Source organism: Candidatus Paceibacterota bacterium (assembly GCA_041661265.1).
GTDB lineage: Bacteria > Patescibacteriota > Minisyncoccia > JAHIHE01 > JAGLIN01 > JBAZUT01.
In genome coordinates this window covers 1-57,671 of sequence record JBAZUT010000010.1, presented here as the reverse complement: position 1 = coordinate 57,671, position 57,671 = coordinate 1, and the positions used below count along the sequence as shown (strand labels likewise).

Below are 57,671 nucleotides of genomic sequence, written 5' to 3'. Positions count from 1 at the left end.
CTGCAATAATTAAAACTAAGGCATTAATGCCTTAGTTTTAATTATTGGTAGTTGATGTAAGCACAAAGTCCGCTTTGATGGATGCCTTTATTAATAAAGAACCTTTAGAACTTTACTGCGAGGGAGAATGTGTCAGCTTTATCATAGACAATATTATCCCTAAAGGTTCTGGGAAATTAATAATAAAAGGTTCAAACGAAATTGGTTTTCTTTCAGATATCAGTGCTGAAGTCGAAGTAAGCGGAGATAGTATAGAAACTTTAAGCATATTTATACACGAAAGTTATTAACAATGATTTTCTTCATCGGTTTAAGTCTCAGTACTCAAACTTTTTTTATGAAGACATCTTGATTATCGGTTTTGTTTTTGTATTATAATTTGGTATAATTCAACATACAATTATCTAACGATTTTAAAGAGAACATTATGAAAATATGGCTTGCATATAAATTTAGAGGTTCGGATTTGGAAAAACTAAAAAAGCAATTAGATGAGATTAGGACGACGTTTCAAGAATTAGGGTATGAGATTGTGACTATGATCGATGATATCCAAAAATGGGATTGGAATAATCCTGCCATACCTAAAACGGAAGTAATAAGACAGGAATATATATTAGCTAAAACTTGCGATATTGCGTTATGCATTTACACTTCGCTTGACCCAAGCGAAGGTCGCGGGTGGGATGCCGGTTTTTTTGCTGGAATGGGAAAGCCCACAATTATGGCCATACACAACAGTATTTCCGATCCTTACATAGAAGGATTGTTTTCTGAAAATCCGGCGAATAAGATTTTAAATGTTCCGGCAATTATTCGTTATGAAAATTTTGAAGATATAGCAAGAACATTGAATTCGATTGCCTAAAAAATCATCCTTCTTCAATAGTACCTTTGAAAAAATCTCCAAGTTGTTTTTTTCTTTTGCGAAATACTATTTTGATTGCAAGAATAGGGAGAGTGCACAAGGCAAATATCAATAGGATCGTCCAAACATAATCCATTAGCGAGCTATTTTGTGAATGGCCTAAATATGCCGCTGAAACGACAACTATCAGAACAATCTTGAAGTAGGCTCCAAAAAAATCAAATTTCTGATATTTATTTAATTCCAGTTCAATATAAACATAATTGCCGGATATATTTCCTCTGATGATAGGATTCAATAAAATTGTTTTCTTGCCAAAACCGTAAGTTCCAACTATTTCAAATGCAGAACCGTTAATTTTTCCGTTGTAATCCTTTATCTTTGAAAAGGATATTATGGGATATGCTGAAGAAGTTATCTCGACATTTTCTTCAAGTTTTCTCTTTATCTCATCCTCGCTCATCGTCGAATGTATGATAAACTTTTCGCTCAACATATTTATGAATTATTTCTGTTACATTATGATTTTATAATAAAGCAAAACGATCAAAAAATCAACGAATATCGTCGGTTAAAAGGGGGCTGTCTGAATATCGGCAGGCTTTTGCAAATAAAAAAAGGACCTATTCAGTCCGAAGACCGAATAGGCATTTTGCTGGATTTACAGCTAATCTGGATTTAGATCAAGATCACTTTCAGTGATCAATTCTTTGTTGACTATTTTCTTCATGAGAGACTCCATTGAAGTGTGCGTTATTCCTCTGAAATTTTGATCGCCCCAGCCGATTACGATCTGGCCATTCATTATCGGAATGATTTTTCTGATGTTGTCTCGTGCTGACACGATATCGCGCTCTGCTCTTTTGATTCTTTCAAGCACGGAGGCTTTTCTGTCCCTGATATATTCCGAAATCGGCGCTTCCTCTTTGTCTGCTCTTTCACCGAAAAACAGCTCAAAAACTTCAAGAATTGCTTCTCTGCGCATGTTTTCCCCGGCTAACAGTCCAAGAACTTCGAGCATTTCTTCTGCATGTCTTTTTCTTTCTATCGCTTTTTTCAAGTCGGCCAGTTCTCTTATATAAAGCGACAGTCCATAAAGTCTTGTCTCTTGGTCAAGCGTCATTGCATGTTTTTTCTTTTTATCTGCCATGTTGGATCCTCCTTTTCTTTCAAATTGCAATTGAATCATATGGTTGTTAGTTTTAAACTAACTCGCTATTTTAGCAGATTAATAGCAAAAAGTCAATAGCATCGTAGCGGACAAAGCGTGCAAATACATGTCTTCAGTCTGTCAAAAGTGCAATATGTCTATATGATGCGAAACCATGCGAGACAAGATGCAGATTGACATTTTTCCGGATATCGTTTAAACTTCGTTGTTGTAAAAACCTCAGGCCGGTTAAGTCATATAATACTTCATTTGGCTTGATGACTTTACGACGCAAAAAAATAAAGACAGGATGTGATTAGAGATGACAAATACGGAAAAGATGGACAAGATAAGAACAATGCTCGAGGTGTCAGGGTTTAAAGGGGGATTTTTGCAGACATTAAAACATGGGATCGAGCTTCAGCTCAAGCAGCTGAAGGAGCTCGTTAATTACGACGAGACCGATGCCGATGAGAAATTGGTAATGGATTTCATGATCAATGACGCCAAAGAGCTCTATATCAGAAGGATGGGAGAAAGACAGGGAAAGATCATGAGTGAGCTGGCTCTGGTGTATGACGAACTGTTCTGCGAGAGCGAGATCGATGAGCTTATTGAACTGTATTCCAGCAAAGTATGGCAGAAGGTTGCGTTAATGCAGCCTGTCATGATGACAAAAACGTCGGAGATCATGGTATCGCATGTAAACATCGTTGTGGCGGAAGTTATGCGCGCGATAAACGAAAAGGAGCTTAAAAGGCTGGCCGTACGAAAAGCCAAACATGCATATAGAGATGCGAAACAATTTTACTTTGCGAACAATGCGGCGGCGCTCCTGATATATGAAGCGAAATATAAAGAAGTAATGGAAAGAGGATATTAGAAGCGAAAACGCTTCTTTTTTTATGAAAAAAGAGCATATTGGGATCAATAGCTCTGTGCGGCTTGGTGTTGTTCAGAAAACGGGAATTTCTCTTCCTTCAAATTTTGTTTTCGTTGTTGTTTCGGATTTACCGCATAATTTGCAGTCACGTTTCCATTTTTTTATAGTTTGATCGGGGACGGTGAGGCTGCTTTCAAAGTGCGATCCTTGTCCTCGCGCCGGAGAAAAATATCCTTTTATTGTTTCCGGAGCATATATGGTTTCGCCCCAGACGTGATGGCAATTTCTTTCTCCTTCGTCGAGCATTGCATTCATCTTTTTCAGATCTTCTTCGGTTTTCTGTATGTTTTTTCTAAGCTGTTTCAGTTCTTCACCTTTCATAATTCCTCCAAATAGGTTCATGGCGAACAAAAAAGAATAACATATATGTTTAATTAGTCAATACCCTATGCCGTTGTTACCGACGAAGGAGATCGTGATTTATTGACGTTTATTAGAGTATTTCTGATTATTTTGATATAATGGATTTATGATACATTCAAAAATAATAAAAATAATATTGATTTTGGCAGCGTTTGTGTTTGCGGCCCTGGTTTTTTTTAAATTTTATCCGGTAGCCAGGATCGGAGAAACAGAACAAACATCTGTCACAAATGACACAGGGCGGGTTGATGTGATCAATCGCGAGATCATCTTTTCAATCGATAAAACTAAATATTATCCGCTGGAAACGGCTATAGTCAAAATTGAACCGGACAAAGAAATGCTTCCGATAACCCTGAGGATAGCAAAAAGCGATGATCCGGACGATAATTTTATGTCAAGACAAATTAACAGTGATATTTCAGAAATACCGGTCACGGTGGGCGGAGAGCTTGGAGATTATAAGGTCTACTTTGAAAAAAACGGAAGAGCAGTGTCTTCCGAATTGCATTACCAATTGAATACAGGCAATTATATAAGCACCGGAGATTCTCAACTCGACGGTTTGTTCCCGCAAGTTAAGAAATGGATGCTCAGCGATATCTCTTCGTGCGGTTTCGTCAGCGGATACAGGAGTCCCGACACGGACCGGATTTGGCTCCGCGACCACACCTATCAAATGAAAGCTTTTAAATATTGGGAGTCAAACGTGACCGATATGGTGGATTATTTTCTCGATCAGCAAAGCGATAACGGGTCCTTGCCTGATTTTATCTGTCCGAATTTCAGAATGGGCGTGGAGGCGGATGTGGAATATCTGTCGGTTCTTGCGGCCTATGGAGCATGGCAGTCAACCGGAGATGACGAATGGATGTTTTCAATTCTTCCGAAGCTGGAAAAAGCCCTGCTGTACAGCACCACCGACCCTTACCGGTGGGATGATGGCCATAAGCTGGTTAAGCGTCCGTTTACCATCGATTTTTGGGATTTTCAATGGGGCGACGGCTCTGATCAGATAAACAATAATACAAAATTCGGCATTCTTGCATCGGATAATTCAGGCGTATATCAGGCTGCAAAAATATTATCCAAACTTTTCAGAATGCAGGGAAATGACACGAAGGCGGCCTATTGGGAAAAAACCGCTCAAGGCATAAAAGAAAATTCGGACAAATATTTATGGGATCCCGAGCGTGGCTATTACAGAAGCTTTCTTCATCTTGAAGATCCGGTTCCTCCCGTCGAAATGGATGAAAGCGAGATCTTGAGCCTGGGAAACGTGTATAATATAAATCGTGATGATTTCTCATCGAGCGAACAGGCCAAAAGCATAATCAAAGAATATCAAAGCCGTGCCGGCGCGACCTGGAACGGAAAACAAGTTTTCGAGGAGTGGTTCAGTATTAATCCTGATTATGGAGCAGATAGATTTAATACCAATACGGATGCGGAAAAGAGCGGGGGATATGTCAATGGAAGCATTATGCCGTTGGTGGGCGGAGAGCTTTCTGCCGGAGCATTGAGAAACGGCTTTGAAGAATATGGGATCAAAAATATACGCGATTATATTAAAATGACCGCAGATGCAGGCAATAAAACATATCTTTGGTATTGGCCGGACGGCAAGCCGGGAGCAGGATCGCAGACATTATCCACTGACGGCTGGGGCAGCAGCGCTTTCTTGTCGGCATTCGTCGAAGAACTGATAGGCGTCAAGGATCTTAATAGGAAATTCGATCAATTATATTTCTCTCCAAAATGGCCGGCTGCCGGTATCAACTCGGCAAAAGCTGCAATCAGATATGGAGCAAGCGATGGTTATGTTGCTTATGAAGAAAATATAAACAAAGCTGACGGTAAAATAAATATTATATTGTCGGGCGCTTTGAGCGAAGTCACAGCTCATATTCTTCTGCCGAAAAATGCGTCGGCTGTGTCTGTTACGGTTAATGAGATAGAGGCCGGATTTAACAATTCAAAAATAGAAAAGAGCAATTACGTTGATTTTACGTTTGAAAATCATAATGTTACCGCCATTGAGATCGGCTATAAGATTGAAAAGTCCGAATAGCTTTTCATTACGATGCGGCTATCGGTGTGATGACTTTGCGCGAAAGATCATAGAATTTAACTATGGCAATGCGGATATTTTAATTTCGATATAATTACATATGGCTAATCAATATAAGATCGGACTGACGATCGGCAAATTCGCACCGCTTCACAAGGGGCATCAGTTTTTGATAGAGACGGCGCTGAGGGATATGGATGAACTCGTGGTGATGGTTTATGATCAGCCGGATGTGACCGATGTTCCGCTTCACGTTCGGTCGGGGTGGATAAAACGGCTCTATCCGAAAGCGAAGGTGATCGAGGCATATGACAGTCCCAAAAGGATCGGCAAAGACGATGAGGCGATCAGGGCGCAGGTGGATTATATTCTGGAAAAGGTCAGGGGTATGGACATTACTCATTTTTATTCGAGTGAATGGTATGGAAAATTTGTCGCTGAAGCTTTGCATGCACAAAATGTCCTTGTGGATCCCGAAAGGAAAATGTTTCCGATATCGGGCAGCCTGACGAGAGAAAATCTGGAAAAACACAAAGACATGCTTGATAAAACGGTCTATGCCGACGTAAAAAAATACTTCAAAAAGTGATGCAATTCGCGGTATGGACATAATTTTAAATAGTTTTATAATTAGGGTACATTCAGCGGGAAACGCAATGTTTTATTCGATTAATACAAAAACATGAAAAACTATATGAAAGCAGGTTTTGTGCTGACAGTCGCTCTGGCGTTCTGGGCATCTGGAATAAATTTTACGGTTGCTAACCGGGAAAACTTGGAAAATAATAAAGTTCCGGGGCAGTATATAATCGTTCTGAATGACGACGTGGAGGATGTTGATGGGGTTGTTGATGGGATGGAAAAGGCGCACGGCCTTGGACATCTGGTGACGTATAAGCATGCGATCAAGGGTTTCGCAGCGTCAATTTCCGATTCGGAGCTGGCCAAGGTGAAGAATGATCCTCGGGTGAAATTCGTCACCGAAGACAGGGTTGTTCATGCATATGATGTTTCAGATTCCAGGAATGGCGGAAGCGGTTCGGGGAAGCCGGGATCTATACAGCCCGCACAAATTATTCCAACCGGAGTGAACCGGATCAATGTGGAAAACTTGGGCAATCAGGGCGCCGGCATTGTTGTGGCTGTCATTGATACCGGGATCGATACAGGCCATCCCGACCTTGCGGGACAAGTTGTCGGCGGGATAAATTGTTCAACGGGCAAACCTGGCAACTATAAAGACGGGAATGGACATGGAACTCATGTCGCAGGAACGATCGCAGCGCTGAACAATAGCATCGGAGTCGTCGGTGTTGCGCCGAAAGCAAAGCTTCTTGCAGTCAGGGTTCTTGATAATGCCGGAAGCGGCACATGGTCGTCTGTTATTTGCGGCATCGACTGGGTTACTGCAAATGCTTTGGATAAGAATATAAAAGTTGCAAATATGAGCCTGGGAGGTCCGGGATCAAGCGATAATAGTTGTGGAAATACCGATAATGATGCATTGCATCAAGCAATATGCAGATCAAGAGATGCCGGAGTGACTTATGTTGTTGCTGCCGGAAACGAAGGGGATAATGCAAGTAATCACGTTCCATCCGCCTATGACGATGCGGTGATCACAGTTTCGGCTTTAGCTGATTCTGACGGCATGTTCGGAGGGAGCGGACCGAATACTAATTATGGCGATTATATAGACGATACTTTTGCAACTTTCAGTAATTTCGGAACAGTTGTCGATCTTGGCGCTCCGGGTGTCGATATCCGTTCAACGTGGAAAGGCGGCGCATATAATACGATCAGCGGAACAAGCATGGCATCTCCTCATGTGGCGGGAGCGGCAGCGCTGTATATCTTCTCTAATCCCGATTCAACCTGGACGCAGATAAAGGATGCATTGATTTTGAACGCAGAGCCGGAGAATAGCGGGCATACCGATCCGTCGGGCAATCATCCGGAACCTGTTGCGAAGGCAAATAATCTATAATTCGAAAAAGAATATCCGTTAAAGGCGCCGTTTGGCGTCTTTAACTTTGACCTATACAATATTAGATCGGATGATATAGAAAGCACGAAATGTATGCGCGTCGGAGAAAATACATCAAAGAACTTGACAAGAGTATTTAAATTTGTTATAAATAATAGCGTTAGAAAGCTATTCTGCTTTTCTTAAAGGCAGATTTTTTGATGAATAATTTTATATAAACATGGAAATAAGAAATATTGCAATAATTGCACACGTTGATCACGGCAAGACAACTTTGACCGATTCTATAATGCGCCAGACAGGGATGTCAAAAGAAGGCGTTACGATGGACGTGAACGATCTGGAAAAGGAAAGAGGGATCACTATTTATTCGAAAAATACTTCGATCTTCTACAAGGATACGAAGATCAATATCGTTGACACTCCCGGGCATGCCGACTTTGGTTCTGAGGTTGAGCGAGTTTTGAGGTCGATCGATTCGGTTCTTTTGGTTGTGGATGCGCAGGAAGGTCCCATGCCGCAGACGAAATTCGTACTGAAAAAATCACTCGAGCTTGGATTGAAGCCCATTGTCGTGATAAACAAGATAGATAAGCCGGCTGCAAGACCGGAAGAGGTTCATGAGATGATCTTCGAATTATTCATGGATCTCGGTGCGAACGATGAACAACTTGATTTTCCGGTGATCTATTCCATTTCAAGAGACGGGATCGCAAAGAGGAAACTTGAAGATGATTCGAAAGATCTGACTCCGCTTCTGGATATGATCCTGGAGAAAGTTCCGGTCGCTTCAATGGATAAGTCGCAGAACGCGCCCCTGAAGATGCAGGTTTTCAATCTCGGATATGATGACTTTCTGGGACGTCTTGCCATATGCAGGATATATCAGGGCATGATCAAAGACGGACAAAGCATTTTTGCGAAAAAAATATCTGGCGAGACGAAAAGGGAGAGGATAACCAAGCTCTATACATTTCACGGGATCGCAAAAAAGGAAGTGAAGGAAGCAGGCGCCGGGGATATTGTCATGATCGCGGGGATTCCCGATGTGTATATCGGCGAAACTCTTTGCGAGAAAGAGGATGAGATCGCAATGCCTGCCATAAAAGTTGACGAACCGACCATATCTCTGGAATTTTTCGTGAACGATTCGCCATTTGCGGGAAGGGAAGGGAAGTTTGTAACAAACAGGCAGCTTCGCGAAAGATTGGAAAAAGAACTTGAAATAAATGTAGGCCTTAAGATAGATTTTTCTTCTACGGATCATTATAAGGTCTATGGGAGAGGCGAGCTGCACATTTCGGTGCTTCTTGAGAACATGAGGCGTGCAGGATATGAAGTTCAGGTTTCGCAGCCTCAGGTCATCATCAAGGAAGAGAACGGCAAGAAACTGGAGCCGTTCGAAGAAGTGATAATAAATGTTCCGAATGAATCTTCCGGAGTTGTAATTGAGAAAATGGCGAAGAGGCGCGGGCTTATGACGAACATGAAACAGGAGGGCGGACACACGGTCATAATCTTTGAGATACCGACGAGAGGGCTTTTGGGATATCGTGGGGAATTCGTGATCGACACGTGCGGAGAAGGGATCATATACAGCAGAGTGACAGGATTCAAGGAGTGCGTCGGAGAGATCGAAAAGCATTCCGTCGGGTCCATGGTTTCGCTTGAGACAGGAAAAGCGATCGCATTCTCACTTTTCAATCTTCAGAACAGGGGAGAGCTTTATGTTGACGCAAATGCCGATGTTTACGAAGGAATGGTGATCGGAAATATCTCGAAAGGAACCGATATGAACGTGAATCCGATCAAGGGAAAACATCTTACGAATGTCAGAAATTCCGGGTCGGAAGAAGCGATCAAGCTTACTCCTCCGCTTCGGATGACCATTGAGCGAGGACTCGAGATCATGAAAGAGGATGAATATCTCGAGGTGACTCCGAAGACTGTCAGGCTCAGGAAGCAGTTTCGAAACATGAATGAAAGAGTCAAGATGAAAAGAAGCAAGTGATTGGAAGGTCCATAAAGTCCATAAAGTCCTTAAAGTCAAAAGTCTATAAAGATAAAAGTCCTTAAAGTCAAAAGTCTCAAGGTCTATAAAGTCTAAAGTCCAAGGTCTATATAGTCCAAAGCCAACAGTCAGCAGTCTATAAAAGTCAAAAGTCATATTTCAGATAAAAAATACTCGCGTGTCTTGCGGGTATTTTTGTTTGAATTTACCGTGTCGTATGATAAAATGATATTAATAATATAAATATATGTCCAAAGAAAAAAAAGAGAACAGTTTTGTGAGTCTGGTCTATCCGCTCAGCCTTGTAACGCAGATAGGTTTGGTTGTGTCTATCACCGTCGGAGCGCTGATCCTCGGAGGAAAGTATCTCGATGATTCGCTGAAAACATCGCCTTTGTTTATTTTGCTCGGAGGTGTTTTGGCTTTCATTATTTCCATGTATGAGGTTTACCTGCTGGTCCTCCCCATGGTAAAGAAAAGCGAAGATAGTGATAAAAAAGAGAAATAAAGACGGAATCGGCCTTATTTAAGCGAAAAAGCATAAGATATCCGAAAAAACCGGCCCTTGACGCCGATAAAACTAGGAGTATAATGCCTGAATCGAATCAAGGAGAGGATTAAAATTCGGACAAAAGGTGAAAGTTTAAAAAAACCAAAAATAAAGAAGAGGAAAGCGCAAAGTCATTTTTCCGAGGTTCTGGTTGTAACTTGCGGCGATTACAGAGTTGCGGCATTTATAAGGAAATACCTCAAAAGAATGTACGAGTGCTGGGAAATGGATATTTTGACAACAGCCGGAGGATCAAGGGTCATATCGTTTTACGATATAAAAAAAACAGATGAGCTATATGAGCGGATGGAGACCAAAGAGAAGGCTTTGTGGATCGACTTCACGACATATCTTACGCATAATGCGAGAGTATGCGTTCTTGCGGACCATAATGCCTGTGGTATGTGGCCGGCGTTCGCGAGCGAAGAAGAGGAAGATCGGGCACACATTGCCAGTCTTATGAGTTCAAGGGAAATAATTCTTAATAAATATCCGTCATTGGAAAGAGTTATGCTCTTTTATCTCATTATCCACCCATTGACCCATAGGCCCATCAAAGTGAAGCTGATTGATGAAGACGGAAACATCAAGACCATAATCATCAAAAAGGTCAAAAAGCTTTCCCTCAATAAGCCGCGCACAAAACAAACAAAAAGAAAGAAGAAAATTGACAGCGGGAATTAATCCTGCTATTTTTATTTTGGATCGGATTACCGGGAGAGCGCTCCTCCTTTTTTTAAAAGGAATGCACGCTCGCGAAAAAATTTGATCTTAAAAAAAACAAAACAAAGAGGTGGACAAATGAACATAGAACCGAAAGACAGAATAATATTTCCGCTTGACGTGAACGATGCGGATGAAGCGATAGCACTTGTGAAGAAATTGAATCCGTATGTCGGAACGTTCAAGATCGGATTGGAATTCATCAATTCGATGCTTGCGTCGGTCATTGCATCGTCCGAAAAGGAAGCAGCCGAAAATCTCGCGAAAATACGTACCTTGTTCCGTTTGCTGGACGGAAAGATCTTCTGGGACGGGAAGTTTGATGACATTCCGAATACGGTTGCAGGAGCATCGGCATCGGTCGTGAAGATCGGAGTCAAAATGTTCAATGTGCATGCATCGGCCGGGAAAGAATCGGTGAAGAAGGCGGTTCAGAACAAGGGGAGTGCATTGGTCCTCGGCGTGACTGTGCTGACATCGATCGACGAAAAAGAATGCGAATCGATATTCGGAGATAAGCCCGGATCGAAAGTCGTGATATTCGCCCGCATGCTGAAGGAGGCAGGCGCAGACGGCATCATATGCTCGCCTCAGGAACTGCAGTATCTTGCGGAGCACAAGGAATTCGATGATCTTCTGAAGATCACTCCCGGAGTGCGTCCCGAGTGGGCCGCCAGCGGAGACCAGAAGCGCGTTATGACGCCATACGATGCGATCCTGTTCGGCGCAACCGGGCTTGTCATCGGCCGTCCTATCCGACAGCCGCCCGAAAATGTCGGCGATTCAGTCCGGGCAGCCTTGAAAATACAAGAAGAGATCCGAAACGCGGAACAAAAAATAAACAGCATGAGAAAAAACGTTAAACGATGCAGAGAGTGATACTCTCAAGCGATTCATACAGGCGCAATAATATAAGCGCTTTTTTTAATAATTCACATCATGGCATGCGGTTCGGATTAGAAAGTCCCGGTCGATGCAAGAATGGTGCTATAAATTAAATTGACATTGAAATCGTATTTTGATAGCTTTAATGGAGATGGATTGCTCTTATAAAGGAGGATAAAATGAATAAAAAGCTGGCCATAGATATTTATCGTGCAGAGATCCCCGTTTTCGAGGAATCAAAATTCAAGTTCAACGAGGAGGATCCTGAGGCGCCTAGATCTCTGATGAAATTGAATTTAAGGCGTTATCCCGAAGGGAAATTGACCAATAAGCTTATCGAGGAAATTACGCGAGAATTTGTAAAAACGATCAGGGGAAAGAAGATCAAATTCGATCTCGTTGTCGGACTTCCGCGTGCCGGAGAACCTTTCGCTGAAAAGTTCGTAGAAGTGTGGAACAAGGAATATTCGGACAAGAAGAAGATCATTTATCTGGAAAAAGGCGTAATAGCAGGAAAAAGAAGGATCCTGGAAAAGATAAAAGGAGAATTCAGTGCGGGAGACATCGTTCTCATGATCGACGATGTTATATCGCTAGCGCATTCCAAGGTCGAAGCGGCGAAAGCTCTCCGGAAGAATGGGCTGATCGTGACTCATTGCAGTGTGCTTATGGACTGGGAACTGGGAGGAGTTTCGATCTTGAAAAACAACGGCATCGAGATCATACGCGAGTGTACGGCGACAGAATTTCTGAAGATTTGGAAAGGCGCTTGCCTTATAGCGAAAAAAAAGATCGATGATATCATCAAGCGCAGAGATGAGATAAAAGATTATAACGAAAAACGCAGAGCATCTGCATAAGCATATTAAATAAATATATGCTTTTTTATTATGTTGTTCGAATTTGCAGCGATGAAATGCGGGGTATGACTTCTTTGCGGCCAGAAAGCAGGCATTGAACATTGACTCGACTCGGATACATGCTATGCTGTCATGTAGAACAAAAGGAGCAGTGATTTCAAATGGAAAATGAATTTATGGGAATATTTAGAGCGGCCAAAAAAAACTTTGAGGTTTTCGGACCTTTGGGAGTAACTGCGGAAGATCATAAAGGCATCGGAAGCACGCCTCCGGAAATACTGGAGAAAAATCCGGGAAAAACGGAATCGGAACTGATGACGGATGAAGATATCGAGCGGTGGCTGAAAGAGAAGAAAGATGAACTGAAAAAGTTTTCGGCCAAAGAATATCTGGATAATACGTTTGCGCAAAGCTATCTGCCTACGCTTAAGGAGGAAATAAAAACTACGATCGATTTCCTCCGGTCCATAAAAAGACTGCCTGAAAAATTCCGGGATTGGAGAATCGAATAAACGGATGGGCCTCAAGCCGTCCTTTTTCTTTTAATTCGCAAGGTTCCGTGGAAACATTAAGTGCGTTTGCGTATTGACGGATTCGGAATTGTGCATTATTATATAAAGCTGTGGAAAAGATCCACGGGAGGCATATATGGAAAAGAAAAGAATATTGATAATTTTATGTCTGCTGGCGGTCATAGCACTATTGGCAGGATGTGTCCAAAATGGGACTAATGATGTGGCTGACGGCAAAAGCGATGAACCGTCATATAGAATAATCGAGGATAGCGGCAGTTCTTTCATTTTAATACAGGTCACAGATTCGAGGCCGGATAACAGTCTGGCGTTACATCAGGGATTGCAGGAACTTGAACGGAGAGGTTATGATATTGTGGACTGGAAGCCGAATGCCGGTACGGCAAATGGCGATCAGCGATCCAATCCGACGGCGTCTTATGAGGTCAGAGTGAAAAGATGAATTTATATGTAGCTTAAAAGCTGCATTTTTTTGTCTCCGTGTTAATTAGTATCTGATGAAATAGTTATATAAACTGTCATTGACAGGCAGAAGTGGTAATATTCTATCAGGAACTAATTATCGGCATTGAGGCTTGGAATAGTATGTGATATGATTTAAATATGGATAAATTCAAATTAAGATCGAAATTCAGGCCTGCAGGAGACCAGCCTCAGGCCATTGAAAAATTGACGGCCGGCGTCAGGAAGGGGTTCAAAAACCAGACGCTTTTGGGCGTGACCGGATCCGGAAAAACCTTCACGGTCGCGAATGTGATTGAAAACGTCCAGAAGCCTACGCTGGTTATCGCGCACAATAAAACTTTGGCGGCACAGCTTGTAAGCGAGTTTAGGGAATTTTTTCCGCACAACGCCGTGGAATATTTCGTTTCATATTACGATTACTATCAGCCCGAGGCCTATCTTGCCACAACGGATACATATATAGAAAAGGAAGCCCAGATCAATGAAGAGATCGACAAATTGAGGCATAAGGCGACGAGCGAGCTTATGTCTCGTAGGGATGTCATTGTCGTCGCTTCGGTTTCCTGTATATACGGATTGGGATCTCCTGAGGCATATAAAAACGAGGTGATGTTCCTGAATGCCGGCGGGCATTTTGACAGGGAAAAGCTGATCGCGAATCTTGTCGGGATGTACTACTCCAGAAGTGAGGTTCTTTCGCGCGGAAAATTCAGGATTCACGGGGAAGTTCTTGAGATCGTTCCGCCCGGAGATGAAGTTGCGTTCAGGATCGAAATGGAATCGGGTGTCATAAAGAAGATCATTGAATATGAGCTCCTTACAAGAAAGAAAGTTGCGGATCATCGCGACATTCTCGTGTATCCCGCAAAGCATTTTGTCGTGGAAGGCGGACTTCTCAAGTCGGCTCTGGGGGAGATCGAAGAAGAATTGCGCGAAAGGCTGTCTGTTTTTGAAAAAGAAGGAAAGCTTCTTGAGGCGGAAAGGCTGGAGCGCAGGACGAAATATGACCTTGAAATGATACGCGAGATCGGATATTGCAGCGGGATCGAGAACTATTCGAGATATCTCACGGGAAGGAAAAGAGGCGAGGCCCCATATACCTTGATGGACTATTTCCCAAAGGACTATCTTGTCGTGATCGATGAGTCGCACGTGACCGTTCCGCAGATCGGAGCGATGTATGAAGGGGACAAGGCGAGAAAAACATCGCTCATAGAAAACGGTTTCCGGCTTCCTTCAGCATATGATAACAGGCCTTTGAAGTTTGAAGAGTTCCGCGAAAAGGTCAGTCAGGCTGTATTTGTTTCGGCCACTCCGGCGCAATATGAAAAAAGGATGTCAGACGAGATCGTTGAGCAGATCGTCAGGCCGACGGGGCTTGTCGATCCGGCGATCGAGGTGCGGCCGCTGGAGGATCAGGTGGACGATCTTGCGCGGGAAATAAAAATAAGGGCCGAGAAGAAGGAGCGTATTCTTGTTACGACTCTCACAAAAAGAATGGCGGAAGACCTGGATCAATATTTGCAAGAGCTTGGGATCAATTCCAAATATCTCCATAGCGAGGTGGAAACACTGGACAGGATCAGGATCCTGGAAGAGCTCAGGCGCGGAAAATTCGATTGTCTGGTCGGAGTCAATCTTCTTCGCGAAGGACTTGATCTTCCCGAAGTTACCCTGGTCGGGATCCTTGATGCCGACAAAGAGGGGTTCCTTCGAAGCGAGACATCGCTTATTCAGACTATCGGAAGAGCTGCAAGGAATGTTTCGGGAAAAGTTATCATGTATGCGGATGTCGTGACAGGATCGATGAAAAAAGCCATCAGTGAAACTGACAGGAGAAGAACGGCACAGGTGGCCTATAACAAAAAGCATGGCATCACTCCTGCAACGATCAAGAAAAAAATAAAAAGCATAGTGGACCATGAGATCAAGCCCGAAGTTCCGGCGGAGTATCTGAAGATCGAGAGTTTTGAAGACATTCCCGAGCTGATCAGGATCAAGGAGGCGGAGATGAGGGAGTTTGCGAAGAACCTGAAATTTGAAGAAGCGGCGATCGCAAGGGATGAAATGATCCAATTGAAAAAATTGATGCGTTCCAAATAACGGAAATTACAAAAAAATCTTGTTTTTTCGCTCAGATTGTGGTAAACTTACGATCAGTTAACATTAATATAAAATTCATTCACATATGGCAAATAAGGATTATTATGATGCTCTCGGCGTTTCAAAGAACGCGACGGACGATGAGATAAAAAAGGCATATAGAAGGCTCGCGCTGAAGCATCATCCCGACAAAGAAGGTGGAAATGAGGCGAAATTCAAAGAGATAAATGAAGCATATCAGGTGCTTTCGGATAAGCAAAAAAGATCTCAATATGATCAGTTCGGTTCGACATTCGATCAGGCCGGAGCGGGCCAGGGCGCAGGCTTTGGAGGGTTTGATTTTTCGGGTTTTTCGAATGCGTTTCGCGGCGGCCAGGGCGGGATCAAATTCGAATTCGGCGATGAGGGAGGGGGTTTCGGCGATATTTTTGGCGACCTGTTCGGGCAGAAAGGTCAGGGAACGAGAGAACAGAAGAGAGGAAATGATGTTTCTGTGGATCTGGATATCGACCTTGAAGATGCGGCCACCGGAATCGAGAGGGAGATCAGTATATTCATATCTTCACTATGCAAAAAATGCAAAGGAACGGGCGCTGAAGAAGGAAGCGAGGTCAAGACATGCAAGAGGTGTTCCGGCCAGGGATATGTGAAAAAAGAAAAACGGACAGTGTTCGGATATTTTTCGCAGATGGAGGCATGCGAGGACTGCGGCGGAGAGGGGACCAGGACGGAAAAGCCATGCAAAAAATGCGGCGGAGACGGAAGAGTGAAAGACACCAAAACGATCAAGGTGAAGATACCGGCAGGGATCGCAAGCGGCCAGACGATCAGGCTTTCGGGACAGGGGGAGGCGGGTCCGCGGCCGGGAAACGGAAAGTCAATTTATGGAGATCTTTATATAACGGTCCATGTGAAGCCCAGTGAAAAATTTGAAAGAAAAGGAGATAATATTTTTTATAGGCTGGTCATCAATTATTCACAGGCAGTTCTGGGATCTCAGGTGGAAATACCGACTTTATACGGGAAACTGAAGCTGAAGATTCCGGCGGGCATCCAGTCCGGAAAGATAGTCAAGCTCTCCGAGAAGGGAATAGTCCATCTTGAGGGCAGGGGAAAGGGCGACATGTTCGTTACGGTGCAGGTCAATACGCCGGATCGGCTTTCAAAGAAACAAAAGCAGCTTATTGAAGAACTTGGAAGAGAGGGTTTGTGATTTGCGGCAATTTTTGTTATAATATAAAAAATGAAATATGCTTCCGTTTGGATGGGGTGTATATGTGAATACAGAGATCGATAAGAAAAAAATGGTCCGTGTGTTTTTTGTGAAATGACGTGTTTTGATAGTTGCGGCCAGCGGAAATATGCGAGATTCTTGGGGCGTAGGTTTATGCCGGCCGCGCATGTGTATAACTGTTCAGTAATACAAATATATAATTTATAACAAATTAACATGGAAAACAAAAATAAGAACAGTGCAAATGCAAATCCGGTTCCGGGCGCGTTTGTTGTCCCGAAACTTGATCCAAAGAACGAGATCGTGAGCGGTCCCGAGGAGAAACTGATATCAGAATCGAATAAAGATGGAATAAGCATGAACGCGGTTGCCGGCGGAAGCATCGGATCGAGAATAAATCAAAGAAATAACGTTCCAAGGCAAGAAGGAGTTTCGGGCAAGGCGATACCCGTTACGGAAAAGTCCAAAACCGAATTCAAAGAAAATGAAACACCCTATGGTTCTTTTGACCGGACTGCCGCATATGGCAAAAGTGATCTGAAAAAGAAGAATAAATTGCCGATAATATTGATCATTGCGGTTTTGTTTATGGTTTCTGCGATCGCTGCGGCTGTATTCTTTTTCAAACCGGAAAATGTCCTGGTCAAAAGGGAGGGTCCTCAGGATATAATCCAATCTTCCATAAATGCAATGAGAGGGCTGAAGACATATACTTCAAACGGAAATGTTAATCTTGTATATGACACGGTCACGGAACAGACAGGAAGCTATAAATACGATCTGAATGTCGGTCTAAGCGGCAAAACCGATGCAAGTGATATTGAAAATGCCAAGAGCGAGGCGAACATGAAGATCAAATTGGAAATGACGGGAGAGGCCGGTGGTGAGGATTATTCATTGGAGCTAGAAGGCAGATCTTTTGGAGCGAAAGAAGCATACTACAGGATCAATGCTCTGGATCTCGGAATAATGGGAATGATCCTTGGACCGCAAGTCAATACATATAAAGGGAAGTGGTATCTTTTGGATATGGAGGAGCTGAAAAAGATGCCCGGATATAACGAAGAGGAGGGTTTGGCATATGAAAACTACAATATAGGCAAGCTGATGGATATAGTGAATAAGTACGAAATTTTCAAATTCAAAGAGGATCTGGGCGATCAGAAGATCAATGATGCCGATGTATATCATTACAAGACAGGTTTGGATGGAATGGCTGTAATGTATATGTATATGGATATGCTGAAAGAAATGGCGTCGAACTATAAAGGTGCGAACTTGGAAGAGATGCAATCAAGCCTGGAAAAAATGAAAAAAGATGTCGAAGGAAATTATAAAGACCTGATAAATGAAGGATTCCAGAATATCGAATCCGAGATCTGGATCGGCAAAACAGACAGGCTGATCTATAGGATAACCATGAAAGGCAATTTCAATGAACAATATATCAAAAAATTCACGGATGCTACGTTCGGTTCCGCAAGAGCTAAGGCCGAGGATGCGAAAACGAAATCGGAAGTTGCACAAGTGAGAACTGGTCTTGAAATATATTTCGACGATAACAATAGCAGTTATGAGAATTATAAGCTTCCCGTATATTCAGATCTCAAACCGGAGAATGTGAGGTCAAGCCAGGATGCTTATGTGATATGGTCGGATCTTTCCGGCGTGGAAGATAAATGGTGTTCTGACTCAACCGGGAGATCCGGATATTCCCTGGAAGAAATTGCCGGATATGAGTGTCCTGAATTCTTGACCAATTCTCCTATTGGCGCAGACAAGAAGCCTGAACCGGGCACTGAAGAACCGGGTGATTCGGATGTCAAAATGAATGTAGGCTTCAATGCCGATATCTCGTATAGCGAATTCAATCAGCCGGTCAATATTGAAAAACCGGAAGGAGCGGCTAATTTTTTCAAAGAACTGAATGGCGGGTCGTTCTTCGGCGAGGGCGGCAGCGCAGGCCTCGATTCGGACAAGGATGGCCTTGATAACTATATGGAGAGTTACTATAAAACAGATCCCAATGATCCGGATACGGATAGGGATGGATACAGCGATGGGGATGAGGTTCAGAATGGATATGATCCGGCAAAACCGGGAAGCGCAAAACTTTAGTCCGGGGCTTTGGAATATGCACGGCGAAAGTCTTTTAATAATTAATACTTAAATATAAAAATATGATAGCGGAATTATTGGGAGTGCTGTTTTTCTGGCTCGCGATCGGCCTTATTATGATCGTTGTAATAAGCATAAGACAGATCAATGAATATGAGCGTGGAATAAGATTCAGATTCGGGAAATTCATGGATACGATGGCGCCGGGCTGGAGGATCGTGTGGCCGATCATTGATTCATATCAGAAGGTCGATATCAGGGTTAAGGTCGTTGATGTGCCGGATCAGGATGCGATCACAAAAGACAACGTTTCAGTGAATGTCAATGCCGTTCTATATTATCAGGTTACGGATGCGACATCGGCTGTCATCAAGGTTGAGTATTTCGAATATGCGGTCTCTCAGCTCGCTCAAACGACCATGAGGGATATCGTCGGCGAGGTGTCTCTTGATGAGCTTCTGTCCAACAGAGACGCCATTTCGCACAGGATCCAGGAAATGGTGGATAAGGCGACGGATATTTGGGGGATTAAGATCGTTTCGGTCGACCTGAAACATATTGAACTTCCGGAAGACATGAAAAGGGTCATTGCAAAACAGGCGGAGGCTGAAAGGGAAAAGAGGGCGGTTATCATCAAGGCTGAAGGAGAGGTTGTGGCTGCAGACAATATGGCCAAAGCAGCAAGCATTCTTGCCAGTTCACCCGGAGCATTGCATCTCAGGACTTTGCAATCGATCAACGATGTAAGTTCGGACCAGTCGAATACTATTATATTTGCGATACCTCTTGAAGTATTGAGAGCTTTTGAAAGCGCAGGCAAGTATTTGGACAATAAGAAGTAGAAACATATGGCACATTTGTAATGCAAGGCTAAGGGTAGCCCTAGTCTTGCATTGTTTGTGATATTGTGATATAAAGGATAGGTGTAATTAACTTAAAACTTATAACCCAAAACTTATAACAAAACAGATGACCTTGTTTACGTATTTTTGCTGACAGTCATAAGTTACATGGTTAATGGTTAGAAGTTTTTATGGGTCGGTAGCTCAGGTGGTAGAGCAACAGCCTTTTAAGCTGATGGTCGTGGGTTCGAGTCCCACCCGACCCACTGATTTGAAACCGGATCTTGAAGTTTCAAATACAAACATGGAGGTGAGAGAATGGGTTTTATAAAATACTTAGTGCAAATGAGGATAAGTGCGATTGTGATATTGATCTTGTTTGGAATATTGACGTTGTTCTCGCATGATGCAATATCGGTCTATGTCGCGAGTCGCGCGGTATTACTTATTGCTATAGTAATAGTTATAATCTCCTTATTTTCCGATTCGAAGAATGAACCTGTATAAAAGGTTCTTTTTTTATGAAGAAATATGTACTTGACACAAAGCGCATATTGTGATACTAATATGACAGTATTGGAATGTATATTTAAAAGGAGGAACGAAACTTGAACAAGCAAAAATTGCCTGAATTGGTTGTAATCATGCTTTTAGCCGCTCTTGCGGTTGCGGCATGGATGTATTGGCCCGAAGATAAGGGTTCTGTAGAAGTGAGTTTTGACGAGAACTGGAAGATGGGATCATCTGAAATGGAAGTGATCAGGGCATATCATGATCCATGTTTGTTTTGCGCTCCGAGAGATGGCGCTGCGCCCTCAATTAATTTTATATACGATGGCGTAAACTATTCGACTTCGCGCAAAGAAACGAGCAGGATATTCGTAAAGCCGGAACAGGTGCCGAAGGATGCATTGTATGCAAATATAAAGAACAGTTCGCAGCTATATCAGGGCTTATTCGTTGCGGCAAGGCCCATGGACATGTATCCCAATAGCGTTATTGCAGCGATATACGTGATGGTGGATGGAAAGAACGTGTATTATTTTATTGAAGAGGTCTATGATCCGGGATGGGCTTATGAACTGTCTCTTAAACCCGATAATTCGGGAAAAACCATAGTCGAGCACAGCCTTAAGCTTCTGTCCATGATGATGTATTCCCTGACTTTTCTTTTGGTTGGATTCGTGTTAAGTATCATTGGCTATCATACTGCAGAGAAAATGACCAAGAATCGATAAAATCGGTTCTTTTTTCAAATCATACACTTAAAAGTCATGCGCGAAAACTACAGAGTTTATCGGCAAAAAAAGCAACATTGAAAATCCCCGGATATTATGCTATTGTGTATATATGCTAAAGAACGACATTAAGAAGATAGTAAATGAAGCTATATCAAGTGTATATACAGGCTTGGACGGCCTTGTTTTTGTCGTGGAATATCCGAAGAAAAAAGAATTCGGCGATTATGCGACGAATGCGGCAATTGTTGTTTCAAAGCGCATGGGGAAAAATCCCATGGAGATCGCAAACGAATTGGCGCTGAAGATAAGCGAGATCGACAAGGAGAAGAAGGTTATCGAAAGAACCGAAGTCGCTGCTCCGGGTTTCGTGAATTTCCATGTATCGGAAAAATACCTGATCGATAATCTTGAAAGAATCCTGAAAGAAAAAGAACGATATGGGTCTTCGAATATCGGGAAGAATAAAGTCGTTGTCATAGATTATTCTGCGGTGAATATCGCCAAGCCGATGCATGTGGGACATCTCAGGTCAACTATAATCGGCCAGGCCATATATAATATATATAAGAATCTCGGATATAGCGTCGTGGGAGACAATCATACGGGGGACTGGGGGACTCAATTCGGCAAGCTCATCTATGCCTATAAATATTGGGGCGATAAAAAGAAGATAAAGGAAGAGCCGGTCGAGGAAATGACCAGGCTTTATGTGAGGTTTCATAAGGAAACGGAAATTAACAAGGACCTTGAAGAGTTTGCGCGGAAGGAGACAAAAAAACTTCAGAATCTGGACCACGAGAACATCAAGATATGGAATTTTCTGACGAGGGAAAGCCTGAAGGATTACAATAAGATCTATAAGATCCTGGGTGTAAAATTCGATTATGTCCTGGGTGAGAGTTTCTATAACAACATGCTTGCCGGGATCGTCAAAGAGTGCCGGGAAAAGAAAATAGCCGTGGAAAGCCAGGGAGCTATCATCATAAATCTCGAAAAATTCGGGCTTCCGCCGTTCATCATCAGAAAGAGCGATGGAGCATATCTTTATACAACGACAGATCTTGCAACCGTGAAATACAGAAAAGAAAAATTCAAAGCTGAGAAGGTCGTTTATGTCGTGGCAAATGAGCAGGCTTTGCATTTCAGGCAGCTGTTCTCATCGCTCGAGCTTTTGGGATGGAACAAGAATGTCGTGACTGAGCATGTGAAATTCGGGATGGTGCTCGGCGAGAACGGAAAGAAATTCTCAACCAGGAAAGGGGAGACTGTGAGGCTTGAAGACCTGATAAAGAAGGCCATTGATGCGGCACGCAAGGCTGTGGAAGAGAAGAATCCGAAGCTCAGCATGAAGCAGAAGAAAAAGATCGCAAGAGTCGTAGGGGTCGGAGCATTGAAATATAATGACCTGTCGCAGAACAGGCTTACGGATATAACTTTCAACTGGGAGAAAATGCTGTCGCTTGAGGGAAACAGCGGGCCGTATCTTCAATATGCCTATGCGAGGATCTGTTCGCTGGAAGATAAATTCAACAATATCTACAAGATCGACAGGTTCAATCCGTTTGACAAACCCGATTTCGGCTTGCTGAAGGAGATCTCGGAAAAAGATCTTATACGAAAACTCGTGAAATATCCCGAGATCATTGAAGATGCCGCAAATGAATATGGGCCGCATCTTATCGCGCTTTATCTCTATGAACTTGTTTCTTTCTACAATAATTTTTATAATTCTGTGCCGATACTTAAGGCCGACAGGAAGGCTGCAAAGGCCAGAATAGCTCTTTCCAGGTCAGTTGCGATCGTGATCAGGAGCGGATTGGGCCTTCTTGGAATTGACGTATTGGAAAGGATCTGAGCCTCGGTGCCATGTGTTGACATTGTTTTTGATATTGGATATTATATTCCTAGGGTAGGGATATAACTTTTTTTATACCACCACTCCCACTCCCCCTACCCAATTTTAATCACAACAAACAAACAAACAACAGCAATCGCAAGATGGCATAAAACCAGAAGCCATCTTTTTTCATTGCTATTGACATAGACATTATGTAGGTCTAATATATTTTTGCGGGCAGGGCGCTATCTTCTTTTTGAAACCACCATAATCCCAAAGTGCTCTGCCAGCATATTTTCAGCTGATTCAAATGAAGAGAGAGAAAAAGACAGATGGTCTGATCAAACAGCCATCTTTTTTCTTGGATTGACTTATTTCGGGCATGGGCTATAATTATTTCAGTTAAGGACATAAAGAAGGAATCCGATGATTATGACAACAAACAATAATAATTAAACTTCGCTCTTATTTAATGAGTTGTTTAGACTTGTTAAATGAGAACGGAGTTTTTGTTATATTAAACCAAATTAACCATAAATTTTATGACAATCTACAGAACGCACACATGCGGAGAGCTTGGAAAGGAAAGCGTCGGGAAGCAGGTAACTTTGTGCGGGTGGGTCAACACGAGGCGCGACCACGGCGGGCTCATCTTTGTCGATCTTCGCGACAGATACGGCCTTACGCAGATAACTTTTGATCCTAAGATCTCAAAAGATTCCTGGGGTCTTGCCGAAAAAATAAGAAACGAATTTGTTCTTCGCGTTGAAGGAAAGGTGATCGCGAGACCTTCGGATATGATCAATACAAAGCTGAAAACCGGAGAGATAGAAATTGAAGTGCTCAAGCTTGAAATTTTGTCGGAATCAATGACGCCTCCTTTCGAGATCAACGAGGAGAAGGGCCATGAGGCGAATGAATTGCTGAGGCTTGAATACAGATTTCTGGACCTTCGAAGGCCTACGCTGCAGAAAATGCTTGAGACCAAGGACAGATTTTTCACTCATATCAGGAAATATCTTCATGACAGAGGATTTTTGGAAGTTCAGACGCCGATACTTGCAAATTCATCTCCGGAAGGCGCAAGGGATTTTCTGATCCCTTCAAGGCTTTATCCGGGAAAGTTCTATGCGCTACCTCAGGCGCCGCAGCAATTCAAACAGCTTCTGATGGTCGGGGGACTGGATAAATATTTTCAGATCGCGCCGTGCTTCCGGGACGAAGACCCGAGAATGGACAGGGCATACGGAGAATTCTATCAGCTCGATCTTGAAATGAGCTTTGTCGAACAGGAAGATGTATTCGATCTGATGGAGCCGTTATTCATTGAGATGACGAACAATTTCAGCGGCAAGAAAATGACAGGCCTGGACCCCAGCGGACGGTTCAGAAGGATAACATGGAAAGAGTCTATGGATAAATACGGCACGGATAAGCCGGACCTTCGGTTCGATCTTGAGATCATGCCGATCACCGATATGGTGAAGGGGTGTGGTTTTTCCGTTTTTTCGAAAGTTGCCGAGAATAAGGGCGTGGTGCATGCGCTGAAGATCGACGGAGGAGCGAAGTTCTCAAGATCGGAGATAGATGAGCTTACGGAGCTTGCAAAGACAAAAGGTGCAAAAGGCCTTGCATACATAATAATAAAACCAAATACCAAAAACCAAGAATCAAAACCCTATGAACTTCAGTCTCCGATAGTAAAGTTCTTGGGTCCGGAACTTTCGAATAAAATTGTTGAGAAGGTCGGAGCCAAGACCGGCGACATCATATTTTTCGGCGCGGACGAATGGAGGACGGTTTGCGCGTCGCTGGGGATCGTCAGGAATGAATGTGCGTCCAAACTCGGCTTGAAAGACAAGTCGAAAGCCGCATGGTGCTGGGTTGTTGACTTTCCGATGTATTCATTTTCGGACATTGTCGAAGGCAAAATAGATTTCGATCATAATCCTTTTTCCATGCCCCAGGGAGGCTTGAAGGCGCTGAAAGAAAAGGATCCTCTGGAAATATTCGCATATCAATATGATGCGATCCTGAATGGTTTTGAAGTGACGAGCGGGGCTATCAGGAATCATGATCCGGAAATAATGTATAAAGCGTTCGAGATCGCGGGATATTCCAAAAAAGACGTGGATGAAAGATTCGGGGCGATGATAAAGGCTTTCCAATACGGGACGCCTCCGCATGGAGGCTGCGCTCCGGGAGTCGACAGAATACTGATGGTGCTTAATGACTGGAACTCGATCAGGGATATCTATGCATTCCCGAAAGACGGAAGGGGCAAGGACCTGATGATGGGAAGCCCGAATGATGCAACGGAACAGCAGCTTCGCGAACTCCATATAAAGCTCAGAAAAACATAGAAAGTTGAAGAAAGAGGCCTCGTATGGGGCTTTTTTTCTTGACTATATGCAAGCCCGTCTATATAATCCCGATAGGTGATCATATGGAGGAAAAAAACAACAAAACCGCATATGTGGTCCAGAAGATCAAGCGAAATGACGGGATTCAGAAAGCCGAGAATATGGTATTTCAACCGTGCGTATTATGCGAAGAAATGGTGCCGGTCATGACCGATAAATGCGAGTGCGGCGGAAATCTGGTGCACGCATGCAGGAGCTCGGCCAAGAAGGAGATCATAGTCAAAAAAAAGACGGAATTCGTTGAAATTAAGAATTTCGCCATAACTCAGCACAGCGATGACACTATTGTTTATTATTTCGAGTGCGAGAAGTGCAAGGAGTTATATTTCAGAAAACTCCGGATATTAAAATAGAAGCGCAGGCCGATCATGGCGCGCTCTTTTTTTATTGATATAATATGATATAATTGGCTCAGGATGATTTAAAACGCTAAATAATAAGCTTTTTTTATGCAATACGAGCCAGTGATCGGGATGGAGGTCCATATAGAGCTGAAAACCAAATCGAAGATGTTTTGTGCGTGCGCGAATAAGCCTGATGAAATAAAGCCGAATAAGAACATTTGTCCCGTGTGCATGGGCCATCCGGGAACGCTCCCGGTCGCGAATAAAGAAGCGATCGAGGATGTCATAAAAACGGGGCTGGCGCTCAATTCTACGATCGCAAAACATTCCAAATTCGACAGGAAGAATTATTTCTATCCGGATCTTCCGAAGGGGTATCAGATCAGCCAGTATGATCTGCCGATCGCCAAGGGCGGATATTTGGAGCTCGACAGGAAAAGGATAGATATAACCAGGATACATCTTGAGGAAGACACGGGGAAACTTCTGCATTCCGAGAAGGGGAACTATTCGCTGGTCGATCTCAACAGGGCAGGAGCGCCGCTTATGGAACTTGTCACGGAGCCGGTCATATATTCATCCGAGGAAGCAAAAGAATTTTGCAAACAATTGCAGCTCATTGTTCAATATCTCGGCGTATCGGACGCTGATATGGAAAAAGGGCACATGAGATGCGAAGTGAACATAAGCTTGCGTCCGGAAGGCCAAAAAGAATTCGGAACAAAGGCGGAGATCAAGAACCTGAATTCATTCAAGGCGGTGGAGAGGTCTATTGAATATGAAATAAAGAGGCAGACGGAAGTTTTGTCGGACGGAGGGAAAGTCGTCCAGGAAACGAGAGGCTGGGATGCGGACAAGCAGGAGACATATTCTCAGAGAAAAAAGGAATCAGCGCATGATTACAGATATTTTCCGGAGCCGGATATTCCTCCGCTGGACCTCTCGAAAGAGGGAGGCGTATTTGATGTTGAAAAGATAAAGGAAAGCATTCCCGAACTTCCGATATATAAAAAGCACAGGTTCATGGACCAATATAGTTTGTCGGATGAAAACGCAAGAATATTCTCGGAAGATGCCGATCTTGCAAATTATTTTGAAGAGATCGCATCTGAACTGAGGGCATGGATACAGGCAAAGGACATAGACGGAACGGTGACCAACAAACTGACGAAGCTTGCGGCGAATTATCTTCTCACGGAGCTTCAGAAGCTCTTATACCTGAATAAAAAACAGGTGGCGGACTGCAAGATAACCGCCGAGAACTTTGCGGAGTTCATAACGATGATCTATGAAGGGAAGATATCTTCAAGCGGAGCGCAGACGATGCTGGCGGAAATGTTTGAAGGGGGGGGTGATCCGTCAAATATTCTGGAGAAAAAGGGGCTTCGGCAGGTCAGTGATGAGGGCGAGATCGAGAAGATCGCCGATCTGGCCATAAAGAATAATCCGAAATCCGTTGCGGATTACGCGAAGGGAAAGGAGAATGCCATAAAGTTCCTGATCGGTCAGGTTATGAAAGAAAGCAAGGGAAAGGCTAATCCGAAAATGGCGGAAGAGATATTGAGAAAGAAGCTTAAATAGACATGAGTTGGCAGTTTATTTCGATGGATAAAAGGCAGGAAGTGTTCCGGGTAATATCCGGTAAAATTTAAAATGCAAAGATCAAAGATCAAAATGGCAGATAAAAATCTAAAATGAATATATCTCTCATATTTTGCATTTTACATTGTCATTTTGATTTTTTAATTTTGCAGTTTGCGTTCAATAGAAATTCATCAATATACTTTTTTGTCTCGGAGAAATTACCTATCCATCTTATTCTATCATCGCGTTTGAACCAGGTCATTTGCCGGCGTGCGTATTGATGCGTGCGGAATTTTATCCTTTGGGACGCTTCGGGGAGTGCAAGTTCTCCGGAAAGATATTGGCCGATCTCTTTATATCCGATTCCGGTCATGGCGGGAAGTTTCACGCTGTATTTTTTTATGAGATGTTTTGTCTCGTCGATAAGCCCATTCTCGATCATATTATCGACTCTGAGGTCGATTTTTTTATAAAGTTTATCACGGTTGATACTGACACCGATCTCCAGGACATTAAAAAGCTGATCGCCTTTGATTTGTTGTGAAGAAAAGGGTTTTCCGGTAATTTTATAGACTTCAAGCGCACGGATGAGTTTTCTTTTGTTGTGTCGACCGATGACCGATGCGGATCTTGGATCGATCTTGTTCAGCATAGAGAAAAGCTTTTCAGTTGACCGCTTCTCGAGAGCGATCCTGATCTTATCATTTGGCGGAGCTTTTGGAATATTGAGATTATCGACGATAGCCCTGATATAGAGTCCTGTTCCTCCGACGAGAATGGGCAATTTGTTTTTTTTGTGGATGTTGCGGATCATTTTTATGGCAGATCGCTTATATTCCGCAACGCTAAAGCTTTTCTTTGGACTGACAAAGTGAAAGAGGTGATGAGGTATATTATTAAGGGTAATTGGTTGGAATGATCTATTTTTGACTTTTGCATTGTCACTTTTATTTTTGATATTTTCATTTTCAATTTGTGCTGGCGATCCCGTTCCGATCACCATTTCCTTATATACTTGCCTTGAATCAGCATTAATTATCTCGCCATCATACTTCTTTGCCAATTTCAATGCCATCTCCGATTTTCCGGAGGCGGTGGGGCCGAGAATGACGATGAGCGGTTTCAGTGTTGACATGGATCGTAGTTGTGATAACTTTATAAAAAGGAGGCTTTCAAAATCATGAAGCAATGTGAAATAAAATTCGTCATAGACGAAACATTATTGGAGATAATAGCAATAAAATTCAAGATTGATCTCTGGAACAAGGAGGAGGCGAACAGGAAACTGGAGGAGTTTGTAAAGGATTATATGAAAATACAAATGAGAGTTACAAGCGACGCTGAGGTGAAGATTACCGATAAATAATAAATTATTACGCTTTGCAGGAAGCGTTTTTTTTGTGCCGCCGGATATTAATATACTAATGGTATATCGGACAATATGCAAATAATTATCGATGCATGGCTAAGATGGACGGACGGATTGACTTAAAAGCGATTATATGGTAGTCTCGTAAAAGGTGATCGGATATGTATTTTTCGACAATAATCATGGTAGTTGCGATCCTGGTTCTGCTTATGATGCCGGTTGTCTTTGCCTTGATGAGCGCAATGATCCGGATAAATATGAAGAACGACGAGAGATCGAAAGAGGAGGAGAAAAAGGCAAAATCTATTTTTGTGAACGTAGAACTTGCGGCACTTGTGATGCTTATAGCGGGAATATATTTGAAATCAATGCTGGCGGGATCATGGGCGCTTACGTGGATCGTAGCCTTAATAGCCGTAATGTTCATGTTCAATAGAAAGATGAACGAGCCGGAAGCGGAAGTAATAATCAACAATGGAGGCGACACTGCTTAAAATAAAGCAGTTTTTTTATTATCCTACTTTCGAAACTCAGCTTATTTCTTCCAGATTGACAGAAACAGGGAAATGAACTATACATGAGTACGGAGGAAGCAAAATGGATATGAATTTATTGACAATATTTGTCATCAGTCTGTTTTTGATCGTTGTTTATATTTCAAAAACCAATAGAAACAATCACATAAAGGTTTTGTATGTTGCATCTGGCATGGCATTCGTGATATTGATGATGATCCCTCTTTATAAAGAACAGGTCCTTGAGAAAGGCAATTTCACAAACTTTGCCGTAATGAGCCTTATTTTATCAGGACTTGTTGCATTGGAGGGATTGGAAATATTCGAATTGCTGCCGGATTTTACGGAAAAGCCAAAGGAGGCATGAATAATGAAAGAAGCTGTAATAAAAGTCGCTCTTCAGCCCGGAATAGATGTGCTAACCGAGGAAGAGATCAAAAAATTGATAATGAACGGTACGATCGCCAAGGACCTTTCAATACTTGGCAAAGTTACCGAAGTGTCGATAGGTCAAAAACAATAAGCATCAATAAGATGCTTTTTTAATTTTTATAAAAGGCATGCCTGTTTTCTGCGGATTTGATATAATATAAATATTAAATATAAAGAGAGTAAACGCTGTTCAAATAAATAAAATAACAAATGTGAATCAAAAACATAGAAAGCCAAACAGACTGAAAGAATATGATTATTCGCAGGGCGGATATTATTTTGTGACCATTTGTACTAAGGATAAAACTGATTATTTTGGAAAGATCGAGGATGGGAATGTGTTTTTGAATGAGTATGGGAATATTGTACATGTTCAATGGTTATGGCTTGAGAAACAATATGAATATGTGAAACTAGATGAATTCATTATTATGCCAAATCATTTTCATGGAATTTTAATAATTGAGGATGGGGGTTTTGAATCGGTAGTGACAGGTCGCGACCTGTCACTACAGCCAAAGCGAAAAACCAAGCCATTATCAGGATTGATCGGAGCATTTAAAACCGTATCGTCAAAAATGATCCATAGAAATGGATCATTAGATTTTGCATGGCAACGTTCGTTTTATGACCATATTATACGTAATGAAAGGTCATTAGATGAGATTCGTGAATATATTCAAAATAATCCCATGAGATGGGAATTGGATAGAGGTAATTTGGAAAATTTGCATTTATGAAAGCAATAAGTATAGGGGTTCAAGATTTTGAACCCCTGCGGGCGCTTGACAAGGCGTGGGGGAGGTGATACATGTTAATCAGAGACAAATACATGGAGGAATACAAAAAATGCCGGTAAACATAATGACACAGGATCAAGAACTAAAAAAAGAGCAAGAGAAATTACGAAAAGATATCGAATTCTATAAACCAAGGGTTTACGAATTTTTGAGAAACAACTTGGGAGTGGCTTATAGTCAACAAGAGTTGGAAGACGAGTTATCAATAGACGGTAGGATTATTGCATACTGCTTAAAAACCGACGAAAGAATAAATACAACTTATTACGCAAAATTAGCCTTTGTCGGAATTATATTGCAGAATAAAGATGGCAAGAGATCCATCATATCTCCCAAAGAGGATGAAGGAAGAAAATCTTGATATTTTAAGAAATATCCCCGAGAATAAGCAGTGTATTCGGTTTACTGGAAAGAATACATACAAGCATAAGCTTGTTTTTTTATAGTAGTAAATACTAAAAAAATGGTTGCGACCCGTCCTTACAAAAATGCAATAAAGTTTAGATTTATATGATATCGATTAAATGTGACGTTGTCATCCCTGAAACAAGTTCAGGGCAGGCTCAGAATTTATTTCAGGATCTTCCCGCAAGAACTATTGTTTGTATATTTAGTTCTTGTTGAAAAAGTCCCAATATCGCATGTCATTGCGAGGTTCAGCAGAACCGCGGCAATCCCGATACTATGCAAATTATGCGTTATTATACAGATTTATTCGGCATAGTCTTGGGATTGCTTCGTCTCCGCCGGCTGGCGGATTCTCGCAAGCTTCAGATTATTTTTTATATATAAAAATTGAAAATTGGTCATTGAAAATTGATTACACATTCTAAATTCACACACCGCTGGCCCCTGCCTACCGGCCCGCTTCGCCATAGGCTGACAGCGAGGCGAGTAAGCTCAGGATGACATGGTTTGGGATGACATTTCGGGATGTATGCAAAAATTAAAAATTTAGACATTTAAAATTGATTGCACATTCTAAATTCACACACCCCCACCCCTCTCAAGAGGGGATTTATACTTTTTTACGATGTCAGTTTTCCTTCTAATCCCCATGAGTCGGCGATGGCGATCTTGATGGAGATGAAATTGCCGCATAGCATTTTGAAACTGTTGTGATATTCTTCGGCGCTTTGCTCCATCTCGGGAGGGCAAGCCAAAGAGATCCTCACGTTTTTGAAAGTGCGCGATCTGCCATAGATATATTTGTCATCGACTTTTTCAACCAAAACATCGATGGTTTTGCCTATATATCTTTTATTGTTCGCGAGCGCAGTCTTTTCCAGTATTTTTGTCAGTACTTTTTCCCTGCGTTTTTTCTCTTCCAGGGGAACATCATTTGGCAGTTTCGCGCTAGCGGTGCCTTCGCGGGGGGAGTATTTGTTGATATAGACCATGTCAAATCTGGCCTTTTTCATAACATCAGCCGTTCGCATGAATTGTTTCTTTGTTTCACCGGGAAAGCCGATGATCACGTCTGTTGTAATGGCGGCGCCCGGCATATATATCCTGATGAGATCGGTGAGTGCGAGGAAATGTTTTGCGGTATATTTCCTGTTCATTTTTGAAAGGATATCATCGTCTCCGGACTGGAGCGCAAGGTGCATATATTCCGTGCACTTATCGCATTTCGAAACGGTCCTTATAAGTTCTTCCGTTATATCTTTTGGGTGGCTGGTCAGGAATCTGATCCAGAAGTCACCCGGGATGTTGTTGATCATTCGCAGTAAGGCGGGAAAATCAATTGTTTCGTCGTCACATTGTTCTATTTCTTCGATTATGAAATTCCCACTTTCGACTTTCGACTTTCCCTGCCTGCCGGCAGGCAGGGGACTTTCGACTTTGCCGCAGTAGCTGTTCACATTCTGTCCCAGAAGGATTATCTCTTTGAATCCCTTTTCAACCAGTGCGGATATTTCACTGATTATTTCCTCGACCGGTCTTGAATATTCGCGGCCTCTGGTGTATGGAACGACGCAATATGAGCAGAAATTGTTGCATCCTGTCATGATCGGAACATAGGCCGTGATCTTGCTCTGGTGTTTTGAATCTATATTGAAATAGCTTTCCATGCCGGACAATCTGTCTTTGTCGATCGCTATGCCAAGCCGCTCAAATATTCTGTCGATTTCTTTTATATCTATCACAAGATCGAACATGCCCTTGAACTTATTCTTGTCTTTTTCCAGGACACAGCCGGTTATGACGGTTTTGAAATCCGGTTTATGCTTTTTGATCTTGTTATATTTTTTCATATTTCCGAATATGCGGTCAATGGCAGTTTGCCTTACGGAGCAGATGTTGAGCACGACAAGATCAGCTTCGGATTCTTCGGATGCTTTTTCCATGTGCGCTGATTCCAGAAGCGCCGAAATCCTTTCGGAATCCGACTTGTTCATCTGGCAGCCATAGGTTTTTATGTAGTATTTCATGTGTATCGGTAATAATCTTTGCTAAAAGTCCGTTGTAGAAACTGTCATTCCCGACTTGATCGGGAATCCAGTTAGCATAAAATGCCGTTTCTATTCTAGATTCCTGCTGAAGCTTATCCCGTACCTCGATACGGGATGGGAATGACAAATTCATAGGTTAAGATTTTGAGGGCATTCTAAAAGCAATAAAGCAACAATAGCAAAAAAAAGAGATTCAATCAAGAATCCTTTAGTTAATGGAAAGAACTTTTGTTCCCGGTCCATAGCACAGCTTATTTTCTTTATCAATGAGATAAACGCTGCCCTTTATTATTTTGAGATGTCCAAAAACCGTTTTGGGCTTTCCTCTGATCTTCAGCGTGGTTTTTATATATAATTTTTCTTTTGCTGCCACGATCAGGCCGTTCCACCAGACCGGAAACTCGCTTATTTTCAACAAGTATTTTCTTGGTTGCGGTATAAACAATTGCATTCCTCCGAAGCCATATTATCCCGTTATTCGGTTTTGGTCAATGGCTTTGGTCTGAATATTTGAAGTAGGGCGCGGGAGTTTGCATAGAAGAATGCGAGAAGAACAATGGCATCAAGGGCTTCGAAGGTGTTGCCAAAAGGCACGAGGAACAGAAAGTGGATCTTGTATGTCGCGCTGCTGAAAGGATAGAACCAGGCAATGCCTTCTCTTGCGCCTCCGCCTAGAGCATAGTCCAAAACCAGGTGGACCAATATGCCGAAGAAAAAAATAGAGAAAGCGTCAGATATGTTCTTTTTATGAAAAGCATTGAATACAGCAGAGACGGATAAAAAAATCAGTGCAAAGAGAAGTGTGTGAGTCACGGTTCCGTGCGCAAAAACAAGCCCGACAGAGCGCAAAAACCACGCTAGTGGGATATCTATGTCCGGGAGAAGCGAGCCGAAAGCCGCCAGGAAGACAAAATATTTCTGATTCTCGCCGTTCTTGGAAAATTTCTCGCCAAAATGTCCGATCAGGGATGTTGTCGCGATGATGTGCGTGGCTGCAAGCGGCATATTTTGAAAATTAATTTAAAAAAAGAAATTGAGCAAGTTTATATTTCAATTTCTATGTTCGGATCATTGTATATTTTGTTATCAATGACTAATGTGATGCTGTCTGCGATTTGTTTTGTTATTCCCATGATCACTCTCCATTCACCTTCTATTTTTGCTAATCCGCAAATTGTTACATTTACAGGCACATCTTCTAGTCTCATTTTCTCTCCTCTTTGTTGCTTTGGCTTATATCATTTTATGTCCAAGTCAGGACTTTGTCAACACTAAAAAAGTCCTATTTATGCATAAATAGGACTTTTCGGGGGAAAGCGGATCAGCTTTTTCGCTGTGAAATGTTTTCTTTCAGTTCTTTGATAAAATCAGCGGAAGATCTTGTTTCTATGACCCGGGAACCCCGCGAGCGGACCGCAACAGAGTTGCTCTCAGCTTCTTTGTCGCCGACTACGAGCATATATGGCGTTTTTTGTTTTTCGGCTTCGCGTATCTTTTTGCCGATGCTTTCATTGCTGTCATCCACCTCGGCGCGGATATCTTCATTTATGAGCAGGGAGCGGATCTTATTCGCATAGTCGATGTGCTTTTCGCTAGATACGGGGAGTATTTTGACTTGGATGGGGGATAGCCAAACCGGAAATGCGCCTGCAAAATGTTCGATCAATAAAGCCATAAATCTTTCATATGAACCCAGAACTGCGCGATGAACCATGACCGGATGTTTTTCTGTTCCATCCTTGTCGACATATGTCAGGTTGAATTTTTTAGGGGTGGCAAAATCGACTTGAACCGTCGGAATTTGAACTTCTTTGCCCATTGCATCTTTGAACATAAAATCCAATTTGGGACCATAGAGCGCAGCCTCTCCTTCGCATCGTTTCGCATTCAAACCCAGTTCGTCGGAAACAACCTGGAGCATCTTTTCACATAGATCCCAATCTTCCGTTTCTCCGATGTATTTTTCAGGATGAGCGTAATCGCGGACCGAAAGAGATACCCAATGATTGCCCCAAAGCCCTAAAGCGGAATAAAAATCTTTTATGATGTTGACCAGGCCGATTATTTCACTTTTAACCTGGTCGGGCCTGCAGAAAGTGTGTCCATCTTCCACTGTTATGGCATATACTCTGTTCAGGCCGCCGACTTCGCCGGTCTTTTCTGCGCGATATTGTTTTTCGGATTCCATATATCGGATCGGCAAATCTCTGTAAGATCTGGGTCTTGATGCATATATCTGCGTCTGATGAGGGCATTGGACCGGCTTCATGACAAAATCATGCTCAGCTTCCGATGAAACATGGAACAATTCCTTTCCGAATTTTTTTGCATGTCCGGAAATTTCATATAGATCGATCTTGGTCAGATGAGGCGTCATGACTTTTTGAAAACCGTAATTGCGGCAAACTTTTTCAATATGTTTTTGAAGTTCTTCTTTGATAATTGTTCCCTTCGGTGTGAACAAGGGCAATCCGGCTCCCACAAGATTGGAAAAACAGAACAGGTCCAGTTCCTTTCCGAGCTTGCGGTGGTCTCTTTTTTCGGCTTCCTGCAGCTGTTTCAGATATTGCGCAAGATCGTTTTTGTTCCCAAATGCAACTCCATAGATCCTTTGAAGCATTTTGTTCTTTTCGTTGCCTCGCCAATAGGCTCCCGCGATCTTCATGAGCTTGAACGATCTCTGGTCGATCTCTCCGGTCGAATCGATGTGCGGGCCCCGGCACAGGTCGACGAATTCGCCGGACTTGTATAGTGAAACTTCTTTTTCATTCGCTTCGCCGGAAAGGATCTCGAGCTTATAGTCCTGTTTCGCTTTTTTGAAAAGTTCAATGGCCCTTTCGCGGGCGACGACCGTTTTTTCAAAAGGATAATTTTTTTTCATGATTTCTTTCATTTTATCCTCGAGTATCGGAAGATCTTCGGGAATGAGAGTGCGGGGAAGTTCGAAGTCATAGTAGAAGCCGTTCTCGATGTTCGGGCCGACGCCGAATTTTGTTTCGGGAAACATCTCAAGCACTGCGCTTGCAAGGATGTGCGCGAGGGAATGGCGCATTATTTCAATGCTGACCTCTTTGCTCATTTGCGGTTTTTTGTTCATAAATATAAATTATTAGTTAAAAATATCAATATCGGGTTTTTATCAACATTCCGTCGATATGTTTCGTTTGACAAAAATCATATATATCGTAAACTCTGATTAGCCAAATGGGAGGCAAATATGTTCAAGACGATAGAAGAAGCACATGCGGAATACAGAATAATGTTGAAGGAATATATCCGGAATATGGATAAAATGAAAGCTATGTACAGGAACAGCGATGTTTTAGGCTGGGGCAGGCAGGATTACGAATATGTGATGGGATGGTCGGCAACATTCAAGGCGATGGAAAAAGTGCTCGGTTTCACGGAGAAAGAAACAAAGGACATCGAAGATGAAGTGTCGGAGGAGATCGAAAAAGAAGGAAAATAGAACACAAGCGGCTATGAGAATAGCCTCTTTTTTTGACTTTCCGGAAGTTGGATCGATCCGAATTGTCTATAATTAAAAAAGCACTAATTCATAGTACTTCAGGGCCCAAAACAACCTATAACTCATAACTTATGACCTAAAACAAGGATAAACGTTATTCGTTATAAGTCATCGGTTCTAAGTTGTCGTGGACGGTTCCACCTGCGTTCATGTCCTTAAGATTTATGAGGGACATATCTTTCTAATTGTCCGGAAGCTTAGTTCGGACCTTGTCCGGGATCCTCCTTGCGGGGAAAACAGTTGGTGGCTGTTTCAATCGCTTCCGAATCAAGTCTATATTAAAATACAAAATATGTCAAAAAAATACGGGCTATGGTTATAGCACCGCTTAAGCATGATTGTTCAGTCCATTCCGGGGATCTTAAATCCCAAACTTCCGGCAAATGATTCTCTCATTGAAGTCATTGCCTTGATCAGCGCTTCGGGGTCTTGTTGCGCAAGGTTGACAAAGTCACTGATTATTTCCTTTTTTGACTTTTTTGCGCTTCCTGCCTGCGCTGCAACGTGGGTTGTCGGAAAACTCAAGGAGATGTTTTGAGGACGTCCGAGCCGTGTTTTGATCAGCTCAATGGCTTCTTTTTTGGTTAATCCCTTTTTCTTGTAGCATTCAATCTCATTTGCGATCAGTTCGGCGTTGAGCTCATTCATTTTTTTATGAGCTTCCAGCGTTGTTTGAGCAGCCTCTATTCTGGCATTTTCGATATAAGCGTATATATCAATAACTGAATCCTTTACCAGAACATCTATGATCGGCCTTATGATGCCGACAACTTCGCTTCTCAGTTTTCCGATCTCCGGTGATGCGGTCTCGGCGGATTCGCCGATCGTATCCAGCAATTCATGCAGTGCTGCGAGATACGCATCTGCGTCGTCGTTTTCCTTTGCCTGTTCAACTGCTGTGATCTTTTCCGAAATACGTTCTCCATTGATCCCGAGCGCCTCGAGAATGCTCTCAATGAAGGCCATATTGCCCATTAATCCTCCTGCTCTACATCCATCTTTTCTTTCTTGACTTGTGTTTTCATCTTCCATGTATATTGCCTCCTGCTTTTAGGCTTGATCATAGTAACAGAATAAATGGATTTGTCAAGAATTGTGCGATATGTTTCTTGAAATGTTGACAATACCGGGATTAAACATTAGATTTCCAGTATGGAGGCAAATATATGATCGAAGAAATAAGGCCGGAATTCGGGCCATCGGGGATCGGGCCGAAATGGTGGCATCCGCATGGAATAAAAATGATCATGGCAAAAAGGCAAAAAAAGGGCCATCTGATCATGGAAAGCGGCGCTGCGCATCTGGAAATTTCAAAAAATTCAGGTGGAGGCTGCACTGCTGATTGGAGAATCAGACATACCATGTCATCGGTCGTCAACGGAAGCATATTTATGACGGAAAAAGAATTCAAACAGGCGTTCGGCATAAGCGAGCAAACGGATGAATTCGGTGATGAGATACTGGCTGAATATGGAGGATCATCTGCGAGAACCGGAGTGTTCATAAGATATCAGGATTGGCTTAATCTACCCTGTCCGGGAACCGGACATGACGGCGATCCGAATATATCGCTGAAACTGACCGAAGAAATAAAAAAAGAAGCGAAAAGCTTCATAGACGGGAACTGACGAGTTCCTTCTTTTTAATGTCCGGTCTATTTCTCAATATTATTCTTGCCGACAATATCCATAAGCTGCCGCAAGGTTTCGTCGGTCGCGTCTATGGATCTGCTCGTTTTGATCTTTTTATGGGATGTTTCCGAGGTCGGGATCAGGATATAGACGTCGCACTTGCCGGTTTGAAGGCTTGCCAGAAACGATGAAAGTCTTTGAAGTATGTCTTTGGAGTTCTGCTGGGGAACCGTAATGGTTATCCCTGCACCAGACTTTTCGGGAGGCACGTCGTCTTTTTCATGTTCGACCGAATATTTCTGCGCGCCATCAAGGTCGATCCTTTTGATCTCTTCGGCGAGAATCTTGAAGACGCCATCTTTGTCGCTCAACTTTCCTTTTATGCATACGATGGCTCCTTCAGTCCATATATCCTGATTTGCAGCAAGCAGGCGCGGAAAAACGAGGACTTCCACTTTTCCCGTCAGGTCTTCCAAATTCGCAAAAACCATTGCTTGTCCCGATCTGGTTATGATCTTCTGTATTTTGGTGATTATTCCGCCGACCTTCACGATCTCATTAACCTGGTCTTTCACAAAGCTTTTGACGCCGGAGAAATTATCCCGGAGATATGCCGAATATTCTTTGAGCGGGTGATCGCTGACATAGAGGCCGAGAAGCTCTTTTTCCCAGCTCATCTTGTCCATCCTGGTGGCAGGCTTGGTCTCCTGCAGATTCAGCTTGTTGATGTCATTCAATGATGATGAATCTCCCGTATCGAAAAGACTGAACTGTCCGTTGTTTTTCGCTTCTCTGGTCTCTTTTGCAAAACTCAGGATCTTTTCGAGATTGGAAAGCAATTTACCTCTCTCGTCCATGCTGTCGAACGCCCCGCCGCGGATCAGGCTTTCCATGGATTTCTTGTTCACATCTTTCGAGTCCACTCTTCTCAGGAAGTCTTCTATGCCGGCGTATTTTCCGTTGGCCTTTCTTTCCTCGACGATCTTTTCCACGATATTTTCGCCGACATTCTTTATGGCGGAGAGCCCGAACCTGATCTCGTCTTTATTGTTTTCATTGATCACGCCGAAATTCACGAAGCTTCTGTTCACGTCAGGCGGAAGAACTTCGATGCCGAGCTGCCGCGATTCATCGACTTCAATGGCGATCCTGTCGATGTTGTCCTTGTCGGATGTGAGAAGAGATGCCATGAATTCCGCAGGATAGTGCGCTTTGAGGTATGCGGTCTCGTATCCGATGAATGCATAGCAAACCGCGTGAGATCTGTTGAATCCGTATTCTGCGAATTTTTCCATGTCGGTGAAAGTTTCTTCGGCGATCTTCTGGTCGATGTTATTCTTGACGCATCCCTCCACGAACTGCGCTTTCATTTTGGCCATAAGCTCGGCGATCTTCTTTCCCATGGCTTTTCTGAGCGTGTCGGCTTGTCCGCCGGTGAATTTTGCCATGTCTTTAGACAGTTGCATGACCTGTTCCTGATATATGATGACGCCGTAGGTGTTTTTGAGGGCGTTCTTCATGATGGGGTGCTTGTAGGTGACTTCTTTGCGTCCATGCTTTCGGTCGATGAACTCGTCGACCATTCCAGAGTTGAGCGGTCCCGGTCTGTACATGGCGACCATGGCGACAATGTCTTCAAAGTCCGTAGGGCAGAGTTTTTTGAGATATCTTTTCATGCCGCTTGATTCGAACTGGAACACGCCGGTAGTTTTTCCCTGCTGAAACAGCTCGAAAGTTTTTTTGTCGTCGAGCGGAAGTTTTGAAAGGTCGATAACGTCTTTTTTGGTCTTTGCGATTATTTTCAAGGTATTCTCGATGATGGTCAGGTTCTTCAGTCCCAAAAAGTCCATTTTGAGGAGTCCAAGGCTGTCGATGTTGTGCATCTCATATTGTGTCACGATCGAAGTGGTATCCTGGGGCGGAAATTGGCGCGGCGTGTAGTGGTTTAGTGATTCTTTGCTAATCACGACTCCACAGGCGTGAGTGGAGCTGTGGCGGGCAACGCCCTCAAGCTTCGACGCATTATCGATGAGATTTTTCACTTCCGGGTCGGCGGCATAGGCGTCTTTCAGTTCTTTGACTTCTTCTCGCGCTTTGGCCAATTCAGTGAACATAGGGATCATTTTTGCGACCCGATCGCAAAAAGAGTAGGGAAGTCCGAGAGCTCTTCCCGTATCGCGGATGGACGCGCGCGCAGCCATGGTTCCGAAAGTTATGATCTGGGCGACATGGTCCGCGCCGTATTTTTTTGATACGTAAGTTATAACCTCGTCTCTTCTATTGTCGGCAAAATCGAGGTCTATATCGGGCATGCTTATACGGTCGGGGTTCAGGAATCGTTCAAAAAGAAGCTCGTATTTTATCGGATCGATATCGGTTATGTTGATGAGATAGGAAACAAGCGAGCCTGCCGCAGAGCCTCTTCCCGGCCCGACGACGATGCCGCTATTTTTCGCCCAATTAACAAAGTCCTGGACTATGAGGAAGTATGAAGCAAACCCCATGTGCTTGATCGTATCAAGTTCGAATCGGAGCCTTTTTTCTATGACATCCGATGTTTTTCCGAATCTTTTCGCGATACCCGCACGGCAAAGTTTCTCCAGATATTCATCGGGATTCAATTCATCGGGAACGTCAAAGTGCGGCAGGAGTATCTTTCCAAGCTCGATCTCCAGATTGCACTCAGAAACGATCTTTTGGGTGTTGTCGATGGCTTCGGGCACGTCTTTGAAACTGCTGATCATCCGTTCGGGGCTTTTCATTGAATAATCTTCGCCCAGCATCGAAAGACGGTCTTTTTCGGTGACGGTTCTGTTGGTCTGGATGCAAAGCAGAATGTCCTGCGCTTTGTCATCATCCGAATTGACGTAATGAATGTCGTTCGCGGCGATGACGGGGGCGGACATTTCGTTTGAAAGCTTCACGAGCGCGTCGTTGATAGTCTGCTGGCCTTTCAGTTTCGGATGGTCTTGGAGCTCAAGATAGAAATTCTCTTTTCCGAAGATATCCTGGAATTCGCGGATAGCTTTTTTTGCTTTTTCCGGGTCATTTGCAAGAATGGCCTGGGGGATCTCGCCTGCCATGCAAGCGGACGTGGCGATTATTCCGGACGAATTTTCGCGCAGGATCTCTTTGTCTATTCGAGGTTTATAATAAAATCCCTCCAGATGAGCCGACGTCGTCAATTTGATGAGATTTTTGTATCCCTCGTTATTTTTTGCGAGCAGGATCAGATGATTCCTTCTTTCATCGGCTCCCGGACTCTTGTTCAGTCTTGATTTTGACGCTACATAAGCTTCCACTCCAAGAATGGGTTTGATATTCTTCGCTTTGGCTTTCTGATAGAACTCGATCGCGCCGTACATCACGCCATGGTCGGTGAGCGCCAGCGAGTCCATACCAAACTCGGCGGCCTTTGCTATAAGGTCGTCGATCTTTGCCAGCCCGTCGAGCAGGCTGTAGTGGCTGTGTGTGTGAAGATGTGTGAATTTCATTTGAAGATATTTGCTAATACTTCTTGCGTTTTTTTATGATCGCGATCGCGATCAATGCTATGAAAAAGAGTACTACGATCGCAATTATCGCGGGAATCAGCTTATAGAATATGAGTCGGGATGTATCTGTCAGTACCGTGCTTATGCCCTTTCCCATTTCGGTTTCGCTTGAAATGAATATAGCAAGAAAGAAAATAAAAAGCCAGATGATAATGTTTCTTATGGTAGTCGGAAGCTCTTTTGAATATTTTTCTCCCAAGAGCATCAGTTTATCCTTTGCGGAAACGGTGTGATAGTTCATTTCTGAAACGTCGGAGATCGCCTTATAGTAACCTGCGATGATCTCCTTGGTGTCTTCGAGTGATATGTCAAACCCTAAGTCTTCCGTGATTTTTTTATACATCGCCCTTGAATACCTGAGCTTGTCGGGATTTGCCAGTATCTTTTGTATGAATTCCACTTTATGATCGTATGCTTCTCCCGGGATATTCTTTTCCCTGAGTGCAATTCTTAGGATTTTTTCGGTTTCTATGACTGCAATCTTGTAGCCGTTTTTCGTCCCGTCATTCAGGGCGTTTTCGACCAGATCCCAATATTTGTCGTATTTATGAGATTCTTTTGTTTTGTTGTCCTCCATATATTTATTTTATGTATTATCTTAGAGCCTGTTTGATAAGTTTCTTTTGAGATATAAAATTCAGAATTTCGAGCGAAAATTATGAAAAATGAGGAGGTTTAGCCAGTGCTTAAGCCGACGATTTTTGAATAATTTGCAACCGAAATTATGAGTTTTTGGCCAAATACGAACTTGTCAGACAGACTCTTAGTATATTATATATGCGAAGGTCGCAAAAGGCAATTTTTCCTTCGTCATGAATAAATTTGACATTGAGTTTTTATGTACTATAATAAATTAACGTTAATATCTGAGAGACTATTGACATTTTTTATTTTTATGCGTTCATTGCGGGTTAACCGGGAGGGGGTATAATAAAAAAATATGATAATACCAGATTTTTCAAGAGAGGAGAAGCTGTTTAATAAGGGATATAGGCAAATTGCCGGAATAGACGAGGTCGGAAGGGGGCCGCTGGCAGGACCACTGGTGGCAGCAGCCGTAGTTTTCTCGCACACTGCCAAAATAAGCGATTTGGTCAAGATGGGAGTAAGGGATTCAAAACTTCTTACTTCAAAAAAAAGAGAATATCTTTATGAAAAGATCGTTGAAAAGTGCAGGGACTGGTCGGTAAGCGTTATTCCGGAGGATGTCATTGATGAGATAAACATACTTCAGGCAACGCTGCTTGCGATGAGGAGGGCAGTAGAATCTTTGAAGGTTAAGCCGGATTTTCTTCTTATTGACGGTAATTTTACGATAGATGACTATCCTGTGAGCCAGCTTGCGGTTCCGAAGGCGGATCAGCATATTTTTTCGGTGAGCGCGGCGTCAGTCTTGGCCAAGGTCACAAGGGACAGGATATTGGTCGATCTGGACCAGAAGTATCCTGAATATGGTTTTGCAAAACACAAGGGATATGGGACGCGGGAGCACATGGAGGCTTTAAAAAAGCATGGACCGTGCATAATACACAGAAAGTCCTTCGGTCCGATCGATAGGATAATAAAGAAATTCAACGGGTCAGGGCTTGCAAAATAAGCAAAGTCGGTATAGAATATCATTGTGAAGGTTTTTGTTAATTTTAATCAACGTTATTAATATACTATGGGTACACAGAAACAAAAGAGAACAAAGGCAGCAAGAAACCAGAGAAGATCGCATCATGCTTTGAAAATGATCAGATCGACAAAATGCGAAAAATGCGGAAAAACAATAAAACCGCACCGCGCATGTTCGGCGTGCGGATATTATAAAGGAAAACCTGTTATCGATGTCATGAAAAAACTTTCTCCGAAGGAAAGAAAGAAAGCAGTGAAGGCGAAAGCAAAAGAAGAAAAGAGCGCAAAGAACGAAACGGCAAAGTAGGTGATGGTTTTTATTTAAAAATTAAATTTTGATTATCATGTCGAACAGACATTTGTGCAGATCGATCGCTATGCAAAGCTTGTATGAGTGGGATTTTGAAAGTTCCCTGATCGAAGAGATAGAGAAGGGATCGAAATTCCAAAAAGCAAAACTCGACAAGATCGTGGAAAGCAACAATGGCGAGTATGGTTCCGGAAACGATGAAAGCGATTTCACAACCGAGCTTATCGGCGGGATATTCAAAAACATGAAGAAAATAGATACGATCATAAGGCGCCTTGCTCCGGAATGGCCGCTTGAACAGGTTACGATCATAGACAGAAATATCCTGAGGATAGGGATTTTTGAGCTGATGTTCAACAAAAGGGAGGATGTGCCTCCGAAAGTCGCGATAAATGAAGCGATCGAACTTGCTAAAACATTCGGCGGGAAGTCCAGTGGCAAGTTTGTGAATGGTGTTCTGGGCACGTTGTATAAGGAAATAGAAGACAGGTCCGGAAAAGAAGAAAAGGCCAAAGAGGAGCCGAAAAAGGAAGAGACCGGTCCGGAGAAGGATGAAAAGAAATAGATCCTTGCTATTTTAGAATATAAACAAACACAATATGGAAATTGAAAAATTGGAAGAAAAGATAAGCGTCAGTTTCAAAAACAAAGATCTCCTGAGGCAGGCTTTAGTTCACCGCTCTTATCTGAATGAGAACCGTGATTTCGAGCTTGATCACAATGAAAGACTGGAATTTCTCGGCGATGCTGTTCTTGAACTTGCAACGACCGAGTTTTTGTATAAGAATTTTTCGAATCCTGAAGGCGAGCTTACGAATTTCAGAGCTGCGCTCGTCAACAGCAATATGCTTTCGAGGATCGCAAATGAGCTGGGACTGGAAGAATATCTTCTGATGAGCAGAGGTGAGAAAAAAGACACGGGAAAAGCCAGGCAATATATACTTGCGAATTCACTGGAAGCCATAATCGGCGCGATCTATATTGACCAGGGATACAGGAAGGCAAAAAAGTTCGTGAGCGATAACTTTTTGGTGAAAATGGAAGATGTTCTGGATAAGAAGCTGTATCAGGACCCAAAAAGCAAATTTCAAGAGAATTCGCAGGAGGTGGTCGGAACGACTCCAACCTATAAAGTGATGAAAGAATGGGGTCCGGACCATGATAAGCATTTCGTCATCGCTGTTTATCTCGGAGATGAAAAAGTCGCCGAAGGCGAGGGGACGAGCAAGCAATCTGCGCAGATGAAAGCCGCGGAAATGGGGCTCAAGGCGAAAGGTTGGAAGTAGGAACGTTGGTGGCTTGTGGATAAACCAGGACTTTGTAGAGAATAATCAGACAGGGAATGGCTAGAAATAGCCATTTTATATTATGCAAAATCAAAATTTTAGAGAGGGTTGACACAATCCGTAGAAGTAATATCATTATAGGTATATTAAACACTATTTATAGATCTGATGATAGAAGAAGTTCTGCGCCAATTCGGCCTCAGAGAAAAAGAAATGAAGATATATCTTGCGCTTTTGAAGTTGGGTCCGTCTTCTGTCAGAAAAATATCTCAGGATTCCGGGATCAACCGCGGAACGAGTTATGATGTTCTGCGCGATCTCATCAAGATAGGCCTCGTGAGCTATCATGAAAAAAAAAGCCATCAATATTTCATTCCCGAGGATCCGGCGAAAATGATATCGATCTTGGAGGAAAGAAAAGATGAGATCACGAAACTGAAGGAAGATCTAAAAAAGACCGTTGACGAACTCCAGGCGGAATATTGCAAGATCACGTCGAAGCCATATGTGAGATATTACGATGGATATGCCGGAGCAAAAGAAATTCTGAATGACGTGCTGAAAACGGTGCAAAAGACCGAAGATAGGGAGTATTATGTATATAGCACTGAATCGATCAGGGAATACATATATAAATCGTTCAAAGATTTTTCGAAAAAGAGAATTGAAAAAAATATCCATGTAAAAGTTCTGGCAATCGGCAAGGGAGGAGAGCTTCGCGGAAAGGACGAAAGGAAATGGATCGAAAATGCGGGCAAGAATGCTCCGAACTATATCATCATATATGGAAACAAAGTCGCGTTCATCTCGGTCAATTCCGAGAATGAGCCCATGGGTATCATAATCGACGACAAAGCGACAAGCGGGATGCAAAGGGTCATTTTCAATTCGATCTGGACCGGTATAAAATAATTTCAGATAGAAATAATAAATTAAAACAAAAATTATGTGCGGAATTGCAGGTTATGTGGGAAAGGTCAAAGCTTCGGATTTTTTGATAGATGCTTTGAAACGTCTTGAATATAGGGGATATGATTCTGCGGGGATCGCGGTGATTGGAAGAGACGGGAATTCAAATTGCATCAAGGCTGTCGGGAAGATCGCGAATCTCGAAAAAAAACTCAAGGATCTTGATTTCGAGCACAGCGTCGGGATCGCACACACCAGATGGGCCACGCACGGAAACCCCTCGGAAATAAATGCGCATCCCCACAGTGATTGCGAAGGCAAGATCCACGTGGTTCATAACGGGATCATCGAAAATTACAGGGTCTTGAGGGAGAACCTGATCAACGAGGGGCATGAGTTCGAGTCCGAAACGGATACAGAGGTCATCTCGCATCTCATTGAAAGTCACTATGATGGTAATTTGGAGGAAGCCGTCCTGAAGTCATTCAATCATGTCGAGGGCGCATATGCCATTGCGGTCATTGCGGAAGGCGATCCGGAAAAAATAGTTGTCATAAAAAAAAGCAGTCCGCTGGTGATCGGCATCGGAAAAGGAGAGAATTTCATCGCATCCGATTCATCGGCGATCGCGGGATATACGGACAAGGTCATATACCTTGATGACAACGAGCTTGCGGTCATAAAGAAAGACAGTTATAAGATAATTTCAACGGTCAATAACGTTTTTATTGAGAAGGATGAGTGCGAGATCGAGATGAAAGTGAATGACATCCAAAAAGGGGGATATGAGTGTTTTCTTCTGAAAGAAATATTCGAGGGTCCGGAGGTCATAAAAAATTCGACGCGAGGAAGGATAATTTCGGGGGAGGGCCTTGTAAAATTGGGCGGTCTTGAAGTTCTCGATCAGAAGCGGCTGCGCGATATCGAAAGGATCATCATGATCGCGTGCGGGACGGCAAGCTATGCGGGAATGGTGGGTGAATATATGCTTGAAGAATATGCGGGAATTCCCGTTGAAGTCGAGCTTGGAAGTGAATTCAGATACAGGAAGCCGATATTGGATTCAAGGACCGCAGTCATGGCCATAAGCCAGTCGGGAGAAACTGCCGACACGCTTGCTTCGCTTATGGAAGCGAAGAGGAAAGGCGTTCTGACATTGGGGATAGTGAATACTGTCGGAAGCACCATATCGCGGGAAACGGAAGCCGGAGTATATAATCATGCCGGTCCGGAGATATCGGTCGCATCAACGAAAGCGTTCGTTTCTCAGATGGCCGTGCTGGCCCTCCTGACCGTCTATCTTGGAAGGATGAGGGATATGTCGTATGTAACGGGCGAAAGGATCACTTCCGAGATCACGAACCTGCCGGGCTTGATGTCGAGGGTTTTCGGGCAGAATGACGAGATCAGGGCGCTGGCCAGAAAATATTCGAAATATAGGAATTTCCTGTATCTCGGAAGAAAATATAATTATCCGATTGCCAAAGAAGGCGCCTTGAAGCTCAAGGAGGTTGCGCAATACATCCATGCGGAAGGCTATGCCGGCGGGGAAATGAAACACGGGCCGATCGCCATGATCGACGAGAATTTTCCGTGCCTGTTCATCGCGCCGAGCGACAGCGTTTATGAAAAAATGTGGAGCAATATGCAGGAAGTGAAAGCCAGGAATGGCAAGATCATTGCCATCGCGACCGAAGGAAATGAGGAGATCAGAGAGCTCGCCGACGATGTGATCTATGTTCCGAAGACACTGGAGATGCTGACTCCGATCCTTGCGGCAATTCCGCTCCATCTTTTTGCGGCATATGTGGGGCTTGAGCTCGGATGCGAAGTAGACCGGCCGAGGAATCTCGCCAAAAGCGTCACGGTGGAGTGAGGGATCATGAAGGCATTTGAACATTTTAGCATGTTAACATGGCCAAGGTTAATTGTGTTATAATATATTATGCATATTATTTTATGCATGATGTCATCAATATCATAAAATAAAAATAAACGAAAATGATGTTAAACAAACAAGCAAAAGTTGGAATTGTAATCATTACAATTTTGGCGTTGTGTTTATTTCTAATATTGTATTTATACGGATTAGAACTAAAATATTTGCCGATCTCTTCATATTGCACTGCCGTGGTTGCTATTTTCTTAGTTGATGAATTGCATCGATATATAAGTTCAAAATATTCGCGGTTTTGGAGCTTTATACATGGTTTCGCGCTGATTTATTTCATCTATTACTTTATAATCTCGCCGACTTATGCATATTTCACCCGAGTCGAGCAATTATTTATATATCTTATAATTGCATTTATAGTGTTATTAGTTACATTTTTCATATTTTTTAAGTCGTTGAGATATATTATTTCGGGAAAAAGAGTCAGAATTATGATTTTGACATCTCTGCTAGTTTTTGTTTCCTATCCAATTTATATTCCAAGTTTAAGATATTGCTATTATAGAATAAACGGAAAAATAGTGGAAAATCAATTTGAAATTAATTACAGGGGGCTGCAAGCAACTTTGGCCGATTTGGGAGACAGCCAAACTATTTGTGAAAATAATAATCCATTTTCTAACAAATGTGAATTTGTGTATGGTGGTGTTAGTGAGCTTATAAGTACAGTACCTCAGGGCATTTATGGCGGAGATTATTATGAGGTAACATGCAGATATGGCTGTCCTAGATAGCTATTTAATCATGCTGAAAATGTGATGGTGGACTGAGTCAGTTTTTATCATATGAATATGTGATAAACAATATGCTATTATAAAATTTGTCATTTGAAATTGATCATTAATTAGAAATTAAAAATTAGAAATTAGAAATTTGATACGTTTCATTTTCTACGCTTAACATTCAATTTACCACTTTTCACTTTCTATTTCTATATTGACCTTCGCCTCCGTATCTGCTAATATCCAAAGTACGGAGGTTTTAGTTTTGGAAAATGAAACTGAAGAAATAGACATGGAACCGGTTGCAAAAGAGCTGGAAAAAGGCATGAAAGTGATCGTAAAACAAAAAAAGAAAGCACGGTCCACCAGGATCGATACTCATCGCATAACAGGCGACGAGGACCTGGAAGATATACTGAGCCTTATCAGTGAAGATCCGAAAGGCGAAGTGATCGAGCTGGATGACCTGAAGGCAGACATAAAGTCAAGGATCAAAGAGATCCATGCGGCCCTAAAGGCGGATGTTGCAGCTCTGAGGTCGATGAGAGCTGTTCTGAGAATGATCTGAGAAAAAAAATAGAGCCCAACGGGCTTTTTTTAATTGAGGAAGATCAATGATCGGAAAAGTGCACCATTATTTACAAAGACATATTAACAATTTATAATATATCACATAGAGGAGGTAATATAATTTGCCGGAAACAAAACAGGAAACGACAGCCAAAACATCGGGATTGAGCAGGGAAAAAAGGGAAGAGATATTCACCATAATAAGGGGAAGGATCGGCCCTGACGACAGGCTTCCCGAACATGTTATACGGGATGATTTCAACGGAGATCAGGATGGCTATCTCCGGATAATGGCAAGTTTGTATGGCGTTGCAGTGTAAAATACACGGCACAGATGACGCCATATTTTTTTCTTGCAAAAAACATATTTTGCATATATATTATTAGGAATGAGGTGACAGATCATGTCCGAAATAACATTGAACTTTAACAAGAAAAGAGAATTGGCGAGGAAGCTCGCAAGGATCGTCGCATATGCGGGAAAGATCATAAACGAGAACAAGGATGAGGTCGTTGACACAAGAACGCACAAGGGCCATGACGAGTCTTCGATAGACGCGGTCGCGAGATCGGCCATAATCGAAGGCATCGAAAAATATGCTCCCGAACTCGAAGGAAAGCTTCAGTTCGAACTTATGCCTTTCAACAAGCAGCTCATCGAGATCGAAAGGGATTCCAAATACAGCATAACGCTTATCATGGATGAGATCGACGGATCGACGAACACAAAAAGGGCCAAGGCATCCACACTCGACTGTGTTCCGAACGCCGCAGTGTGCATCGCTCTTTGCACCGGATCGACCTTGAAGGACCTGCAGATCGGAGTTGTGTACACGCTCGACACCAAGGAAATATTTTCCGGAACAAGGGTCGAAGACAATGAGTTCCTGACGCTTAGGCACAAAGAAATGCTGTATCCCGGAGATATCCAGAAAATGAGAGGAGACAGCAAGTTCAGGGTTCTGGTCATCAAGTATTCAAATCAAAAGCGCGTAGAGATCGCCGAGGTCGAAGAGGCTCTGTGGGAAGCAAAATTCAAGCCCTATGAGGGGTGCAGGTCGAGCACGATGGACATTATTGGCGTGATAAGAAACCAGAATGATGCGTATATAGATGTCAGGGCTCTATTTCCCGAAGAATGTGGCGCAAGACTGCAGGCATATGACGTGGCTGCGGTGATCCCGATCGCGATCGGAGCGGGCCTGGTCGTGACAGACGTATTCGGAGAACCGATAGATAAATATGGAGAGACCGACGTGATCACGCTTGTTGTTGCAAGGCCGGATATCCATGCAAAAATAATCGAAGCGATCAGGCCGGTAGTCGAAAAAATATGCGGTAAATATCCCAAAAATTAAAAAAACTGCATAGGATGCAGATTGGGCGATGTTTTCAAAAAAAAGTAAGCCGGACAGCAAGATATTTCAGAAAAAAGAAATAAACAAAAAGGTGATACTATGGTTATCGAAATACCCTGTACATGCGGACATCTTTTGAGCTCCAAAGAACTGAATAAGCTTTCAAAAAAAGAGCTTGCGAAAATATTATTCGAACAGCCGATAGAAATGGTCTGTAAAAAATGCGGAGAAGTGTTCCAGGTTTTTGACAAGACCCGCTTCTTGACAGCTGACAAAGATGATACGTGGAAATCATATGCATGACCGGAAAAATTCTCCGGTTTTTTATTTGATCCTCCGGATATCCGCGCCGATCTTCTGGAGCCTTTCTTCGATCCTTTCATAGCCCCGGTCGATCTGTTCGATCTTGTTGATCGTGCTCTGTCCTTCTGCAAGAAGAGCGGCAATGATGAGCGTTGCGCCAGCGCGCAGGTCGAAGCTTGTGATGTCCTGGCCGTATAAAGGCGTGGGACCGCTGATGAGAGCCCGATGCGGATCGCAAATGATGGCATTGGCGCCCATTTTGTTCAGTTCGTTTATATATCCCATGCGTCCTTCGTATAACGTGTCATGTATGAGCGTCGTTCCTTCGGCTTGGGTCGCAAGAACTCCAAAAGGCGCCTGAAGGTCTGTTGGAACTCCCGGATAGGTCCTTGATTCGATCTTCTTTACAGCATTCAGCTTGTGTGCCGGCTTGATGATCAGCTTATTTTCCTCTGTTTCTATCCTGACTCCCATTTCTCTCATTTTTTCTATCACTAGATCAAGATCGCCAGTCGCAACATTATTTATAACCAGACTGCTTTTCGTAGCCGCTGCCAGGATCGCAAAAGTGCCCGCCTCGATCGGATCGGGAATTATGGTATGATCTGCGCCGTGAAGTTTTGAAACGCCATGGATCTCGATCGTATGCACTCCGACATCTTTTATCTTTGCGCCCATTTTTACGAGAAATCTCTGGAGGTCCTGTACATGGGGTTCGAGAGCGGCGATCTTTATGGTGGTTTTTCCTTCGGCAAGCGACGCGGCCATAAGGAGGTTCTCGGTCGCTGTCACGGAGAATTCCTTGAGGACGATCGTTCTTCCGACAAGCTTCTCGGCCTTCAGGCAATAGAAGCCTTTGTCGTATGTTATTTTCGCCCCCAGGGCTTCAAGCGCATCAAAGTGCACGCCGACCGGCCGGGAGCCGATGATGCATCCGCCCGGCTGGCGTATCTTGAATTTCTTGAATCGTGCAAGCAGACTTCCAAGGAGCAGTATCGAAGATCTCATGTGTCCGACGATCGAGAAATCCATTTTTTCCGGATCAATGTTGCTTCCGGCTTTCACGCGGAGCTTGTGCTCTCCGAGCCATTCGATCTCAACCCCCATGCTTTGCAAAAGGTCGATCATTTTGAGGACATCGGCTATTACTGGAACATTGTCTATGATGCATTCTTCTTCGGTGAGCAGGCATGCGGACAAGATCGGCGTGGTCGCGTTTTTTGATCCCATTACGTCGATCTCTCCCTCGAGATGCCTTGCTCCGTTTATGATGAATTTTTCCATTGATAATTGAATTATTGTTAGATTGCTGTGTTATTGTATTGTTTTTAGCAATATAATGATATAATATATTTACATTAGACGCAAGAAACATTCTATTGCTCCATTGCTACATTGTTGTACTGTTAATTCAATATCACATTACAGCGAATCAGCAACGTACAATAGAACATTATAACTATGTAATTATATGAAGATATTAGTTACGGGCGGAGGAACGGGCGGGCATATTACTCCAATCCTGGCCGTCGTTTCAGAGATCAAAAAGATCGCGCGGGAGAAGAAAATTCCGGAGCCGGAATTCATGCTTATAACCCCGGATGAATATTTCAAGGAAGCGATCGAGTTGTCGGGCATAAAGGTCCGTAAGATCAGGGCGGGAAAGCTGAGAAGATACTTTGACTTGAAAAATTTCACTGATATATACAAGATATTCGTCGGAATAGTGCAGTCGTTGTATTTCATAAGGAAATTCAGTCCGGATGTTGTTTTCAGCAAGGGCGGATTTGCGAGCGTTCCGGCCGTGTTTGCGTCGTGGCTGCTCGGGATTCCGACAGTTACGCATGAGTCTGACATAACGCCGGGGCTTGCGAACAGGATCAATTCCTTTTTTGCTTCTAAGGTGCTGGTGTCTTTTGATGAGACTCAAAAATATTTCAAGAAAGACAAAGCTGTTCTCACGGGAAATCCCATAAGAGAAGATATTTCAACGGGGAACGTTGAACGAGGAATAAAGACTTTCGGCTTAAGCGATGGCTTTCCGACCCTGCTTGTGTTCGGAGGAAGCCAGGGAGCAAGGTGCATCAACGAAGCGGTCCTTGATTCTCTTGAGGTGTTACTTTCAAGATTCAATGTGATCCATGTGTGCGGGAAATATAATTTTGCCGCAGTAAGAGAAGCGGCCGGAAAAAAAGGAGTTAAGGGAATAGAAAGATACAAACTATATCCATTCCTTTATAATGAGATGAAGGATGCATATGCCGTTTCGGACATGATAGTTTCCAGGGCGGGAGCAAGCAGCATTGCGGAGATAATCGAGGTCGGAAAGCCAAGCATCATAATCCCGCTTTCGACTTCTGCGAACGATCACCAGGCAAAAAATGCCGGATGGCTTTTAAAAAAGGGCTTGGCAAAAGTTATTTACGAAAAAGATCTGAACGGAGAGAGTTTGAAAAACGAATTGTTCGAATTGTTTGTAAATAGATCTGCAATGGAAGAAATGCGGCGGAATATTGTTGCATACAAAAGCTCACTGAAGGGAAAAGCTGCAGAAAATGTTGCTAGGATAATTTTATCGATTGAAGAAGAAACACGGTGATCGATATATAGAAAAATCACCGATAAATATATATCAGTGAGAATTTGGCTTGGATGTCTGCAACAGAGGCTCAATAAGTTCTTGCTTTATAATATAGCCCGTTCCGAACAATGCAATAGTTCCGTAAAACAAAATTATTGCTGTCAGGCAAGAAAATAATAATGCAAGGTAAAGGCGATTAAACGCAGTTGTTGCCATCGTCAATCCCCATAGGAAAGCTATAGATGCTCCTATAAAAGTCATTTTAAATAACATTATTTCAAATATTCTTTCAAGTCTCTCGGACATATGATCAATTGCCTCCTTTTTAAAGCTGAATTTGACTTTCAGCTTTACAATAGAGTATATTTAATAATACCATAGATGTCAAGGGCGCGGGTTCCATGGCTTTGTGATGTCAAACTCGAGGTTTTTTGATATTGATCTGGATTTTATTCGCTGAGAAGTATTCATACATATATGTTGGATTCCCCGGTTGACGAAATTAAGGCGAAACTGAGCATAGAGGATGTTCTGTCCGGTTATTTGCATTTGCAAAGAGCGGGCCGGAATTTGAAGGCAAAGTGCCCTTTTCATAACGAAAAGACGCCATCTTTCATGGTGAGTCCGGAACGGCAATTCTGGCATTGTTTCGGATGCAATGAAGGCGGGGACATCTTCACTTTCATCATGAAAATGGAAGGGCTGGAATTCAAGGACGCGATAAAGCTTCTTGCTGAGAGGGCCGGAGTGAAGCTGAAGACCGTGAACTACAGTTCAAGCGGAAAGAAGGGGAAGATCATGGAAATATTGAAGCTTTCGAAAAGATTCTATATGGAATGCCTGAAGATCAAAACGGGCCTGAAGGCATATGAGTATCTCAGGGACCGGGGACTGACCATGGGAAGCATCGAAAAGTTCGAACTTGGATATGCGCCCGATTCATGGGATATTCTGAGCAAATTTCTCAAGAAAAAAGGCTATTCTGAAAGCGAGATCTTCGATTCGGGCCTCAGTGTGAAAAAGGACAATGGGGGATTCTATGACCGATTCAGGGGCAGGATTATGTTCCCTATAAACAATATAAGCGGGCAGACCATCGGATACAGTTCCAGGATCATGCCGGGCAAGGATGAGTCGCAGGCAAAATATATTAACACTCCGGAGACTTTAGTGTATAATAAGAGCAGTGTTCTCTATGGCCTGGATAAGGCGAAAATGAAATTAAGGACGGCCAAGGAGTGTATTATGGTTGAAGGCAACATGGACGTGATTGCATCGCATCAGGCCGGGGTGGATAATGTTGTTGCAACTTCGGGAACGGCGCTGACGGATACACAATTGAGGATAATCAAAAGATATACGGATAATATAAATTTCGCCTTTGATGTTGATTCCGCGGGGATAAAGGCGGCGAAGCGCGGGATCGAACTGGCGATCCAGGAAGGGATGAATGTCGGGATAATCCAGGTGCCGGAAGGAAAGGACCCGGCGGATTGCGTTAAGAGCGATCCGAAGCTGTGGCAGGACGCGGCAATGAAGCCGAAAAAGATAATGGAGTTCTATTTTGATGTGGTTTTTGCAAAGAATGACCGGAAGGATGTGGAAGGGAAAAAGGTCATAGCAAAAGAATTGATCGGTATAATCGCAAAAATAGCGAATAAGATCGAACAATCGTACTATATTCAGAGTTTGAGCCAGAGGCTGGATGTCGAAGAGAGCATTCTGATCGGGATGCTCCGCGATGAAAATAAGACAAAGGAGAAAGATTTCAATATAAAAAAGAATAAAAACGAATTTGAGATCAACAAATTAAATCAGAATACCCGGGAAGCTCAGCTTCAAGAGAGGCTAATGGGCTTTATTGTATTGTATCCCCAATATTTCAAAACGATCTTTCCTGATCTTGAGGGCTTGTTTGAGGGAGGAGTCTATGAAGAAATATTTTCAATATTGAGGAAATACTATGATCCTGAGAAAGGGCTCACGCCTGAGGTCATAAAGACGATGAGGCAATTGATCAGAGACGAGGCTGTCATGGACAAGGAAAAGGGTAAGCTGCTTGAATTCAAGCTGGAGGCCGCTTCGCTTCGGGTTGAAACGGAACTTGAGAATTCGGACGAAGATGCTTCGCGGGAAATGGCGAACACGATCAGCACTCTTAGGATCCAGAGCCTGAAAAACAAAAACAAGCGCCTCGAGGAAGACATAAAGAGCGCGGTCAGGAACGGGGATATGGTGTCGGTCAAGCCGCTGATGGAGGAGCAGGACAGGAATAACAAAGAAATAGGCGCGCTTGAGGCCTAGGCACAAAAACAAAAAATCAGATTTCAATCCGATAACAATAATATATGAAAACCAAAAAACGAAACAATAAATCTAAATCAATTCAAAAGAACATGAAAACAAAAAAAATGAAGCCGAGGGCGAAGCATGCGATCAAGTCGAAAGCAAAAACCAAAAAACTCTTCAAGAAAAAAGAATTTCATAAGAAAGCGAAACCTATGGCGAGAAGATCGTCCGAAGGTGGCGCTGATGAAAGCTTTGGGATAAGCAAGGCGCAGCTGGACGAGCTCCTGAGCAGGGGAAAGTCAAAAGGGTTTGTCACCGAGCATGAGATAATTCATATTGTTCCGGACGTGGAAGAGGATATTGCGGGCCTTGAATATCTTTATGAACAATTGGAACAGCACAATATCAGGATCGAAACTGCGGTTGATGTGATCGATCTTTCGGAAGAAAAAGAGGACCACGGAAAAAAGACCAAAAAAGAGGTTGATGAGGAATTGAGCAATATATCGCTCGACAACATTGCGAATGACTCAGTTCAGATGTATCTTCGCGAGATCGGAAGGGTCGCGCTTCTCACCGGTGAGGAAGAAGTCCAGCTTGCGAAGAGAAAGGAAAAGAACGATGTGGCGGCAAAGCAGAAGCTGGCGGAAGCAAATCTCCGCCTTGTTGTCAGCATTGCAAAAAAATATGTTGGCAGGAGCGCGAACTTGAGCCTTTTGGATCTTATACAGGAAGGGAATATCGGCCTTTTTCGCGCCGTTGAAAAATTTGATTACAGGAAGGGATATAAGTTTTCGACATATGCGACGTGGTGGATCAGACAGGCTATCACGAGGGCAATTGCCGACCAGTCAAGAACGATCAGGATCCCAGTCCATATGGTCGAGACGATAAATAAGTTCTCACAGATAACCAGAAGGCTGGTTCAGGATCTCGGTCGTGAACCGCTTCCGGAAGAGATCGCAGCTGAAATGGGAGTTGAGGTCGAGAAGGTCAGGCACATCATGAAAATTTCGCAGGACACGGTTTCACTTGAAACGTCGGTCGGAGATGATGACGATGAAAGCACGCTCAGAGATTTCATCGAAGACACGGAAACGGTACTGCCGTCTCAGGCTGCAGGAAGGCAGCTTCTGAAAGAATACGTCAAGGATATCCTGGTCGAGCTTTCACCGAGGGAACAGAAGATCCTGAAGCTCAGATTCGGCTTGGAAGACGGCGTAACGCATACTCTCGAAGAGATCGGGCAGGAGTTCGGTGTGACCAGGGAAAGGATCAGGCAGATCGAGGCAAAAGCGCTCGAGAAGATCAAAAAACACAAAGAGTCCAGGAAGCTGATGGATTACTAGTATGGACGGTGGAATGTAGAAAGTAGAAACAGGATTGATTTCATGATATCATTGACGAAAAATTATTTAGATATTATACTATACAATGTAAATGAGAAATGGAATTTTTCATTTTTCATTTTTCATTTTTCATTTTGCATTGAATTTCTAGCATTCCGCGATAGCTTCAGAAACGGGTTGATCTCCACATCATGGGCGGACAGGCGCCCCTTGCGGACAATGGTTAAGATATTATTGAGGCAAATGCATATAAAAAATAAATCACTATTCCGCGATAGCTCAATGGTAGAGCAATTGACTGTTAATCAATGGGTTGGGGGTTCGAGTCCCTCTCGCGGAGCAAAAGAAAAATACGCCCGAAAGGCGTGTTTTTGTTTTTAATTAATATTGGAAGACTCTCCACCTGAGGCGGATGCGCCTCGGGCGCAGAACGGGAAAGGGTCGGCCCGCTTCGCCTAAGGCTGACAGCGAGGCGAGGGAAACGAGAGTTTCCCGTTCGGGGTGACAGCGATCCGCCAGTTGACGGAGAGCGCCAGAGGGCGGAAGCCCTATGGAGCGGAGCCGGTAGGCGAGCAGTGAGATTGTCCTTCTCGCGGAGTAAAGATATCAAAAGCCGCATTTGTGGGGTTTCTAATATTGATTTTCTTAGTAGTTTAGGCTAATGTATGTTTAGAGATTTTTTAAATAGGTGGCGGTTAAATATAAATAAAAGTACCTGACATGCTCTGTAGAAAACATACCGATTCTGGTATAATATGCAGTATATGACTACATCTAAATCTCCTTTATCTATAGCTCGAGTAGCTTACGCCGCGGCTTTGCGAAGCTTACCGGCTTACACTCATTCCAAAAGCCCAAAAAAATTTACACAACCTCAACTAGCGGCTTGTCTGGTGCTAAAAGAATTTTTTAAAACTGATTATCGAGGCATTTCCTCTATTCTGGAAGATTCCTCCGATATCAGGATTATCCTTGAGCTTGATCAAGTTCCTCATTTTACCA

59 protein-coding genes and 2 tRNA genes are annotated in these 57,671 nt (G+C 43.1%); 47 read left to right on the top strand and 14 right to left on the bottom strand.

Translation table 11 applies throughout. The annotated features are described in order from the left end of the window. The first annotated feature begins 44 nt into the window (after positions 1-44). Positions 45-290 carry a hypothetical protein gene (locus WC788_07260; protein ID MFA6097395.1) on the top strand — a complete coding sequence of 82 codons (246 nt, stop codon included), beginning with the start codon at positions 45-47 and terminating at the stop codon, positions 288-290. A 176-nt stretch (positions 291-466) separates the two neighbouring features. Then, positions 467-868, top strand: a complete 402-nt coding sequence (locus WC788_07255; protein MFA6097394.1) for a hypothetical protein — start codon at positions 467-469, stop codon at positions 866-868. A 4-nt stretch (positions 869-872) separates the two neighbouring features. On the opposite strand, the gene WC788_07250 is transcribed toward WC788_07255, so the two are convergent. Then, complete coding sequence (locus WC788_07250) at positions 873-1,364, bottom strand: hypothetical protein (protein ID MFA6097393.1); 492 nt, start codon at positions 1,362-1,364, stop codon at positions 873-875. Positions 1,365-1,535: 171 nt separating this feature from the next. Then, positions 1,536-2,018, bottom strand: coding sequence for a hypothetical protein (locus tag WC788_07245; GenBank protein ID MFA6097392.1), 483 nt, complete (start codon positions 2,016-2,018; stop codon positions 1,536-1,538). A 322-nt stretch (positions 2,019-2,340) separates the two neighbouring features. Between WC788_07245 and WC788_07240 the strand changes: the two genes are divergently transcribed. Further along, entirely contained in the window at positions 2,341-2,901 is a 561-nt protein-coding gene (locus tag WC788_07240; protein MFA6097391.1) for a hypothetical protein, read from the top strand. A 72-nt stretch (positions 2,902-2,973) separates the two neighbouring features. On the opposite strand, the gene WC788_07235 is transcribed toward WC788_07240, so the two are convergent. Further along, on the bottom strand, positions 2,974-3,282 hold the full coding sequence (locus tag WC788_07235) for a hypothetical protein (GenBank protein MFA6097390.1): 309 nt from the start codon (positions 3,280-3,282) through the stop codon (positions 2,974-2,976). Between the two features lie 148 nt (positions 3,283-3,430). Between WC788_07235 and WC788_07230 the strand changes: the two genes are divergently transcribed. From WC788_07230 to gatB, 21 genes are all read left to right on the top strand, one after another. Further along, positions 3,431-5,395: a hypothetical protein gene (locus WC788_07230; protein ID MFA6097389.1), complete on the top strand. Its 1,965-nt coding sequence runs from the start codon at positions 3,431-3,433 to the stop codon at positions 5,393-5,395. A gap of 100 nt (positions 5,396-5,495) precedes the next feature. After that, positions 5,496-5,984 carry an adenylyltransferase/cytidyltransferase family protein gene (locus WC788_07225; protein ID MFA6097388.1) on the top strand — a complete coding sequence of 163 codons (489 nt, stop codon included), beginning with the start codon at positions 5,496-5,498 and terminating at the stop codon, positions 5,982-5,984. A 93-nt stretch (positions 5,985-6,077) separates the two neighbouring features. Beyond that, positions 6,078-7,382 (top strand): S8 family peptidase, encoded by a 1,305-nt coding sequence (locus tag WC788_07220; GenBank protein ID MFA6097387.1) that lies wholly within the window; start codon positions 6,078-6,080, stop codon positions 7,380-7,382. Between the two features lie 220 nt (positions 7,383-7,602). Continuing rightward, positions 7,603-9,393, top strand: a complete 1,791-nt coding sequence (gene typA / locus WC788_07215; GenBank protein ID MFA6097386.1) for a translational GTPase TypA — start codon at positions 7,603-7,605, stop codon at positions 9,391-9,393. Between the two features lie 247 nt (positions 9,394-9,640). Then, a complete protein-coding gene (locus WC788_07210) occupies positions 9,641-9,901 on the top strand; it encodes an AtpZ/AtpI family protein (protein ID MFA6097385.1) in 261 nt (86 codons plus the stop codon). An 87-nt stretch (positions 9,902-9,988) separates the two neighbouring features. Next, positions 9,989-10,627 (top strand): carbonic anhydrase, encoded by a 639-nt coding sequence (locus tag WC788_07205; GenBank protein ID MFA6097384.1) that lies wholly within the window; start codon positions 9,989-9,991, stop codon positions 10,625-10,627. 117 nt (positions 10,628-10,744) lie between these two features. After that, on the top strand, positions 10,745-11,545 hold the full coding sequence (gene pyrF, locus WC788_07200) for an orotidine-5'-phosphate decarboxylase (protein ID MFA6097383.1): 801 nt from the start codon (positions 10,745-10,747) through the stop codon (positions 11,543-11,545). Positions 11,546-11,730: 185 nt separating this feature from the next. Next, positions 11,731-12,411 (top strand): phosphoribosyltransferase, encoded by a 681-nt coding sequence (locus WC788_07195; protein MFA6097382.1) that lies wholly within the window; start codon positions 11,731-11,733, stop codon positions 12,409-12,411. A gap of 161 nt (positions 12,412-12,572) precedes the next feature. Beyond that, on the top strand, positions 12,573-12,923 hold the full coding sequence (locus tag WC788_07190; protein ID MFA6097381.1) for a hypothetical protein: 351 nt from the start codon (positions 12,573-12,575) through the stop codon (positions 12,921-12,923). Between the two features lie 136 nt (positions 12,924-13,059). Then, positions 13,060-13,386: a hypothetical protein gene (locus tag WC788_07185; GenBank protein MFA6097380.1), complete on the top strand. Its 327-nt coding sequence runs from the start codon at positions 13,060-13,062 to the stop codon at positions 13,384-13,386. 161 nt (positions 13,387-13,547) lie between these two features. Continuing rightward, on the top strand, positions 13,548-15,512 hold the full coding sequence (gene uvrB / locus WC788_07180; protein MFA6097379.1) for an excinuclease ABC subunit UvrB: 1,965 nt from the start codon (positions 13,548-13,550) through the stop codon (positions 15,510-15,512). An 85-nt stretch (positions 15,513-15,597) separates the two neighbouring features. Continuing rightward, positions 15,598-16,725, top strand: a complete 1,128-nt coding sequence (gene dnaJ / locus WC788_07175) for a molecular chaperone DnaJ (GenBank protein MFA6097378.1) — start codon at positions 15,598-15,600, stop codon at positions 16,723-16,725. Positions 16,726-16,962: 237 nt separating this feature from the next. Further along, a complete protein-coding gene (locus WC788_07170) occupies positions 16,963-18,864 on the top strand; it encodes a thrombospondin type 3 repeat-containing protein (GenBank protein MFA6097377.1) in 1,902 nt (633 codons plus the stop codon). A 62-nt stretch (positions 18,865-18,926) separates the two neighbouring features. Further along, entirely contained in the window at positions 18,927-19,706 is a 780-nt protein-coding gene (locus tag WC788_07165) for a slipin family protein (GenBank protein MFA6097376.1), read from the top strand. Positions 19,707-19,899: 193 nt separating this feature from the next. Continuing rightward, positions 19,900-19,972 (top strand) — tRNA-Lys (locus WC788_07160). A 52-nt stretch (positions 19,973-20,024) separates the two neighbouring features. Then, positions 20,025-20,213 (top strand): hypothetical protein, encoded by a 189-nt coding sequence (locus tag WC788_07155; protein ID MFA6097375.1) that lies wholly within the window; start codon positions 20,025-20,027, stop codon positions 20,211-20,213. A gap of 101 nt (positions 20,214-20,314) precedes the next feature. Further along, a complete protein-coding gene (locus WC788_07150; GenBank protein ID MFA6097374.1) occupies positions 20,315-20,944 on the top strand; it encodes a hypothetical protein in 630 nt (209 codons plus the stop codon). A 112-nt stretch (positions 20,945-21,056) separates the two neighbouring features. Beyond that, positions 21,057-22,802 carry an arginine--tRNA ligase gene (gene argS, locus WC788_07145; protein ID MFA6097373.1) on the top strand — a complete coding sequence of 582 codons (1,746 nt, stop codon included), beginning with the start codon at positions 21,057-21,059 and terminating at the stop codon, positions 22,800-22,802. Positions 22,803-23,326: 524 nt separating this feature from the next. Further along, positions 23,327-25,147: an aspartate--tRNA ligase gene (gene aspS / locus WC788_07140; protein ID MFA6097372.1), complete on the top strand. Its 1,821-nt coding sequence runs from the start codon at positions 23,327-23,329 to the stop codon at positions 25,145-25,147. An 83-nt stretch (positions 25,148-25,230) separates the two neighbouring features. After that, positions 25,231-25,560, top strand: coding sequence for a hypothetical protein (locus tag WC788_07135; GenBank protein ID MFA6097371.1), 330 nt, complete (start codon positions 25,231-25,233; stop codon positions 25,558-25,560). A 96-nt stretch (positions 25,561-25,656) separates the two neighbouring features. Then, positions 25,657-27,132, top strand: coding sequence for an Asp-tRNA(Asn)/Glu-tRNA(Gln) amidotransferase subunit GatB (gene gatB, locus WC788_07130; GenBank protein MFA6097370.1), 1,476 nt, complete (start codon positions 25,657-25,659; stop codon positions 27,130-27,132). A gap of 148 nt (positions 27,133-27,280) precedes the next feature. Here the strand turns inward: gatB and miaA are convergent, their stop codons facing one another. Next, positions 27,281-28,270 carry a tRNA (adenosine(37)-N6)-dimethylallyltransferase MiaA gene (gene miaA, locus WC788_07125; GenBank protein ID MFA6097369.1) on the bottom strand — a complete coding sequence of 330 codons (990 nt, stop codon included), beginning with the start codon at positions 28,268-28,270 and terminating at the stop codon, positions 27,281-27,283. A gap of 45 nt (positions 28,271-28,315) precedes the next feature. Here miaA and WC788_07120 point away from each other — a divergent pair, with 45 nt between their 5' ends. The 6 genes from WC788_07120 (at position 28,316) to WC788_07095 (ending at position 30,612) form a co-directional block, all read left to right on the top strand. Further along, positions 28,316-28,501 carry a hypothetical protein gene (locus WC788_07120; GenBank protein ID MFA6097368.1) on the top strand — a complete coding sequence of 62 codons (186 nt, stop codon included), beginning with the start codon at positions 28,316-28,318 and terminating at the stop codon, positions 28,499-28,501. A gap of 164 nt (positions 28,502-28,665) precedes the next feature. Next, positions 28,666-28,998 carry a hypothetical protein gene (locus tag WC788_07115; protein MFA6097367.1) on the top strand — a complete coding sequence of 111 codons (333 nt, stop codon included), beginning with the start codon at positions 28,666-28,668 and terminating at the stop codon, positions 28,996-28,998. A gap of 103 nt (positions 28,999-29,101) precedes the next feature. Beyond that, positions 29,102-29,386: a hypothetical protein gene (locus WC788_07110; protein ID MFA6097366.1), complete on the top strand. Its 285-nt coding sequence runs from the start codon at positions 29,102-29,104 to the stop codon at positions 29,384-29,386. Positions 29,387-29,389: 3 nt separating this feature from the next. Continuing rightward, positions 29,390-29,542, top strand: a complete 153-nt coding sequence (locus WC788_07105; protein ID MFA6097365.1) for a hypothetical protein — start codon at positions 29,390-29,392, stop codon at positions 29,540-29,542. Between the two features lie 121 nt (positions 29,543-29,663). Then, positions 29,664-30,191 (top strand): transposase, encoded by a 528-nt coding sequence (locus WC788_07100; protein MFA6097364.1) that lies wholly within the window; start codon positions 29,664-29,666, stop codon positions 30,189-30,191. Between the two features lie 109 nt (positions 30,192-30,300). Next, positions 30,301-30,612 carry a hypothetical protein gene (locus WC788_07095; protein MFA6097363.1) on the top strand — a complete coding sequence of 104 codons (312 nt, stop codon included), beginning with the start codon at positions 30,301-30,303 and terminating at the stop codon, positions 30,610-30,612. Positions 30,613-31,279: 667 nt separating this feature from the next. Here WC788_07095 and WC788_07090 read toward each other — a convergent pair. The 5 genes from WC788_07090 to thrS form a co-directional block, all read right to left on the bottom strand. Beyond that, entirely contained in the window at positions 31,280-32,686 is a 1,407-nt protein-coding gene (locus WC788_07090; GenBank protein MFA6097362.1) for a MiaB/RimO family radical SAM methylthiotransferase, read from the bottom strand. Between the two features lie 229 nt (positions 32,687-32,915). Next, positions 32,916-33,158: a hypothetical protein gene (locus WC788_07085; GenBank protein MFA6097361.1), complete on the bottom strand. Its 243-nt coding sequence runs from the start codon at positions 33,156-33,158 to the stop codon at positions 32,916-32,918. Between the two features lie 23 nt (positions 33,159-33,181). Then, positions 33,182-33,712: a metal-dependent hydrolase gene (locus tag WC788_07080; protein ID MFA6097360.1), complete on the bottom strand. Its 531-nt coding sequence runs from the start codon at positions 33,710-33,712 to the stop codon at positions 33,182-33,184. Between the two features lie 38 nt (positions 33,713-33,750). Beyond that, positions 33,751-33,915, bottom strand: coding sequence for a hypothetical protein (locus WC788_07075; protein MFA6097359.1), 165 nt, complete (start codon positions 33,913-33,915; stop codon positions 33,751-33,753). A gap of 113 nt (positions 33,916-34,028) precedes the next feature. After that, a complete protein-coding gene (gene thrS, locus WC788_07070) occupies positions 34,029-35,804 on the bottom strand; it encodes a threonine--tRNA ligase (GenBank protein MFA6097358.1) in 1,776 nt (591 codons plus the stop codon). A gap of 120 nt (positions 35,805-35,924) precedes the next feature. Here thrS and WC788_07065 point away from each other — a divergent pair, with 120 nt between their 5' ends. Next, positions 35,925-36,176 carry a hypothetical protein gene (locus WC788_07065; protein MFA6097357.1) on the top strand — a complete coding sequence of 84 codons (252 nt, stop codon included), beginning with the start codon at positions 35,925-35,927 and terminating at the stop codon, positions 36,174-36,176. Positions 36,177-36,578: 402 nt separating this feature from the next. Here WC788_07065 and WC788_07060 read toward each other — a convergent pair whose 3' ends face one another. Next, a complete protein-coding gene (locus WC788_07060) occupies positions 36,579-37,268 on the bottom strand; it encodes a hypothetical protein (GenBank protein ID MFA6097356.1) in 690 nt (229 codons plus the stop codon). 134 nt (positions 37,269-37,402) lie between these two features. On the opposite strand from WC788_07060, the gene WC788_07055 reads away from it, so the two are divergent. Next, positions 37,403-37,864: a hypothetical protein gene (locus WC788_07055; GenBank protein ID MFA6097355.1), complete on the top strand. Its 462-nt coding sequence runs from the start codon at positions 37,403-37,405 to the stop codon at positions 37,862-37,864. A gap of 26 nt (positions 37,865-37,890) precedes the next feature. Here WC788_07055 and WC788_07050 read toward each other — a convergent pair whose 3' ends face one another. Both WC788_07050 and WC788_07045 read right to left on the bottom strand, forming a co-directional pair. After that, complete coding sequence (locus WC788_07050; protein MFA6097354.1) at positions 37,891-41,361, bottom strand: DNA polymerase III subunit alpha; 3,471 nt, start codon at positions 41,359-41,361, stop codon at positions 37,891-37,893. 13 nt (positions 41,362-41,374) lie between these two features. Next, positions 41,375-41,998 (bottom strand): hypothetical protein, encoded by a 624-nt coding sequence (locus tag WC788_07045; protein ID MFA6097353.1) that lies wholly within the window; start codon positions 41,996-41,998, stop codon positions 41,375-41,377. 363 nt (positions 41,999-42,361) lie between these two features. Here WC788_07045 and WC788_07040 point away from each other — a divergent pair, with 363 nt between their 5' ends. The 11 genes from WC788_07040 (at position 42,362) to WC788_06990 (ending at position 50,450) form a co-directional block, all read left to right on the top strand. Beyond that, positions 42,362-43,018, top strand: a complete 657-nt coding sequence (locus WC788_07040; GenBank protein ID MFA6097352.1) for a ribonuclease HII — start codon at positions 42,362-42,364, stop codon at positions 43,016-43,018. Between the two features lie 66 nt (positions 43,019-43,084). Then, positions 43,085-43,345, top strand: a complete 261-nt coding sequence (gene rpmF, locus WC788_07035) for a 50S ribosomal protein L32 (GenBank protein ID MFA6097351.1) — start codon at positions 43,085-43,087, stop codon at positions 43,343-43,345. Positions 43,346-43,382: 37 nt separating this feature from the next. Then, entirely contained in the window at positions 43,383-43,913 is a 531-nt protein-coding gene (gene nusB / locus WC788_07030) for a transcription antitermination factor NusB (GenBank protein MFA6097350.1), read from the top strand. A gap of 34 nt (positions 43,914-43,947) precedes the next feature. Then, on the top strand, positions 43,948-44,634 hold the full coding sequence (gene rnc, locus WC788_07025) for a ribonuclease III (protein ID MFA6097349.1): 687 nt from the start codon (positions 43,948-43,950) through the stop codon (positions 44,632-44,634). A gap of 168 nt (positions 44,635-44,802) precedes the next feature. Further along, positions 44,803-45,546 carry a helix-turn-helix domain-containing protein gene (locus WC788_07020; GenBank protein ID MFA6097348.1) on the top strand — a complete coding sequence of 248 codons (744 nt, stop codon included), beginning with the start codon at positions 44,803-44,805 and terminating at the stop codon, positions 45,544-45,546. 34 nt (positions 45,547-45,580) lie between these two features. Beyond that, positions 45,581-47,419, top strand: coding sequence for a glutamine--fructose-6-phosphate transaminase (isomerizing) (gene glmS, locus WC788_07015; GenBank protein MFA6097347.1), 1,839 nt, complete (start codon positions 45,581-45,583; stop codon positions 47,417-47,419). Between the two features lie 509 nt (positions 47,420-47,928). Next, positions 47,929-48,231 (top strand): hypothetical protein, encoded by a 303-nt coding sequence (locus tag WC788_07010; protein MFA6097346.1) that lies wholly within the window; start codon positions 47,929-47,931, stop codon positions 48,229-48,231. 253 nt (positions 48,232-48,484) lie between these two features. Then, positions 48,485-48,787 carry a hypothetical protein gene (locus WC788_07005; protein MFA6097345.1) on the top strand — a complete coding sequence of 101 codons (303 nt, stop codon included), beginning with the start codon at positions 48,485-48,487 and terminating at the stop codon, positions 48,785-48,787. Between the two features lie 124 nt (positions 48,788-48,911). Next, the gene (locus tag WC788_07000) at positions 48,912-49,109 is read left to right on the top strand and encodes a hypothetical protein (GenBank protein ID MFA6097344.1); all 198 of its coding nucleotides are present in this window, start codon (positions 48,912-48,914) and stop codon (positions 49,107-49,109) included. Positions 49,110-49,193: 84 nt separating this feature from the next. After that, on the top strand, positions 49,194-50,147 hold the full coding sequence (locus tag WC788_06995) for an inositol monophosphatase family protein (GenBank protein ID MFA6097343.1): 954 nt from the start codon (positions 49,194-49,196) through the stop codon (positions 50,145-50,147). A gap of 99 nt (positions 50,148-50,246) precedes the next feature. After that, positions 50,247-50,450 (top strand): hypothetical protein, encoded by a 204-nt coding sequence (locus WC788_06990; protein ID MFA6097342.1) that lies wholly within the window; start codon positions 50,247-50,249, stop codon positions 50,448-50,450. Between the two features lie 21 nt (positions 50,451-50,471). On the opposite strand, the gene murA is transcribed toward WC788_06990, so the two are convergent. Beyond that, positions 50,472-51,734 carry a UDP-N-acetylglucosamine 1-carboxyvinyltransferase gene (murA, locus tag WC788_06985; GenBank protein MFA6097341.1) on the bottom strand — a complete coding sequence of 421 codons (1,263 nt, stop codon included), beginning with the start codon at positions 51,732-51,734 and terminating at the stop codon, positions 50,472-50,474. 187 nt (positions 51,735-51,921) lie between these two features. Between murA and murG the strand changes: the two genes are divergently transcribed. Next, positions 51,922-53,049 carry an undecaprenyldiphospho-muramoylpentapeptide beta-N-acetylglucosaminyltransferase gene (gene murG, locus WC788_06980; protein ID MFA6097340.1) on the top strand — a complete coding sequence of 376 codons (1,128 nt, stop codon included), beginning with the start codon at positions 51,922-51,924 and terminating at the stop codon, positions 53,047-53,049. Between the two features lie 33 nt (positions 53,050-53,082). Here murG and WC788_06975 read toward each other — a convergent pair whose 3' ends face one another. After that, on the bottom strand, positions 53,083-53,337 hold the full coding sequence (locus WC788_06975) for a hypothetical protein (protein ID MFA6097339.1): 255 nt from the start codon (positions 53,335-53,337) through the stop codon (positions 53,083-53,085). Positions 53,338-53,508: 171 nt separating this feature from the next. Between WC788_06975 and dnaG the strand changes: the two genes are divergently transcribed. From dnaG to WC788_06960, 3 genes are all read left to right on the top strand, one after another. Then, positions 53,509-55,335 carry a DNA primase gene (gene dnaG / locus WC788_06970; GenBank protein ID MFA6097338.1) on the top strand — a complete coding sequence of 609 codons (1,827 nt, stop codon included), beginning with the start codon at positions 53,509-53,511 and terminating at the stop codon, positions 55,333-55,335. A gap of 197 nt (positions 55,336-55,532) precedes the next feature. Further along, on the top strand, positions 55,533-56,669 hold the full coding sequence (rpoD, locus tag WC788_06965) for an RNA polymerase sigma factor RpoD (GenBank protein MFA6097337.1): 1,137 nt from the start codon (positions 55,533-55,535) through the stop codon (positions 56,667-56,669). A 268-nt stretch (positions 56,670-56,937) separates the two neighbouring features. Continuing rightward, positions 56,938-57,009 (top strand) — tRNA-Asn (locus WC788_06960). Positions 57,010-57,671: the final 662 nt, after the last annotated feature.

Bases quoted from the DNA above. Each gene is read 5' to 3' on its own strand.
- WC788_07210 (MFA6097385.1), top strand. From the start codon at position 9,641: ATGTCCAAAGAAAAAAAAGAGAACAGTTTTGTGAGTCTGGTCTATCCG.
- WC788_07090 (MFA6097362.1), bottom strand. From the start codon at position 32,686: ATGAAATACTACATAAAAACCTATGGCTGCCAGATGAACAAGTCGGAT.
- WC788_07115 (MFA6097367.1), top strand. From the start codon at position 28,666: ATGTATTTTTCGACAATAATCATGGTAGTTGCGATCCTGGTTCTGCTT.
- WC788_07105 (MFA6097365.1), top strand. From the start codon at position 29,390: ATGAAAGAAGCTGTAATAAAAGTCGCTCTTCAGCCCGGAATAGATGTG.
- WC788_07185 (MFA6097380.1), top strand. From the start codon at position 13,060: ATGGAAAAGAAAAGAATATTGATAATTTTATGTCTGCTGGCGGTCATA.
- WC788_07010 (MFA6097346.1), top strand. From the start codon at position 47,929: ATGATTTTGACATCTCTGCTAGTTTTTGTTTCCTATCCAATTTATATT.
- rpmF (MFA6097351.1), top strand. From the start codon at position 43,085: ATGGGTACACAGAAACAAAAGAGAACAAAGGCAGCAAGAAACCAGAGA.
- WC788_07085 (MFA6097361.1), bottom strand. From the start codon at position 33,158: ATGCAATTGTTTATACCGCAACCAAGAAAATACTTGTTGAAAATAAGC.
- WC788_07245 (MFA6097392.1), bottom strand. From the start codon at position 2,018: ATGGCAGATAAAAAGAAAAAACATGCAATGACGCTTGACCAAGAGACA.
- WC788_07250 (MFA6097393.1), bottom strand. From the start codon at position 1,364: ATGTTGAGCGAAAAGTTTATCATACATTCGACGATGAGCGAGGATGAG.
- WC788_07165 (MFA6097376.1), top strand. From the start codon at position 18,927: ATGATAGCGGAATTATTGGGAGTGCTGTTTTTCTGGCTCGCGATCGGC.
- glmS (MFA6097347.1), top strand. From the start codon at position 45,581: ATGTGCGGAATTGCAGGTTATGTGGGAAAGGTCAAAGCTTCGGATTTT.
- rnc (MFA6097349.1), top strand. From the start codon at position 43,948: ATGGAAATTGAAAAATTGGAAGAAAAGATAAGCGTCAGTTTCAAAAAC.
- nusB (MFA6097350.1), top strand. From the start codon at position 43,383: ATGTCGAACAGACATTTGTGCAGATCGATCGCTATGCAAAGCTTGTAT.
- gatB (MFA6097370.1), top strand. From the start codon at position 25,657: ATGCAATACGAGCCAGTGATCGGGATGGAGGTCCATATAGAGCTGAAA.
- WC788_07190 (MFA6097381.1), top strand. From the start codon at position 12,573: ATGGAAAATGAATTTATGGGAATATTTAGAGCGGCCAAAAAAAACTTT.
- murA (MFA6097341.1), bottom strand. From the start codon at position 51,734: ATGGAAAAATTCATCATAAACGGAGCAAGGCATCTCGAGGGAGAGATC.
- WC788_07045 (MFA6097353.1), bottom strand. From the start codon at position 41,998: ATGGAGGACAACAAAACAAAAGAATCTCATAAATACGACAAATATTGG.
- rpoD (MFA6097337.1), top strand. From the start codon at position 55,533: ATGGCGAGAAGATCGTCCGAAGGTGGCGCTGATGAAAGCTTTGGGATA.
- WC788_07155 (MFA6097375.1), top strand. From the start codon at position 20,025: ATGGGTTTTATAAAATACTTAGTGCAAATGAGGATAAGTGCGATTGTG.
- WC788_07080 (MFA6097360.1), bottom strand. From the start codon at position 33,712: ATGCCGCTTGCAGCCACGCACATCATCGCGACAACATCCCTGATCGGA.
- WC788_07020 (MFA6097348.1), top strand. From the start codon at position 44,803: ATGATAGAAGAAGTTCTGCGCCAATTCGGCCTCAGAGAAAAAGAAATG.
- WC788_06995 (MFA6097343.1), top strand. From the start codon at position 49,194: ATGTCCGAAATAACATTGAACTTTAACAAGAAAAGAGAATTGGCGAGG.
- miaA (MFA6097369.1), bottom strand. From the start codon at position 28,270: ATGTCAACACTGAAACCGCTCATCGTCATTCTCGGCCCCACCGCCTCC.
- dnaG (MFA6097338.1), top strand. From the start codon at position 53,509: ATGTTGGATTCCCCGGTTGACGAAATTAAGGCGAAACTGAGCATAGAG.
- WC788_07235 (MFA6097390.1), bottom strand. From the start codon at position 3,282: ATGAAAGGTGAAGAACTGAAACAGCTTAGAAAAAACATACAGAAAACC.
- aspS (MFA6097372.1), top strand. From the start codon at position 23,327: ATGACAATCTACAGAACGCACACATGCGGAGAGCTTGGAAAGGAAAGC.
- murG (MFA6097340.1), top strand. From the start codon at position 51,922: ATGAAGATATTAGTTACGGGCGGAGGAACGGGCGGGCATATTACTCCA.
- WC788_07065 (MFA6097357.1), top strand. From the start codon at position 35,925: ATGTTCAAGACGATAGAAGAAGCACATGCGGAATACAGAATAATGTTG.
- WC788_07050 (MFA6097354.1), bottom strand. From the start codon at position 41,361: ATGAAATTCACACATCTTCACACACACAGCCACTACAGCCTGCTCGAC.
- WC788_07110 (MFA6097366.1), top strand. From the start codon at position 29,102: ATGGATATGAATTTATTGACAATATTTGTCATCAGTCTGTTTTTGATC.
- WC788_07195 (MFA6097382.1), top strand. From the start codon at position 11,731: ATGAATAAAAAGCTGGCCATAGATATTTATCGTGCAGAGATCCCCGTT.
- WC788_07170 (MFA6097377.1), top strand. From the start codon at position 16,963: ATGGAAAACAAAAATAAGAACAGTGCAAATGCAAATCCGGTTCCGGGC.
- WC788_07040 (MFA6097352.1), top strand. From the start codon at position 42,362: ATGATAATACCAGATTTTTCAAGAGAGGAGAAGCTGTTTAATAAGGGA.
- argS (MFA6097373.1), top strand. From the start codon at position 21,057: ATGCTAAAGAACGACATTAAGAAGATAGTAAATGAAGCTATATCAAGT.
- WC788_06990 (MFA6097342.1), top strand. From the start codon at position 50,247: ATGGTTATCGAAATACCCTGTACATGCGGACATCTTTTGAGCTCCAAA.
- WC788_07075 (MFA6097359.1), bottom strand. From the start codon at position 33,915: ATGAGACTAGAAGATGTGCCTGTAAATGTAACAATTTGCGGATTAGCA.
- WC788_06975 (MFA6097339.1), bottom strand. From the start codon at position 53,337: ATGTCCGAGAGACTTGAAAGAATATTTGAAATAATGTTATTTAAAATG.
- WC788_07220 (MFA6097387.1), top strand. From the start codon at position 6,078: ATGAAAAACTATATGAAAGCAGGTTTTGTGCTGACAGTCGCTCTGGCG.
- WC788_07230 (MFA6097389.1), top strand. From the start codon at position 3,431: ATGATACATTCAAAAATAATAAAAATAATATTGATTTTGGCAGCGTTT.
- pyrF (MFA6097383.1), top strand. From the start codon at position 10,745: ATGAACATAGAACCGAAAGACAGAATAATATTTCCGCTTGACGTGAAC.
- uvrB (MFA6097379.1), top strand. From the start codon at position 13,548: ATGGATAAATTCAAATTAAGATCGAAATTCAGGCCTGCAGGAGACCAG.
- WC788_07060 (MFA6097356.1), bottom strand. From the start codon at position 37,268: ATGGAAGATGAAAACACAAGTCAAGAAAGAAAAGATGGATGTAGAGCA.
- typA (MFA6097386.1), top strand. From the start codon at position 7,603: ATGGAAATAAGAAATATTGCAATAATTGCACACGTTGATCACGGCAAG.
- WC788_07135 (MFA6097371.1), top strand. From the start codon at position 25,231: ATGGAGGAAAAAAACAACAAAACCGCATATGTGGTCCAGAAGATCAAG.
- WC788_07225 (MFA6097388.1), top strand. From the start codon at position 5,496: ATGGCTAATCAATATAAGATCGGACTGACGATCGGCAAATTCGCACCG.
- thrS (MFA6097358.1), bottom strand. From the start codon at position 35,804: ATGAACAAAAAACCGCAAATGAGCAAAGAGGTCAGCATTGAAATAATG.
- WC788_07055 (MFA6097355.1), top strand. From the start codon at position 37,403: ATGATCGAAGAAATAAGGCCGGAATTCGGGCCATCGGGGATCGGGCCG.
- WC788_07095 (MFA6097363.1), top strand. From the start codon at position 30,301: ATGCCGGTAAACATAATGACACAGGATCAAGAACTAAAAAAAGAGCAA.
- WC788_07120 (MFA6097368.1), top strand. From the start codon at position 28,316: ATGAAGCAATGTGAAATAAAATTCGTCATAGACGAAACATTATTGGAG.
- dnaJ (MFA6097378.1), top strand. From the start codon at position 15,598: ATGGCAAATAAGGATTATTATGATGCTCTCGGCGTTTCAAAGAACGCG.
- WC788_07240 (MFA6097391.1), top strand. From the start codon at position 2,341: ATGACAAATACGGAAAAGATGGACAAGATAAGAACAATGCTCGAGGTG.